We start from the raw sequence: 56,236 nt of genomic DNA on the forward strand, positions 1-56,236 counted from the left end.
CAATTTCACTTTCCGCCATCAGCCAAGACCCCGTAATGCTCTTGAAAACCTTACTCCATCGCCTCTAAGGGCCGCATCCTTACCTCCATTCCCCCGTGATTGGGGGATTCACTATCAGTGCCGATCGTTTCCAGGTTTTTTAAAGAGATGGGGATGCTAACTTTTTCGCTTAACACTATTTTTTAAGATTTTATAAGGAATTGAATCAAACAACCTTGACTGGGTTGATGGGGGTACCATACGTAGCGAACTCTTGAATGCCAACGGGGGGAACTGTATATGGCATGTATTGAAGACGCGCAGCCACTGTGCGATCGCAATCTTTGCGTTTTAGCGGACAACCGATCCGTTAGCAGCCATAGAGAAGGGGGAGTGCATGGCACCACTCTCTAAAACGAATGTGGTCGTCATTGGTGGAGGACCAGGCGGCACTGCAACTGCGATTCGTTGTGCCCAGCATGGATTACAGGTCACACTGATCGAAGGGGCTGAAGAATCCCGGCCTCATACGAGTGAAACCTTACATCCCGAGATTGAGCCGCTATTGAAGAAACTCGGGGTCAGAGATCAAGTCTTAGCGGCAAACTTCCCACGATGTCCCGGACGTTGGATCGCTTTGCAAGGGGAGCGCCAATTTTACGGCTTTGGTGAGAATAAACATGGACCCAAGTTGGGATTCCAAGTCAAGCGATCACAGTTCGACACCCTGCTTTTGGAACAGGCTAAAGCGATGGGAGTCAAGGTTCTTCAACCCTGCCGGGCTATTGAGCCACTGGTCAGCCGAGGACAAGTCCAGGGGCTGATCACCACGGCAGGGGGAATCGAGGCCACTTATGTGGTGGATGCGACAGGAAGCCATCAATGGCTAGCGCGAAAACTGAAACTCAACACCACACCCTACTCTCCCTCGTTACAAGTGGAATACGGCTATAGGATCGGACATTGTCCCAAGCAAGATTATTCTCCCTTGATTGCCCCAGCACCAGGGGGGTGGGTATCCGTTGCGAAGGTCCAACCCTTACGTTATCAGTGGACTCGTTTAAAGTGGTTCCAGCCATCGGACACTCCTTGGTCTCCCCCCAACCTAGCCGAGCTTTTGCCCAGTGATACCACCCATGTTATGGATATGACTTGGCGTCTGATCAATCCAGCGGCTGGCCCTGGTTATTTTTTAGTCGGTGATGCGGCAGCCATTCTCGACCCTATCTCCTCCCAGGGAGTCTTGAAAGCGATTGCTTCAGGGATGATGGCTGCCCATCTAATCAATCAACAATTTCAGCAAGCGAAACTGCCACTTTCAATAGCAGACCGTTACGCGACTTGGTCCCGGACCAATTTTCACCAAGATTTGATGGCATTACAGCGGTTGTACACCCCTATCCTGTCGAAGGTTACAGCTTAAACAAACTTGCTGTATTGATTCGGTGCCATTCTGACATCCTGTTAATCTTTATTCATAGAATCACTGATGAATCGTCCTGTTTCACTGCAACCGTTTGCTCCAATCGACTTTTTAGACGCTAGAAGTAGATGTTGATATCGGTCAAGTCAAACAGACCAGTAATCACAGAGTGGCCTGTTTGACTCAATGATGTCCATGGGTGAAGGACATCGAGGCCACTAGCTGTCCAAAACCCCCGGCCAATTTTTATCAGCTTCAGCAATATTCCCTGGAATATCTCCCTCCCACTGCTTTTGAACATCAAGACTGTAATTGAGATACAGTTTGCCATCTACAATCTTCCAAGCTTGAGGATCGATAGAGGCCGTGGTGCCTTTCTTCACTGCCCAAGCGCAATAGCCCCCATACTGAGGCGCATACTTTTCTGGGTCGCTGGCAAAAGAGTCCCGATTTTCAGCACTCGCAAATTGCCAAGTGGCTCCCTTCCACTCATGGGAGAACTCTCCTGTGCCTTTGACAGGCTTACCCTCTGTAAAATAGGCCACCGGATCATATCCTCGAATGGCTGCACCATCTGCCGAGAAAACAGCAGGCTTTGTATTGGCTTGGCTCTGTTCAGCCCCAGATCCCGCGTTAGACGTTGAAGGATCTGTACACCCCATGCTCAGACCCATACCGAGCAATAACACTGCCGGCCAGAGTGCAAATTTAAATTTCATAGATAACCCTCATAACGGATCATGGCAAGTTAAACCTGCCCTCAGGATAATACTGGGTCTTAAATATGAGAGTGATGTGAATCTCCCCTAAAAAGATGCTGTCATCGTAGTAGCGTTTTTATCTACCCTATTCACAAGAGGAGGGTAGCGCTAAAGTTTGAGCATACTGGACTGAGATTGATATCGATGGTGCAACTCAACCGTTCTAGCACGCCAAGCATGAGGTGATCCTAGTGACTTCTTCCAATCAGATCCACCGTTGTTCTTGGGTGGATCTAAGCAAGCCCGATTATGTTCAGTATCACGATCAGGAGTGGGGCATTCCTGTCTATGACGATCCGCATTTATTCGAGCATTTAGTCCTGGAGTCTTCTCAGGCGGGCTTAAGCTGGTACACCGTCCTGCGTAAACGCGAAAACTACCGAGCTGCCTTTGATCAATTCAATCCTCAAAAAATTGCCCACTATGATGTAGCCAAGATCGAAACCCTCATGGGCAATGCCGGTATCATCCGCAACCGCAAAAAGATAGAAGCCATCATTGGCAATGCTCGCGTCTTTTTACAGATTCAGGCAGAGTTTGGCAGCTTTGCCCACTATAGCTGGCGCTTTGTGGGCGGACAGCCCATCGTTCATTCCTTCAGTGCATCTGATACCTGGCCTACCACTAGTCCAGAATCCGATGCTATGAGCAAGGATCTACGAAAACGAGGCTTCAAGTTTTTTGGTTCAACCATCTGTTATGCCCATATGCAGGCCACAGGTATGGTGAACGACCATAGTCTGGAGTGTTTTCGTCGCCAAGAGATTATCGACAGCTATAAGTAAGCTTCCACTGTTTGGACCATTGAGTGATTTAGTCTAATGCTGGACGTTACAAATGTTGAGAATGGGCAAATTTGCACTTATTTACTAGAAAAAGAGGGGCAATCTTAACCATTATCCCCTTCTCTAGAGAACAGGTTCTGATAGGAGTGTGGTCAGTGGGATGGGCTGAACATATCGGTATTTTTTCTCCATTGATAGAACTTAATAAATCTAGAAATGCTTAGCTAGAATAGCTGCCAGAAATAGGCTGGCTTTTAATTTTGCCATAAAGAAATAAAAATACAGATTAAAAATACAATATCTGTCCCAAAATAGAAGATACTTCACCCATAAACTGAATCCTTATCTCTATCAATTGATTATTGGTTGCTGTTGTGAGTTTATTACCCTTATTGCCGTGTTTACACGCCTTAGACCCTCATCCTCCTGGATTTAGGAGGTTCAACGTATCTTGGTTTGAAGCCTGAGGCTTAAATCAGACACCGATGAGTGTGCTTTTTCCGCAATCCTGAGGCAGATTGGGTATTATAGTGTGAACTTCTTTCTTTAGTGTCCCATCCTTCGAATTGCCATGGCTCGATATACTCGTTCGCTATCAGTTGCATTATCTTTGAGCAACTGTCTTACACAATTGAAGGCTGTGTTAGAGAGTTGTGATTTGGAAGCGCTTTTCTCCAAAGAGGACTGCATCATTGCCCGAGAGAAACCGGGTAAAGTCCCCTTTGCCAAACTCGTTACCATTGAAGTTTTAGTAGATAGCACTCGGGCAACCAGTAACATCACGAATATGGATGTTGTCGTTAAAAATGAGGAATTACCGCTACAAAGTAATAATCATTGTTTCCAGATTTTCAACCAATTTAGTCAAGCCATCGATCAACATTCTGGCTGGCAAGTCATCGCTGAAGAAGATAAGTCTGAGCAATCACAAAAAGCATCTTCAGTAGAACCCCCAGCTCCTTCGCCAGCCGCCACTGTGTCTCAGATCCCCGTAACATCAGAGACAAGTCCTGCGGCCAAGCCCATCGCCTCAGATCCCTTAGCGCCCTCGGCCAATACTCAACCTGAGCCTGTTGTGCAGTTACCCAAGGCCACTGAACTTCCTTTGCCACAGCCTTTTACGGATACCACAACTTCAGAGCCAGCTACTCCCCCAGAATCCCCCCTATCCAAGAACAACGACTCGATTAACCTAGAGTCAACTGCAGAAAAACGGGTGCAAACAACGGCAAATTTAGAGGAGCTGCGACAAAAACGAGCAGAAAGCGTAGCCAACTTGGAGCGTCTCAGACAAAAACGCGCTGAAAGCATTGCCAACCTAGAAAAGATGCGACAAAAACGAGAGCGTATGTTCGCAGCTAATGAGCGTGAGGGTGCTGGAGAGGATATTAGCCCCCTCGATTTACCTGAGCGGCCTTCGACCTCCCAGGCATAATCCTAATCAAAATAGAACAGGGTCACTAGCTTACGCAGTTCTTCAGCTTCTTGACAGGTCTTGAGCAAAGTATGGCTGTCATGGAAGGCAAAGCAAATGAGCTGATCACATCGAGAAACGATCTCCTGGTTGCAGATAGCACTTGCTTCTGCCAGGGACAGGTTGTCATGTTCTGGTTTTTCCACCAGATGCATCACTTTCTCCAATAGCCGTTGAGACTCCGGGGGCTGCTCTGTCATGCTTTGGGGAAGTACCACCGTTAATAACTTTGGATCCGCTCGCATCGCACCTCGAATGGCCGCAGCATTGGTGCCAATCGCACCCGATGTGAGGAGGCGGTTTCCAGAAAGGGCTAATGCATAGCTCATCATTTCGATGATGTGCTGATGCATGAGGGGGACGTGGCGAGAACCCAAAATGGCAATGCGTTTGGAACTGGTCTGTTGAATCGCTGCTAGTTCTTGTAGAAACTCGTCAGCTTTGGGGTCGCCAACCTGAGGTAAATCGAGAGACTGGCTCAAAGAGGTACTGTGCCGAAACAACCCAGCTATTTTAACAAAGGTCAGTCAGATTTTGGGGGTGATGGATGGAGTTTATTCTTTACAACCAGGATTGGCCTTGAATATCCTCCCAAACGAGAGAAAGTAAGTCAGAATTTGCAGCATCGAACCAATGAATGGCAGAATTCGCTCTAAACCAGGTGCGTTGGCGCTTGGCGAACTGGCGAGTATGAAGAACAGTTTGGGTTGCGGCGTCTTCTAAAGAAAATTGTTGGTGTATATGAGCCTTCATTTCTTGATAGCCTAGGGTCTCTAAGAGGGGGAGTTCGGCCCCATAGTGGTCGATGAGTTTCTGGACTTCAGTCAACCAGCCCTGCTCCACCATGGCAGCCGTGCGCTGCTGAATGATGTCGGTATGCTGGTCCAAATCACTAATATCTAAGCCAATTTGCAAAATGGGATAGGACGGGGGATTCTTGCCTTGCTGTGCCGATAGGGGGATGCCCGTGGTGTAAAAGACTTCTAACGCTCTTAGGGTACGGACTTGGTCATGGGCATGAATTTTTTGGGCTGCTGGTGGATCGACTTGCTGGAGCCATTGGTAAATCTGGATTTGGCCTTGGGATTGGAGTTGAGATCGCAACGCCAGTTGCGGCGGTACCCGCGGAATCTTCAGTCCCTCCACAATCGCCCGGATATACAGTCCAGTCCCTCCTACTAGAAGCGGCGTTTGCCCCTCAGCATGAAACTGAGCAATGAGCGCCTGAGCCTGTTCTTGGTAGTCGGCAACCGTCAAAGTCTCAGTAGGGTCACAGATATCAATGAGATAGTGAGGAACATCTTCTTGATCCGTTACAGAAGGTTTCGCAGTACCAATATCAAACCCCCGATAGATCTGCCGGGAGTCAGCACTGAGAATAGGCCCTCCCAAACGTTGGGCTAAAGCTAGTGCCAGAGAGGATTTCCCTGTCGCCGTTGGCCCACAAATTACGATCAACCCTGGCGTCATTCCTACTGAATCCTAAAGAATTAATAATGCAACCCCACGGTAAACAGCCCTTAAGACAGGTCTAAAATCGCTTAAAAGGCATTTGTGATAGAATTTGGGGGGTTTTTTGTATTTGCCCAAATCAACACTGCTTTAAGTCGCTTATAGGAGCGCTTCACTACATGGCCACAAACTACAGTGCAGATCAGATTCAAGTCCTGGAAGGATTGGAACCGGTTCGGAAACGTCCTGGGATGTATATCGGCAGCACTGGCCCCAGAGGTTTGCACCACTTAGTGTACGAGGTGGTCGATAACTCTGTCGATGAAGCCCTTGCGGGTCACTGTAAGCATATTCACATTTATTTAAATGAGGACGGTTCTGTCCGAGTCACCGATGATGGCCGCGGCATCCCCACCGACAAGCATCCCACTACAGGCAAATCGGCCCTAGAAACCGTGATGACCGTCCTCCATGCGGGCGGAAAGTTTGATGGGGATAGCTATAAAGTGTCAGGCGGACTCCACGGGGTAGGTATTTCCGTAGTTAACGCCCTCTCCGAATGGGTGGAAGCGAAAGTCTGGCGCAATGGCAAGGTTCATACCCAGCGATTTGAGCGAGGCATTCCAAAATCTGAATTAATCGCCGAACCCACCGATCGCAAAGAATCGGGAACCGCCATTACGTTTTTACCCGACAACACGATTTTTACCGTCACCACAGAATTCGACTATAAAACCCTTGCTAGCCGTTTGCGGGAACTCGCCTACCTGAATGCCGGGGTAGAAATTTCTTTCCACGATAACCGTCTGGAACTCCTAGAAGCCGACGAGCCCAAGGTTGAGACCTACCGCTACGATGGCGGAATTAAGGAATACGTTGATTACATGAACCGGGACAAAGAACCCATTCATGAAGAATGCATCTATGTAGAAGGAGAACGCAATAATGTTCAGGTCGAGGTAGCCCTGCAATGGTGCCGGGATGCCTATTCTGACAACCTGCTGGGATTTGCCAACAATATCCGCACCATTGATGGAGGTACCCACTTAGAAGGTCTGAAGACGGTGCTCACCCGGACCATGAACTCCCTGGCTCGGAAGCGCAGCAAGCTTAAAGATGGCGATTCTAACCTTGGGGGTGAACATATTCGGGAAGGCTTAACTGCCGTTATCTCCGTCAAAGTGCCGGAACCCGAATTTGAAGGCCAGACTAAAACCAAGTTGGGTAATACAGAAGTGCGGGGGATTGTTGATTCCCTCGTGGGTGAAGTACTCACGGAGTATTTAGACTTTCACCCCAATGTGGCGGATTCTGTGATTGAAAAAGCCCTGCAAGCCTTTAACGCCGCTGAAGCCGCTCGTCGGGCCAGGGAACTCGTTCGTCGCAAGTCGGTACTGGAATCCTCGACCCTACCTGGGAAGCTCGCAGACTGTAGTTCCCGTGACCCTAGTACATCAGAAATTTACATTGTGGAGGGAGATTCTGCGGGAGGGAGTGCGAAGCAAGGACGCGATCGCGGCTTCCAAGCCATTCTGCCCTTGCGAGGTAAAATCCTCAACATCGAGAAAACCGATGATGCCAAGATCTACAAAAACAATGAGATTCAGTCTCTGATTACTGCCTTGGGTCTCGGCATTAAAGGCGAAGAATTTGACGTCTCCCAGCTTCGCTATCATCGGATCATTCTGATGACGGACGCTGATGTAGATGGCGCTCATATTCGGACGCTCCTACTCACCTTCTTCTATCGCTATCAGCGAGAACTGATTGACCAGGGCTATATCTATATTGCCTGTCCCCCCCTCTACAAAATTGAGCGAGGTCGATCTCACTACTATTGCTATAGCGATCGCGAACTTCAGAACCTGGTTCAACATGAGTTCCCTGCGAATGCTAACTACACGATTCAGCGGTTTAAGGGCTTAGGAGAAATGATGCCAACCCAGCTTTGGGATACCACCATGAATCCCGAAACCCGGACCCTCAAACAAATCGATATTGAGGATGCGGCGGAGGCGGATCGGATTTTCACGATCCTGATGGGCGATCGCGTCGCTCCTCGCCGAGAATTTATCGAGACCCACGGTCCTCGACTTAACCTCGCTGAACTCGATATCTAGGAGCTGCCATGACTCAAACCATCAAAGATCCACTCCGTTGGACGACAGCAGATATTGAGTCCTTAGCAGCGGATGAATGGAAACGTTATGAAATTATTGATGGAGAGTTGTTTGTGACTCGGGCACCGCATATTTGCTGCGGGACGCATTTATGCCAGATTATTGTTGTGGTCTGAAGAAACAAACCAGGGCCAACCCATCCTGACTCCGGGCTTGATTTTCTCTGATGCCGATAATGTGAGTCCCGATGTGGTTTGGGTGAGCAATCAGCGTCTGGCAGCGATTGTTGATGAAGAAGGCCATTTAACGGGCGCACCGGAGTTGATTGTGGAGGTGCTGTCAGCAGGGGGGAGCAATGAACGTCGAGATAAAGAAGCGAAGTTGAAATTGTATTCCTTAAAAGGAGTGCAAGAATACTGGATTGTTGATTGGCGATTACAACAGTTAGAAGTCTACCGACGAGACGATGCTAGACTGCGGCTTTATCAGACGCTTCTAGCAGATGATGAAATCTCATCCCCTCTATTACCAGGCTTTTCCTGTGGCGTAGACCGTTTCTTTTAGAGACGTTTTAATTGCCCTATAGGATGTCTGCTCAATCAACCTCTCCAGAGTTGAATGGTATCGGATTGATATTTGCAATACCCGGCATTAATCAGCGGAGATTCTCTAAAGCCGCGAGTAATCCGGCAAGGATGGCTAGCAGGACCAAACCCCAAATTACAAAGCCAGGAAAAAAAGTAATTACCTCTAAACCGCGAAGGACATAGACAGCGATCGCACCGGACAGAAAGAAGAAAAACCACTTCGCGGCCCATGATCGTGCAAACTGTCCCATGTTCTATCCTTTGTTGCTAGGTCTATGTTAGCCAAAACTCATTAAAAACAAAGCTCAAAGCTGCGCTAGCAATGGGAACAGTGAGATTATCAACACCCCATTTAGAAAAAGCTTCTAGGGTAGAAACAATCACAGAAATAGCGACGGCACTAATCCAAGTGGCAGTGATATTTCCCTGAGTAATCCACAAAATCCCGTAGATGATCAGACAGCTAACGCCTACCATACTCAAAGAGCCTTCCCAGCTCTTTTTCATCCCCCAGGCTTGATAGGGATGTCGGCCAAATCGCTGACCAATCAGAGCAGCTAAACCATCTCCCCAGGTCATGGTCAAAATACCTATGGCAGCATATTGGGGCAGCTTTAAGGGCCAAAACCAAGCAATCAAAATACCAATGCTTAAAGCATAGAAAAAAGTCCCCAGACTTTTCCGGCCCACACCACTCACACTAGACAAAATAGGGTAACGATAAGACAGCAACGTCACAATACTGAAAATAACCGAAGCTGAAATTCCAACCCAGGTAGGCACATCCAGCCACCAAGCCAACAAAATGACATTGCCCGTACCAATATGAACCACCTTACGGGTGATTTCAGGATCGGTGGTAATTAGTCGCTTTAGGAGTTCAGCACTCCCGATCACAATTCCCAACCATATTCCCACCAGCAGCAGTTGTGCGGTGATAGATGTAGGAGGGCTAGGAAATGCGAGCACGGTCAATGCAATAGTCCACTATCAATTCGGTCAATGACCTTCACTGTAGTGGATTCTGCTAGTCCTGAAAAGTGGATTGATTGTACTGACAACCCTTGTTAGAGATCGCTGATCAGCCCCAGTGAGAATTTTCGGATCTCCCGTGGCGCTAAAAAGTGCTCATGCCCAGAATACTGCTCATATAGTTAGGGTTTCATTCCCCAACTTCCATCACGCTCCAAATGTTTAAGGTATTTACCTCATATAGAGGTACGAACCACACGAAATCCAAGCTGGCTGCTGCTCTCATCCGGAGCATTAGATCCGCGTGAGGCAGAATAGCAGTTCATGGAAGACGAGAACCAATCCCCACCTCTTTTGACACATTGAGAGCGGCCATTATGCATATCAATCCAAGCTGAACCATCTACCGGTGCTAAGTCATAGGTTTTTTGATACGTATCAAGACACCATTCAGAAACATTGCCATGCATATCATAGAGGCCAAAAGCATTGGCGACCTTAAAGTGGCCTACAGGCGTTGTCCCTCGGCCGACCTTACCCGCTTCTTCCCGGAAAATATTGACAAAGGTCATGAGGATTGTGGAATCATAATTGGCAAATTCAGGGCTGATTGTATTGCCAAAGTGAAAGATAGTTTCGGTTCTGGCCCGACAGGCATATTCCCACTCCGCTTCGCTCGGCAAGCGGTAAGTCATTCCCGTTAGTTGAGAAAGACGATCACAAAACTCTACGGCTTCATACCAAGACACACTCTCAACGGGAAGTTGACTTCCCTTAAAGTGGGATGGGTCAGCCTTTAATTCAATAGAAATTTTCTCTAGCTGGGCAATAGCACGCCACTGTTCTTGAGTGATGGGATACTTACTCATGTAGAACGACGGAAGTTCTACCACATGCTGTGGCTTTTCATTTTTATCATGATATTTGTCATCATCTGTGGATCCCATATGAAATTTCCCCTCAGGAATGGCGGCGAGCTCTAGGTCCACGTCAGACGCCAATGTCTCGACATAATATTGAATTTGATGTGTCGTACGCTGTTTTTCTTTTCCTTCCTGGTTTAGCAACACCACATCGAACGGTGTATCTGGCTCTGAGGGCGTCCACTCTTTCAGTATTTCCTGCTGAATTTGGCCAGCGACGTCCTCCGAAATTCCTAATGCCAGACGCAGGTCATTGAGAATGTCTTGAGCTTTTTCCAACTTTCCTTGCCGATGTTGGAGTTCAAGCTGCGCTGCATTTCTAAATTCCTGACGGTTAGACTTTTCAGTGTCATAGGCGGCCTTCAGCTCAATCCTGATCTGATCGATATCCCTATCAGACAGTTGATATTGCTCAGCCAACCGAGCTAACATTTTTCGCTCAGCCGGAGAGATATCACCATCTTGGAAAAACTTCTCTGCTAGCTGCTTATACTCCGTAATGCCTGTCAGCCTTCTCTGGGCTTGTTGTGCTGCCAGAATCTGCGCTTGAATGTCTTGGGCGATTCGACTCACTTCTTGGACAACGGGTGTCCAAGAGGGGCCTTGAGTCATACGAGCAAACTGGGGTTGAGTCGTTTCAAATTCTTGATCTTGAGCCACATCTTGGAGCTTGGGTAATGAAGTCTGCTCGAAGTAGCTAGAGCGGATAAAGATAGAGAGGGTTGGCGTGGCTGTTAAGAACAAAATCACATCAGCCTGGTGAAGGGAACTATCACTGGAGTGCTTTACAGGGACTCCTGTGTCAGACTTGAGATCGCACCCCAATTCAATTAACCCTTTCTGCTGCAAATCCCTCAGATGCAGTTCCAGTGACTGGCATAACTCAAGGTGCTGATCAGCATTCGAGATCATCACTTTAACCGGCTTAAGTGCCTGGTCTAAGCAGGAATTGGGCATGGGACGTTTCACCATTTCTCGTTAATGTTCCCCGGCCTTTATGTCTCGTGATCAATCCTGCAGACTCAACACCTATTTTGAGACAGATCACCAGTCTGACTCAGATAGGAATGTCCAACAGGCGAGCCCTGCAATACCTGGAGTTTTAGCGAACTTATTAGGTTTTCTTATGCCGTTTAACCTTGACCCTCAAGCCAGCTTTAAGGATTAGCCTAAGAACATGGCAATAGTCCTTTGTACCCAGACCAAATTAGTACCCCATCTAGCAAGAGTTAAGTCTTTAGATCCTGGTATCACCCCCAAGGGATTGAATAGGCTGGGAACAAGAAATACAACCCATCCAGTCAGGAGTCACTCTATACCTATGAAGTTTCGTTCTTCGTTTTTAATCGCAGCAGTTCTTTTACCCGTCATTGGCCTAGTTGGCATGGGGCAACCCTCTCAAGCCCAACCCGGCCAGAACTCATCGACTGTGCTGGCACAACGCCAAAAGCTGAGTCCAGAAGAACGGGCGGCTAAACGAGAAAAGCGAGCTGCACAATTTAAGCAGACCCTAGGTTTAACGGATACCCAAGTCACTCAAATCAAATCTATTCGCGACTCCTATCGACCCAAGATCAAAACCTTACGCCAAGAGGCTAAAACGCTACGGGAGGGGGGTGCCTCACAAGACCAACTCCAAACCCTTCGCCAGCAACGAAAAGAATTGCGCAAGCAAATGTACAACGATATCAAAGCTGAGCTGACTCCAGAGCAAGCTCAGAAGTTAGAAGAGCTTAAAGCCTGACTGCCTGACAGAAGTATCTCAAAGCCTTTATTTTCATAGTCTTTGAGAAAAGAGTGGAGCGACATGTGAAGCTAGATTTAAGCACAAATCAGCGTTACTCAAATGTCAGGCTCCACCCAAATTTATCGTCAACTGTTCTCCTTTTTACGTCAACACAGCCATTATCGAGATTTGCGTCATCTCATGACCCTGGGATGGATGGTGAGCGCCTTAATCTGCAGTGAACGATTATGCTTATCTGCTTGGGAATCCTATGTCCCCTGCCGAGCAAAAAAGCCCAAAGTGTCGAGCGTCGCTGGCAACGCTTTCTGTGCAATCCGCTCATTGATGTCCACAAACTGTATGTCCCTTTGGTCCTTCTAGCGCTTAAGAACTGGCGAACCCATCGCCTTTACCTAGCGATGGATACCACGGTTTTATGGAATGAATACTGCATGATTCATGTATCCGTTGTCTGCTGTGGCAGAGCAGTACCGTTGTTATGGAAAGTATTAGAGCACAAGAGTGCGGCGGTTGCTTTTGAGGAATATCAACCGCTATTGCGTCAGGCCCGTTGGTTATTACGGCAGCATCCAGATGTCATGTTGTTAGCAGATCGTGGGTTCGCGAACCATCAACTGATGAGCTGGTTACAGCAGAGCCGTTGGCATTACTGTCTGCGTATCCCATGTGATGTCCTTCTCCATGGCCCCCGTCAATGTCCAAGAGAAGTCCGTAGGTTATGGCCATCCAAAGGAGAAGCTCTCCTCTACCGTAATGTCGGGCTTTGGGATGATGGCCTCTATCGGTGCAATTTGGTACTGGCGAATATCCGAGGCGTAAAAGAACCATGGGCAGTGATTACAGATGAATCACCCTCGTTACAAACCTTGTGGCAATACGCCTTGAGGTTTCGGGTGGAAGAATTATTCCTCGATAGTAAATCTGGTGTGTTTGAGCTTGAAGAGTCGAAAATTCGCTGTGCTGATGCTCTGGAGAGGCTGTACCTGATTGCTGCTGTGGCACTGCTATACAGCACGGCTCAGGGATGGCTGTTCATATTAAAGGGCTACGCCAACAGGTTGATCCCCATTGGCACAGAGGCATTAGCTATCTCAAGATTGGATTGCGGTGGCTCAAGGGGGTGGTCCATAAAGGACGGGAGTTGTTGATGCCAGTCCCCTTATTCACCAAGGATCCGCAACCGTGTTTTGCCTCTAAAAAGCTCAAAAGAAACACTACAACAAAATCTGGTTCTCTCGTATCCGCTCTCTACAGTGCAAAGCTTTATGAGCTATGGAATACAAAGATCTGTCAGGCAGTCAGGCTTAAAGCTCAAAGAAAAGCCCAGAAGCGCAATCGTCGCCGGGACCAATAAGGCTGAATAATCGGCACTAACCTCACCCAAAATACGCTTGCACCTTTTACTCTCACTTTCCCCCATGCCCCAGAAGACTGATCAGCTTTTGAGGTATGGGGGCTTTATCTCAGAATGTCCCGATCAATCACACTGCTCCAAATGCAAAGGCAAGATGCTGACTAGGCCGAATTAAGAGCTTGCCTTAGGGATTTGGCGGACATCTGCAACTTCGCCTTTGATGGCAGCTGCCACTACCATCGCCGGACTCATCAGCAATGTTCGCCCAGATGCAGACCCCTGGCGTCCTTTAAAATTCCGATTGGAAGAAGACGCACTGAGCTGCCGCCCTTGGAGCTTATCGGGATTCATAGCCAAACACATGGAACATCCCGGCTCTCGCCATTCAAATCCAGCTTGTTCAAAAATATGGTGTAACCCTTCCGACTCGGCCTGCTGTTTAACTTGCTCTGATCCGGGTACCACAAAAGCCTTTACTCCAGCGGCAACCTGGTTGCCTTTAGCAAACTGGGCAGCCTCGCGTAGATCACTGATTCTGCCATTGGTACAACTGCCAATAAAACAGACATCCACCTTGGTCCCTTGAATCGGTTGCCCAGGCTGCAAGTCCATATACTTGTAAGCTTCAGAGGCAATGGGCTGATCGGCATCCGTAAAATGGTCGAGGCCAGGAATCGCCTCATCAATGCCAATGCCCTGACCTGGCGTAATGCCCCAAGTCACCGTGGGTGAAATATCCTGGGCATCAAAGACAACCACATCGTCATACACAGCATCAGCATCACTGCGAATACTCTGCCACCACGCCACCGCCTGGTCCCAATCTGCTCCTTTAGGCGCTGCTTCCCGCCCTTTGAGATACTCAAAAGTGATGGCGTCTGGATTGACGTAGCCACAGCGTGCTCCACCCTCGATGGACATATTGCACACCGTCATCCGCTCATCCATGGTCATTTGCTCAAAGGTAGTTCCAGCAAATTCATAGGCATAACCCACCCCCCCTTTTACTCCCAGGGTGCGAATGATATGCAAGATCACATCTTTGGCATACACACCAGCAGGCAAAGTCCCGTTGACTTCCACTTTGCGCACTTTGAGCTTGGCAAGGGCAAGGGTCTGGGACGCCAGCACATCTCGCACTTGGCTGGTTCCAATCCCAAATGAGATGGCACCAAAAGCCCCATGGGTTGAAGTATGGCTATCACCACAGGCAATGGTCATGCCCGGTTGGGTTAAACCTTGTTCAGGCGCAATAACATGGACAATCCCCTGCTTACCCGAGCCAATATTATGAAAGGTAATGCCATGATCTTGGCAGCTCTGTTCCAAGGCCTGCATCATTTCTTCGGCCAGAGCATCGGCAAAGGGACGGGCCTGGTTTTCCGTCGGGACGATGTGATCGACCGTCGCCACCGTTCGTTGTGGATATAAAACGCTAAGCCCACGATCTTTCAGCATCGTAAAGGCTTGAGGACTCGTCACTTCATGGATAAGATGGAGGCCAATAAATAACTGGGTTTGGCCAGAGGGGAGTACATCTACGGTATGTAAGTCCCAAACTTTATCAAATAGCGTGCCCTGGCTCATATATCGAAGTCAATAATGGTATCATCGGACTCCAATTTTATCTCAATTATGGAAAGGGGTTAGGGCAGATTCTGCGGGGTAGTGACGGTTCAATAGGGAAAGATAGGTTCTATGGGTAAGAAACAGCGTCCTCAATCCGATCGCCGAGTGTACAGTGAATTTGGCAATTCTTCAGCACCCGATCCAACCTCCCGTCCCGATCCGCCTCCTGCTCAACAGACTTTGAAGATTCAAGTCTCCCGTAAGGGGCGTAAAGGCAAAACCGTAACCGTTATTAGTGGCTTTCAAGCCCAACCGACCACCCTAGCCGATTTAACAAAAAAGCTGAAAGCTCAATGTGGGGCCGGTGGCACCCTCAAAGACAAAGAAATTGAGGTCCAAGGCGATCATCGCCAAAAACTTGCCGACTACCTCAAGAAACAAGGATATTCCGTTAAATTCGTGGGTGGTTAAGTTTAACTTGCAGCCGTATTTTCCCGCAATAAGGGAATCAGAAACATTGAGGCATCCTCTTCTGCCCTTAAACGTCGGCTTGCAAACCAAAATAGGTTAATACCAGGTCTTCTTGCCCCGTATTCACCACTTCATGGACTTCATGGGGTTCTACTGTGATACAAATCCCCGGCGTTAGGGCATGAGTGATGCCTTCAATCTGCATTGTCCCAGTCCCTGCTTCAACAAAGAACACTTCATACATATCTGGATGGGAATGAGCCTTGGCCATTTGACCAGCAGGGAAACGAGCTTGAGAGAATTGAGTTAGTTGAGGAATCTCTCCCGCTCTCAACATCACCTTTTTAGAGATGGCCGCATTATGGCGAACAATTTCGTTAGGCAGGGTTTGCATTTGGGTGATTTTCATCGCAGTAATGAGGATTAGAGATCTCAGCACACAGGACTTACAAACCGATGGTGCCTAGCCTTAGTGATAGCAAAAAATTACCCGTCAAAGGTGCTGTGATACTTGTGATACTAAAGAGGCTGAGGGGGTCTAATTTTGCCCAGAAGGTTCTGAGCGTACTTCTGATAAATAAAAAATTCCTTCTCGATCCAGGTCGATAACGCCTTGACTCCGCAAGTTTTGGCAAATCCAACTCACCTTTGCCGAGGTTGAATGGGTGTGGCTAATCAGTGAAACTAAGGTCTGGGGCTCGTTGGAAATAAGTTCAATGATGCGAGCGGTCAGTGAGTCTTCTTCCTTCCCAGATACCATTGAACCCCCAATCTACCCTGATCAGAAAATGGTAATGGACACATCCCGACTCGAACGGGAGACCCCCACGATGTCAACGTGGTGCTCTAACCAACTGAGCTATGCGTCCGTAGACATTAAAATTATCACACGTAGAGAGTTTATGTAAACTGAGCATCACTGGAGTTCGCACTGAGCCCTTTCTCTACATACCCAGACACGACATCTTGAAGATGCTCAACTAAATCTGGGTCCATGTACTGATAGTCATCTGGGATATCCAGAATATGAATGGGGGTATGATCTGCCCATTGCTTAAATTGGGCCAGAATTCGATTTTTATGCTTTTTCTCCATCACTAGGACCAGATCGGCCCAGCGAAGATCGGCCATGGACAGAGTCCGCTTAGCTTTGGGGCTGGTGCCTGCGGATCGCACCTGCAAGCCTGGATAATTTTTCCAGACTTGCTCTGCTGTTGGACTGCGCCACTGGTTACGACTACAGACAAACAATATCTTCAGCATCTTGTGATGTTATCCAATGTCTTCCACCTCTAAAAGCAAGTCTCGCCAGGGTTTACGGGGATATTCAAACCCGAGCTGTGCCGCTCTTTTTAGCTTTCTGGACCGCCAATATAATAGCCTCCAGTCTTTACTGGGACGGACCTGGGCTGGCTCTCCGTAGGATGGATAGCCTTTCACTTTCGAAAATCGGCCACGCTTGACGGTTTGACCACCCAACAGCCGGACTTGGCGATGTCGAATTTTGACCGCTCGCTGCCGTCGTCTCCATGCGCGATCGCGTTTGGTATTGATCATTGATCTTCTCTGATTTATCAGCAGTAGCAGCCGCGATAAGACCCAGAGAAATGGCTATTCAGGTGAGACCGGACTCTATCCTAGCCTAAGGAAACTGACTCAATCAAAAACAACGGTGCGATGGTTATAGACCAAGACCCGGTTTTGCAGGTGAAGACGAACTGCTCTGGCCAACGCGGAACGTTCTACATCTTTGCCCTTACGGATAAATTCATCACTGGAATCCCGGTGGCTGACTCGTACGACTTCTTGTTCAATAATGGGGCCTTCATCCAGCTCTTCGGTCACATAGTGGGCCGTCGCACCAATAATTTTGACGCCCCGCTTATAGGCTCTTTGGTAGGGATTTGCCCCCGGAAAGGCAGGTAGGAAGGAATGGTGAATATTGATGGTGGAAGAGAAGGCGGCGATGAATTGAGGGCTGAGGATTTGCATGTATTTGGCAAGGACCACTAAGTCGATGTTGTATTGCTTGAGTAAGGCAAGCTGCTGTTTCTCCTGCCGAGCTTTACTCTCTTTGTTGATAGGTAAGTGGTAAAAGTCGATGTTGAATTGTTCAGCAATCGGTTGCAGGGTGTCATGGTTGCTGATGATCAGGGGAATCTCGACGGGAAGATCACCAGCCTGTTGTCGCCATAGTAAATCCAGCAGGCAGTGATCCTGCTTGCTTACCCAAATAGACATGCGAGGTTTACGGTCGGAAAAGTGCAGTTGCCAGTTGGCCCGTAAGGATTCTGCCAGTTCAGAGAATTGAGTGCCGATTTGCGATCGCGATAACTGAAACCCCTCTAAACTCCATTCCAGACGACTGAGAAATAATTGATTGGTGAAATCCGTATGGTGATCGGCATGGATGATGTTGCCATGATGAGTTGCAATAAAGTGGGCAATTTTAGCCACTAGCCCTTGTTGATCTGGGCAAGAAATGAGGAGCGTTGCTGTTGGTGCAGACATAGCCGATCCCATTGTTTTAACTGCTGCCAAGCTTACACATTTTGTCTCCCAGTGACTAGTCCATGCATTGAGCCGATTGAGCTTGCAAAGACAAAGCGTGAGGACAACCACACGAATTGTTGGGTAAGTATGTTCAGCATTCCCTTATACCAGGAGAGTTCTACATTGCGGTATAACTTCAACACACCGGCATGGGGTTGGAGAGAATTGACTGAATTAACTGAATAGATAAATTCTGATAATTGAAGTTCAAACAGGAAAACCTTTTCTGAGTGGGATCACCCAGCTTTTAGAAAAAGATTAAATTAGACTTCAATGATAAATTTCTATGCGTACAAGATACTAAATCAAACATTTAGTATACATAGGAAATATATAAGGATAAAATGAGAGGCTCAATATATGATCTATAGTATGAGAGTTTTCCCAATTAATGATAAAAATTTTGAAGGCATAGATAATAATTTAAGTTTATGAAAATTTCATTAATGCAGGATAATTTGTTGATTAAAATATCCTTAAGCGCTTTTATGTAAAGAGTTGCGGTCTTAAAAATTTCATGTCTTTATCTAGATAAAGACATTTTTTTATGTATTTTATCTGTAGAAAGTGGTTTTTGATTTTAATTAAATTATTCTAGATTTACATCTGATTCGATAATAGGTTATGGCTTGAGTGATTACACTGAAATTCTAATATATATTCTAGGGAATTTATCTTTTGATTATACATTAAGTTGAATCGATCGTTTTTTGATATTAAGTAATCGCACTGAAGAAAATAGAAGATTGGTAAGCCAAAATAGGAGTAAGAGAGATGGCTTAGAGTTCGCGAGTTATGACCACCGGAATTGAGAATTTCCCCAATAATGAATCAACTTACCAATTAGACAAAGAGAAACAAGCCCCGACGCCGTCTAAGCCTTTATCTTTGCCTTCCCGGCAAACCGTCTTTAAGTTCCTGCGCCTAGGCACTGGTATTGGTGTTTTAGCAATTTTAGGTTCCTATTTATGGCGGAGCCAAACCTCAGTGGTTAGCCACCAAGCCTATATCAATGCTCCTATCCTGTCCTTGCACTCTCCAATGCAAGGTCAGCTAACCCTCAACAATTTAACCCCTGGGGAAACCTTAACCGCCGGCACTCAAATTGGACAAGTACAAAATTTGCGTACCCCTGAGATCGAAGTTAATCGTCAGCAACTTCAGTCGCAATTGCGATTAGACCAATCTCAGCTGCTGCTCCTACAACAAAAAATTGCCAATCGGCGACAACTCCTGGCTGACTTCTCACAAAAGTTAGTGTTACAGCAGAACTACCAAGCCACCTATCATACTCAGCAAATCAGACTACAAGAAGCCCAGCTACGGGATGCTCAACATGCAGCCAAACTAGCTGATGTGCAAGCTGAGCGGTATGGCTCCTTAGTCAAAGCAGGGGCCGTATCTCGCGATCGAGCAGACCAGGCTATTACTGCGGCTCAACGGGCCAATGAGGTGGTGCGAAATCGCCAGGCCGATCTGAACCAAGCCCGGGCAGAGCAGGCGGCCAGTACCAATGGCTTACAGCTCAGTGGCTCTAAAACCTTTAGTCTGCCAGATATTCGAGCCCGAGAACTGCGAACCGAGGTTGCTGACTTAGAAGAGCAAGTCCAGGTCTTACGCACCCAAATTGAGCAAGATAATCTCAAAATCGCTCATATTTCCCAACAGCTCACCCTCAGGCAAAATGCTCCTATTACGGTTCCCACAGATAGCGTAGTGTGGTCAGTAGAACGGCGCGGTGGGGCCTTAGGTCAACATGTGGATAGTGGTGACCCACTGATTAAGCTCCTGGATTGTAAGCAGGTCTGGGTCGATGCCTTTATGGCTGAAGAAGATGTGCGTAGCCTGCAAATCGGCTCTGCTGTGAATGTCCGGTTACTGACCGATGGCCAGCAAGATCAAATTGAAGGTCGCATCCAATCCATTCGCTCAGGAGTCGGTCGAGTCGTCACGGGACAAGACGTCGCTCTGCCACCCCCGGAATTAGTGAAGCGCGCTGTTGCCGTAAGGATTATGCTGGCCTCCGATGACCTGAAGCCTGAGCGGTTCTGTAGTGTCGGCCGCAGTGTCGAAGTTGTCGTCTCTCGCTAAGGCCATCCATGTTGAAACGAACTGAGATCGATGGGCTGGAACGGATTGTCTGGGGCTTAGTGATTATCCTTGGGGGCCTTTGGCTATGGAGCCAGTTTCAAGAACGATTGATTCTGGCTGATTTAGCTACACTGTGGCAACAGATGCAGGCCGTATTCACCCCTGATGCGAATCGCCTCGATCGGCTATTATTGCCAACCGCAATTGGCGGTACCTTTGTTTTTTGCCTTAAAACCATCAGTCCCAGACCTCTTTTGTGGAGCCGAGCCACCATTTCCATCCTGTTGGTGGGGCTGGGCGTTCGTTATGAGCTGTGGCGCTTATTTAATACTTTGAATTTGTCCGATCCTCTCAATGGCACTCTCAGCATTTTGCTGTTTGTCATGGAGTTAATGGCCTTCACCAACACGGCAGCGTTTATGCTGCAAACCATCCCCAGCATTGATCGCAGTCCAGAAGCCGATCACCTGTCTAAGGCCGTCATTAGTGGAGTGTATCAACCCTGGGTGGACGTTTTAATTCCCACCTATAATGAACCACCTGACGTCCTCCGACGCACCATTATCGGCTGCCAGGCCATGAAGTATGACCACAAGCGGGTTTTCCTCTTGGATGATCTGCGGCGTCCTCATATTCGCGAGCTGGCTCAAGAGCTGGATTGCCACTACATCATCCGTCCCAATAATGACCATGCGAAAGCCGGAAATCTCAACCATGCGATCGCAAAAACGGACGGAGACTTAATCGTTGTTTTTGATGCCGATTTTATCCCCACCACCAACTTTTTAACCCGGACAGTCGGGTTCTTTCAGGACGAAAAAGTCGCCTTACTACAAACCCCTCAGAACTTTTACAACGAAGATCCCATTGGCGTCAATCTGGGCTTGCAAGAGGTGCTGACCAATGAGCAAGCCTTGTTCTTTCGCTATATCCAACCCAGTCGAGATGTCACCAACTCCGTGATTTGCTGTGGGTCTTCCTTTGTTATTCGGCGCACAGCATTGGCCGAGATTGGCGGCATTCCCACCGAAAGCATCACTGAAGACTTCTTTACTTCTTTGAAATTACAGTCCTTGGGCTACAAGATTAAATATCTCAATGAAGCCCTCTCGGCTGGCATGTCTCCTGAGAATATGGGTGCTTATATTGACCAGCGTTTACGGTGGGGGCAGGGAACCTTACAGTCTATGTTTTGCCCGGCCAATGTCTTTACGATTCCCGGATTGAACCTCTTACAGCGGGTGTCCCATTCCCTAGGATTACTGTACTGGTGCCTTTCTGTCCCCCGGTTTATCTTTTTGGTGATGCCGCTATCCTATCTACTGTTTGAACTCGCCCCTCTGCGAGCAACGATTGATGGGGTCCTCTTTTTCTACCTGCCCTATTTCGTTTGTAATGCCATCTCTTTTTCATGGATGACCGAAGGACGGCGATCCGCCTTTTGGTCAGATGTCTATGAAACGATTCTCTGCATTCCGATGATGCTGACGGTGATTCAAACCCTGAGGAATCCCTTTGGCAAAGCCTTTAAGGTAACCCCCAAAGGAATCGCAGCCAATCGCTTACATATCAACTGGCATTTACTCTGGCCCTTGGTTCTGTTGATTGTGCTGTCCTTAATCGGTTTAGGCATGCGCATCTTTTATGCCCCTTGGAGTACGGCCAACCCCGACAGCCTCAGAATTAATATTGTTTGGACTACTTATAATCTCATCCTCCTGTACATTTGCGTTCTGGTTAATATCGATGTGCCTCAGCGGCAACACTCTCGGTTTGACCGTCAGTTTCCCTGCGAACTCCAAATTAACGGGGAATGGTTATTAGGACGCAGTATCAACATCTCAGAAGGGGGAGCCGCTGTTCGCTTAAATCGGAAATGGAAACAACCTCCCACCGATAAGTTAGGGGTATTGAGGATTCCTGGTTTGAAAACGGAACTAAAAGTTGAAATTCGGTGGAAACAAAATAGCGATGCCGGGCCGTTTTTTGTAGGCTTGCGATTTATTGAATGCGATGTCGTGCAGTTGCGATCGCTGATCCCGTTTCTCTACTGCCAACCCAACCAATGGATCGAACAAAAAGTTCCTGAGCATTTAACCGTTTGGGCTCTCTTTCAATCCGTTTTCCGCCTCTATGCCTTAGCCGAAAGCCGTGGATAGATCCCATCACGAAGCGGGGAAATCGGGAGACCAAATATCTTTGTAGTAGCTTTCTAAACAGTGCTTCATAATGCCGTTATGGTTAAACGCCAATTGCATATTAATGGCCTCTCCCAGCTCATACCACCGGGTTTCAGCTACTTCATCAACGGCGACTTGGGGTTTTAACGGCGGCAGCTGAGTCATATTTTCCAAGAAAAACATCAGGGGAAATCGCAAGGACACATTTTGCAGTCGTAACGGTCGAGACCCCACATAGTAGGGCTGGTCTAAGGCCCCCTGAAATGGATACTGGCTCTGAAGATGGGGAATATTGAGTCCCAGCTCTTCCCATATTTCTCGAACCATCGCTTCTCCAGCTGTTTCATCGTAATCGAGATACCCCCCGGCAGCCCCCATTTTCCTGGTTCTGTTGGCATTTGGTCCCCTCTGAGGCCCAAGGGAACATATGCCGTCTCGCCAATCACAAAAAAAATAACGCCTAAGACCGTCACATCTCGACTAATCCAACAGGTCTTACCGGATACTTCAATACAACGATTGGGGCGATTGTTGAATTTCACTGCAGTGGGTACGCGAATAGAACGGGAATGTAATTTTTGACAGAACGCTGAGGTTTTGCCAGCTCAGGAGAAGCAATAAACCTTTCACTTTCGAACATATTATGGATCACCCTGTCTAATTCATTCATTTTTCTATCGTTTTCCTTCCGCATTCCCCCCTAAAGACCAGATGCGGATCAGGCAAACTAAAAAATCACCAACTGGAGAAGCACAGCAGTACAATCGACCCATTCACCAACGACCGAGTGAGGGGTGCCCTTATGAAACCATATCGACCTAGTAACAAAGTGCCTGGGACAGGATGGGTATGGTTACTGGCCCTATCAACCCTGGGGGGTGCAGTTGTAGGGGGTGGAATTGCATTTATCGCCCGTTGGATTTATTTATTGCTGATCTTCCCAGCCCTGATGGGGTTTACTAGTGGCAGTGCCACAACTGTCGCCATTAAGAAAGGCAAAGCTCGCAGTCCCCTGGTGGGTGTGTTGTTTGGGGTCTTAGCAGGCTTAAGCACTTATGGTGCTTATCATGGGGGTGAGTATTTTTTTACTCGCCAGTCCTTTGCCAAAGAGATTGAAGCTGAGCTGGGTCAAGACATGGAGCCGGCAGAGATTGATGCTCTGATGGATGCTTTTTTTCAAGAACAAACGGGCTCATCTGGCTTTGTAGGGTATCTTAAATTTTCCGCCAAACAGGGGCTCAGCATCGGTCGGGCGGGCAGCAGTAGTGAGGGCGTCCCTTTAAACGAAACCTTTACCTGGATCTATTGGCTGATTGAGTTAGCCATCATTGAAGCCATTAGTGTGATCATGGCCAAGTCTGCAGCCGAAGACCCTTTTTGCGAAACCTGCGATCAATGGTATGGCCTGGGCCAAAGGATTGGCATGGTCGAAGATGATCAGTCCGAGGTATTTCTCAAGGCTTTAGAGGCCGATCAGATCGTCCAAGCCGCCACTCATATTCAACCTAGAGTCGCGACCATTCCTCATTTAGAAGTGGATCGGCGACAATGTCCGGGGTACCCCCAGGAAGACGTGGTGCTTGAAGTGCAACGGTATTCTGAGAATAAAAAAGGAGAGGGTAAACGCTCTCCAGTCTTACTTGGCATGTTGTCCCATCGACAAAACGTACAGTTGACTGAAGCAATTTCCACGTCGCAAACGCCTAACCCCAAGCCTGATACCAATGAACCGGATACTAGTCCAGAAACTTAGGAGTAGCTGGCTGAAGTGTTGAAGCACATGCTGCTGTAGATATCAAACCGTTTAAAACTTCAATAAACGGATAAAGCCTTCTTGCTCAAAGTGCTTATCAGTGGTCAACGCCTCTGTAATCGAACATTGACGCATCAACTCGAAGCTGACTGCATCACAGAGTGAGTATGTTTTATCTAATCTCATCGTCAACAGTTTGACAGCTGCTTGATGCAAAGGCTGATCAACCCAAACTGTCTCAATTTGGGGATTACTCACCAAATCCACTACAAAATCTAAAGCAAATTTACGGGGAAACCGCCTTGCGTTAGCTAAAGCGACATACTCAGCAACAATGTAATTATGAGTGACCAGACGGGCTGCGCTTTTGTATGCAGAAAGAGCCTGGGTATGGGAAGGTTCAGCTGGATAATGTAAACAAAGCAATCCTGATGTATCAAGCAGCATTACTTTAGCTCATGGTTGCTAGCGTACTCGCTAGCTAAATCTGCATCAATGGTCTGATTATCTATACTGATGGGAGTTTCTGAGCTAAGGGTGCCAAAATGGCTCTCAAATTTTATCCGGGCGGTTTCTGCTTTCGTTGCATCATGATGCACACTATCGATGGAAGTTAATCGTTGCTCTATCAATGTTGCAGCTAAACGCTCTGGAGCAACACCAACTTTGGCTGCTTGTCTCTGTATGGCGATGAAAACTTGCTCACTGATTTCCAATGTCAAAATTTGGTTCATAGGAGTTTTGCAAAGCAACAATAGATTTTAATTTTACCTTACCTCAAAAAAATCTTTCCTTTTCGGAGCACCTTTATAAGGTACAAGAAATATCTATCTATTATTTAATTTAGCTCTTGAAACTAACATGCTTCAGGAGATTTAAGTGCACTTATAGAGTTAGTAAAATCTATTTTATCTGAGAATATAAAAATTTCGTTACCCACCCTATTTGATGCAGACTGAGAGAGATTATGTCTCAGTTTATTGTTTTTTGCATATAAATTTAATATGAACTCATGATTATCATATGAAACTATCCACTTTTTACGCAAGGCATTAACTTTTTTAGAAAGCTTTTTATGATCTTCATATGAGTAGAAGTTCATGTAAAGATTCGCCCCTTTTTGATAATAAGGCGGATCTAAATATATAAATATATCTTCTTTCCTTTTGTCTAATCTCTTGATGAATTCCATCCCATCAATATTGGAAACCGAGATACGATTCTTGAGACCTTTTATATTCTGTATTCGTCTTATTAAATCTGTCTTATTAAATCTTGCATCAATTTTATATTTACCTGTTTGATTTAGCCCTCCAATTACTCCTCCCTTAATTACTCCGGAGACATTAGTTCTATTTAAAAAGAACGTTGATTTTGCTAACTCAAAATAGTTATATACTTCTGTTTGATCCTGTATTTTTCGATACTTCCTCCAATTTTCTATGGATACTTCAACATCCTCAATCCATCTACAAAACTCATCAGATCTATCTAAGAGAGTTGTCCAAAAAGAATAAATTGAATTATCAAGATCATTGATGTAAATGTGATCAACATAACCTTCAAACAAAAGTCTAAGTGCTAAGCCAGCGCCTCCAGAATATGGTTCAGCATATTTTACTCCAATTAATTGATTTTCATAAAACAAATTGGATATAAATGGAAATATACAGTTTTTACCACCTGGATATCTCAAAGGAGAGTAATAAATACCCATGCTAGTCGCTCTTCCCATGAGTTTGGGTTAATATTGCCCCAATCATAATTGATAGTGCTATAGTTTGCTCTATATTACTTGACGAAGCATACATATGAGCACCAGTATGAAGTAATTGCACAATACTTTTTTCGCTCACATTGTGATTTGAAAGAGTAGTCTTTTGGTCTCGATTCAAATCTTTTTTTGCGCTTGCGAAATTTTTTACTAAATAGTTGTTGAGTTGCATACTTCGATCATTTGCGGCAGTTGGCACTGGTCTACTAACAGGGCACATACCTAAACCCTTTATTGGTGAGGAGTTCTAGTGTGCTCAACGGACGAGAACAAAATCCCATCTCCATTGCTGGTGTGGTCTGCTTACTGAGCCCCCAATGGGGTCTAACCCAGTTATGAATCAGGCGTTGTACATCTAGCACTCGCTGTAACCCCGACCGCTTCTTAGCGTAGAGATTCTGCCGTCTTCGATAAGCACTACATCGTCTCCTCAAGGCAGCATTGTGAGCCTCATTATGATTGGCATGGACCTCAGACCCTAGACTGATAGCGGTAAAGGGATGCTCTGCTTTCACCCACTCTACTCGCCGATTCCCCTGAGACCCTTTAACTTTCATCGCGACTTCTAACCCCTCTCGCCAAACCTTGCGATGCCCATAGTCAGGATGACACTCCTCACCATTGAGATAGACATTGGCGAGCTTCCAAAGTTCTTGTCCATAACGCCTCTCACCATCGGTAAACCATCGAATCCCATCACAGGCTTTGACCCACTCCCAAGCTGAGTAAACGCCATTTGCAAAAAGTTGTGCATCCTTGAGGCCAGCTTGTGCTGTCAACCAATAGCGGCTTTCGCGTTCAAGGAAATGGATGGTCCAGCCCTGGGATTGGCTGGGGGGAAGATTTTTGCCTACACGCGTGTAAACTTCATCCCCTTCTACCGTCACATCAGAGGCTGCTGGTGCGGGAGGTGACCAGTTCTGTGCTTGGTCTGCTAGGCGTTTTTCCCAACGCATAATGGTGGTATGAGATTTACCGAAAGTTCGACCTGCAGCACGAATACCCATCCCTTCGGTGCGAGCTTTGATGGCATAGCTCACTACTGAACTAGCGGTGCGTAAGCGAGCCATTGGGGTACCCGTGCGTTCGTTGAAACGCCGATTGCAATCCTTACACTGATATCGCTGGACTAATGTCCCATCTTGCAGGCTATCAAAGCCGCGCTTTAGGATCTTCTCGCTTAGACAATATGGGCATTCCATTGATCTACATTAGGTTGCGTCGGAAGCATTATAGCTAGATCCTGCTAACAGACCAGTGCCCGGCAGTTTCACATAGTAAACGTAATGACATTCTAATTAAGTTAGGAAATGTTTGTGATAAGGTACTTTTCTTAGTGATGTAAAAATCATAAAGATCTACTATATCTCTGTATAGATTGCTGACCTCTCCACTATGCAAGTACAACCTACCACCAAATAGCTTTAATTGTCCTGTAGAAACTCGTCTAGATCTTTGCTTACGAACCTTCTTGCTATCTTCGGATCTACTAGAATTCTCGCCAATACATGGAGACTTATTACTATTCTTAAATTTTGTGCGAGAAGGATGAGGTTCATTATTTTGATTTTGATCAATCAACTCTTGGCAAGATGGCTCTAAAACTTCGTAAACTTTTCCTCTATTCTTTCTTGTTGTCAAGTCTTTTTTCTTTACTTTGTTAGAAATATCAGATAGTATAGCGCTTTCATCTTCTTTTTCATGCTTGCTATATAAATGTCCATTTTTTATTGAAAAGCCTATATTTTCGAGTATATCTTTTTTGAAGATTTCTCCTTTTACAAAACCTTGATTTAGATGAGGATTTGCACTAACAATACCTGTCTCTTCTTCGAGAATTAAAAATACACTTTTCGATTCTCCCATAAACTTATGTAGGAAAATATCACGCTCAAGCGGTTGCCAAGAACCTGATTCGCCATGCTTCCTGAAAACATTTTGAAGTGCTATATGCTTTGAACATACATTGCAAGGGATTTCTTCTAGGAAATCTGGGATTTTGATGTTTAAACCATCTGGAACAGAAACAAGATTATACTTAATTTTTGCAAGAATTATTCTTCTATTTCCATCATATACCACAGGTTTTTTGCCATGAAATACCACTGTAGGAAGTTCACTCAAGTCATAATACCCCCCCATTTCTTTGGCCAATTTTTTCAAAGACCATTTGCCCGAAGAATCTCCTAAGGCTTTATTGACAACATCTTGGTCTTTTGCATTTTCATCAATGGGATCACGAGGGTTTTCAGTCCATAAAATTAAATCTTTAATATAAAAATTTTTAATTTCTTGATCCATAGACTCATCCTTGAATTAGTGATCAGCTCGATATATAGCGCTAAAAAATCAGCGCTGTCAACTCTTGCATCTAAACTATTAGCTTAGTGCTCACCGTACATGCAATGCACTTTAGGAATTGATTTCGGTACATCTGGTGCTCGTGCTGTCGTTATCGATCAACAAGGCCTAATACGATCAGAAGTAAGCGATTTATTCTCTGCTGCTATTTCGGAAGATCGAGTGGCTTGTTGGGAAAGTACCTTATGGAAACTAATCGGTGAGATCCCTGAGAAGGTGAGATCGCATCTTCAAGCCATCGCCATTAACGGCACCTCTTCCACCATTTTGCTCTGCGACGCTAATGGCACCCCCCTTTATCCACCGCAGATGTATAACGACACCTGCGATCCAGCCAGTTTAGAATTGCTGACCACCTTGGCTCCTGCGGGTCATCCCGTACTCAGCGCTAGCTCTAGCTTGGCGAAACTGCTGGGTATGAGTCGGACGGTGGATATGACCTCCGTTTGCCATCTGATGCATCAGGCGGATTGGCTCGCCTTTTTATTACATGGTCGTGTAGGACTCAGTGATGATCACAACAGCTTGAAACTGGGATACGATCCGGCGCTGGGGAAAGACCGCTCTATGTCCAGAGGACGGGCTATGCCAACGGCTATCGCAGCCTATCCCGACTGGTTCCATCAACCCCCTCTCCGCCAGCTGCTGCCGTTGCTACCACAAGTCCTTCGACCCGGCTCAAATATCGGCCCCCTTCAACCGCACCTTGCCGATCGCTTTGGCATCCCCTCAGACTGCCACATTTGTGCAGGCACCACAGATAGCATTGCCGCATTTATCGCCAGCGGAGCCAATCAGCCGGGGATGGCCGTCACGTCTCTGGGCTCTACTCTTGTCGTGAAGCTATTGAGTCCGACCCGTATCGATTTGTCAGACTACGGCATCTATAGTCATCGCCTTGGAAATTACTGGCTAGTGGGGGGTGCATCTAATTCAGGTGGGGCTGTCCTTCAGTCTTTTTTCTCAACCCCAGAACTCGTGGAACTTAGCCAGCGCATTAACCCCAGCCAACCTAGTTCATTGAACTACTACCCACTGCTCAAACCCGGAGAACGATTTCCCATTAATGATCCCTTTTTGGAGCCACAGCTCACCCCTCGCCCGGAAGATCCCGTGGAATTTTTACAGGGGCTACTCGAAAGCTTGGCCCGCATCGAAGCCCAGGGATATCATCTGTTGCAAATCCATGGTGCTCCGCCGTTAAAGGTCGTTTATACGGCTGGCGGGGGTGCCCAAAACCCGACCTGGCAAACGATTCGTCAACGCCATCTGCAGGTTCCTGTCTATGCAGCTCATCATCAACAGGCAGCCTATGGTACAGCACTGTTAGCAGCCCACAATTAGCAAGATATATTTGTAATTAGACGGAGATTTTTAGTCTAATTTTCGGGATTAGAGAATAAAAACCCTAATTATCTTCAAATAACATGATATTGTTACCAGTGAAACGACCGGGTGATCGTTAAAGCTATTCACACTTAAGAAACCCTATAGACTGTTGCTAATAAGCAGTAGCTCAAATTCCGGCCTTTGGCTAACCTTCACCCAACCTTTGCAAACGCTGCATTTCCGTGAGGTAAGGCACTTTGAGCCAACACAATCGCCAGATCAGTTCAGATAAAGACGCTACTTCCCTGACCTATTCCATTCGTCAAACTTTATCTAACTTCCCCATCATCCGTCAGTCAGCAGAGCTGATACTGCCATCGCCCTTAAAAAGCTGGCTAACCTCGAAATTAATGTCAGCCAGGCCTGATCGGCAGTTTATGGAGAGCTATATCCTGCCTCAGATCGCAGCAGCGCCAAAGGGGAAATGTTTATTCGTCGGCTGCCAACCCTATACCCGGCATTATGGCACCTGGTTTATGTCATCATCCGTTGAGTTTTGGACCACAGATATTGATCCAGATTCAGCTCAATGGGGCGAACCCCATCGGCACTATATTTGCGGCATTGAAGCAATTGATGCTTATGTCCCCGCCCACAGCATGGATGTTGTGGTCATGAATGGTGTCTTTGGTTTTGGTTTGAATGATGAAGCCGATAAAGTCAAAGCGCTGCAGGCTATTCATCACATTCTCAAACCTCAAGGGCATTTAGTTGTGGGTTGGAATGGTGATCCACCCGGCCAAAACCCCCTGAACATGAGCATCATCTTGCAGTTGTTTAAGCATTCGACGCGCTGGCCCTTTGCTCCTCATACAACCTTAGAGGGCACGACTCACATTTACGACTTTTTTACGGCCTCTTGAATTGACCTCATCTGTGGGTGAATTCTGGTTTGCAGCTTGACTCCTGCGAGGCATCATCGCAGCATGTTGTTTTAGAGATAGGCGTTGTCAAGAACTATGGTTGATCAATCTCTACCCACTATTGACTACAGAAGTGTTCATGCACCTCAAGCGATTGCCCACTCTTTACAAGATTCTGGGTTCGCGATTCTCAGCCATAGTCCCATTGACCATCCCCTCATAGAACGAACCTATCGAGACTGGCTAGCCTTTTTCCTAAGTGAAGATAAGGTTCAATATAGGTTTGACCCCAAAGTCCAAGCGGGGTATTTCCCCTTACAAACGGAGACTGCAAAGGGATATACGACGCCTGATTTGAAAGAATTTTTCCATATCTATGAAGGGCATTCCCTACCTCAAGGGATGAGTCAGGCAACCTGGGACTTATTTAATCAACTCCGACACTTAGCAACCGAGCTATTGGAGTGGATAGAAGCACAAGCTCCACCCCATATTCATGCAAACTTTACCGAACCGTTAGACGCCATGATTGCAGATAGTAAGGAGACGCTGTTTCGGCTCCTGCACTATCCGCCGCTCCCCGATACCATCCCACCCGGAGCTGTTCGGGCGGCGGCCCACGAAGATATCAATTTAATTACGCTATTGCCTGCAGCGACGGGAATGGGCTTAGAGTTATTGGATTCTGAAGGACAGTGGCAATCCGTAACGTGCGATCGCGGCGATATTGTCGTCAATGTTGGCGATATGCTACAGCTCGCCAGCCAAGGGTTTTACCGCTCCACCACCCACCGCGTTGTTAACCCTGACGGTCCAGCTCGACATCAATCTCGATTATCCATGCCCCTGTTTCTCCATCCTCGGCCAGAGGTGGTACTCGCAGAAGGCAAAACAGCCCGACAGTACCTGCAAGAACGGCTACAGGAGATTGGCCTCGTTTAAAGACATCACACCTATTAATGTTGAGGGTTTCATACCTATTAATTCGGGGGAGCGATACGGGTCGCGAAATTTTGCGATCTCGTCGGTGACAGCTGGCGTGCTTTCAAAATAGCCGCAGTTAAAAAGACGTAAGCCAGAACGCCCACCGTCATCAGTGACAGCACAGCCGCCAATTCTCCAAAATTCCGCGCCAAACTTCCTGACGCATTCCAAAAGGCATGAATCCCGGAAGACACCAGAAAACCAATTCCTAGGATCTGCCATCGCTGGGCTGGCTTGAGTATACTAAGCCCAATAAAATAACCAAAAATACCGCTATAGGCCATATGGCCGGCAACAGAACCCAAGATCCTGGGAATCAATAGCTGTACAGCAGCCAATGCTCCCGCAAACTCATTAGAAGACGATCTGGCAACATCTGCCGCAATCCCCGGTACATATTGTCCTAAGGTCTCCACCAATGTAAATCCAAGGGCTGAAGCCGCTCCAATTAAAATGCCGTCCAAGGGTTCCCAAACACCAACTTTTTGCCGACTGGGAGGACGCAGCTGTGATCCCAAGAAAAAGAAGCCAAAAATTGGCAAGGCTTTCAGTAACTCCTCCATTAATCCCGCCCCAAAGAAGTGGCTAATCAGTTGTGAAATAAAATCTGGAGAGGCACCTTGAACATTCCCCGGCAAAATCCCTCGAAACACCAAAATAAATAGGCTCAAAATTGGCGTTACCAGAATCACCATGGTGAATATGGTACTGAGAAGCAGCACCCACCAGGGCTTCTGTTTACCGCACAATCGATAAATAAAGTAAAATCCGCCTCCCCCCAGATACAGCGCTAGGAGCAAATTAAACACTGGTGGGTTGCTGGCAAAGATAAAGAGCAACACCACCATCATCACGGTCAGAATGCCGGGTATCAGATACCCTTTTCCTAAGAGATCTTTGCGGGCAGACACGATGGGAAACAGCTGACTTACGGTCACCTGATTAGACGTCGCTCCCGGTGTCGGCTGGGGTGGGTAAACCGGTGGTTGAGGGGGATAAGATGGTGGCGTTGGCGAAGGATAGGAGGGCGGTGCAGGCGTAGGAGAGCCCGTTGCCGCAAACTGATCCACTAGCTGGGTGGCGCGATGTTCAAATAGAAATTCAGGGCCGTTATGGCTCAACATCACCCGATCCCCCACATTCAAGGTTTGACACCCCTGAATCTTCTGGCCGTTTATATAGGTACCATTGGCACTATTGAGATCACAAATTTGCCAAATGGGAGCACCCTGAGGCGTTCGAGACCCCGTGGGTTTTACCACTGCATGACGACGGGAGACGCCACCAAAAAGGTTGGAATCGATAATGACTTGGCAGTCCGCTGTCCGGCCAATGGCCGTTTCCTCCGTTTCCGATAGGGAATAACAGGACTGGGCAGCATCAGCATTGGACTGAGCCGAAATAAGTCTGAGTAAACCATTCTGCTGATCGTTCACCATAGGTTGGTCCACTGCTGATTAATTCTCATGATGGCGCTATAGATATTGCTGTCTTGAACTAGGAGTCTGTCTTATTTTATTTCTTAGCAGGATTGGGATATTGCTGCAATCCTAAGAATGCCCACTATTCAGCCATCTATAGCCTGTCGCAGCCTGCGATCGCGGTGATGATTGTCACGGCGGCACGGGTATGCTGAGGGGAAGGTAAGGATCGAAAGACTCCTTAAAACAATTGGTACCTTATCCTGCTGTAAGCAAGATCCTGACTATTAATAGGGAATACTGCTTCTGCACTTGATTCAGACCTTACGAGCTGGCGGCATCCATGAGTGAATTCACACTCCAATGGTCAGAATTCGGCCAAACCAAAATCCAAGTTTTACGAGATCAACAACCTAGCAAGCAGCTGGGAAAAATTCGCTTAGGTCGCGACCCCGCCTTGTGTGACATTGTTTTCCAAGAGCGCTCAGTCTCTGGGCTACATGTAGAAATTTTCTTTCAGCCCCAAGCTCAACAGTTTTTTATTCGCAATCTGCGCCAACAAAATCCCCCGCTTGTGGATGGCACCTTACTCAAACAAGGGGATTTACCCATACGAGCCGGGAGTCGGATCAAACTCGGACGGGTAGAGCTACAAATCACGGCGATGACCATTACCCCCGCTGCCACGCCACCCACGTTTCCCAAAAGTGGTCCCCCTTCAACGGCAGCCTATGGATTGCAATGTCCCCAATGTCACCATGTCGCTGCCTATAGTAATGATGCGATTAAGCAAGACTGTCCCATGTGTGGTCATTCCATGGCCACATCTAACACAGTTTTTATTGGCAAACCCTAAGAGTGGTGAAATATGAGCACTATTCCTGGGCAAGTACGGTTGAGTTGGCAAGATCCCGTTACAGGGGAGCAACGAACCCCACTTTTAACCTGTCCGATTGCCTTTGGTCGCGAATTTGCGCAGATGCCTGCAGAACTCAACCATCAGCGGGTTGCTCGGATTGTCCTCAATAGTAGCCAGGTCTCCCGTTATCACACCCTGATTGAATGGGTCCAAGGTCATATTCGCGTCACCGACCAAAACAGTAGTAACGGGACCTGGGTGAACGGAGTCCTCCAGCCTAGCTGCAACGTTAGCAATGGCGATCAGCTCAAAATTGGTCCCTACGAAATCACCTTGATGTTTACCCTGGACGGCACAGGTTTACCCACCGCCGAAGCCAGTGAGCAATCCATTATCCAGGTCCCCGAGCCAGACTCTCCCGTTCCAGCTGCGCCTGCTGAAGCTGCGCCAGTCAACGTTCTACCCCCGGCTTTCCAAGCTCATCAGGTCGTCGTTCAAGATTTATATGCCACCCAGCTCCCCGTTGAAGAGATCGATTACTTAGCCGTGGGTGCAGGACTCGGCAGCTTTATTTGGGTGAATTTTCTGCGAATTTTTGGTGTCGCCCCCCAACAAATCCGAGCCCTTGGTATCGAAGAGCGCCCCTATGCGCGTTATCAGCGGCTCTGCCTCAATTCCCAGATCCCCCCCCACGAACGCCTCAGATCCAACTCAGATTCTTGCCCTGACAACATCTGGGGATGGCCAGGTTATGCCTTACGAGAAGCGTGGCATGAATTTAATCAAGGCAAACTCAACCCTGCCCTGCAGTATTTATGGCAGGTCTTTGCAGAACCCACCTTTACCCAAACCTATACCCCCAGGGCAGGCAATGTATTTGCTTCCATTGATCGGGAAGCGGTTCGCATTGGCTGGCCTCAAATCTATCGATTTGGGCGAGTCCGAGCCATCCGCAAAACCAACGATGGCCGCTATGCCATCGCCTATTCCCCTGGTCGCAAACAAACTGCCTTTGTGGTCGCCCGTCATGTCCATCTGGCAACGGGATATCCTGTTTTACAGTTTTTACCGGACCTGAAAGCCTATCGGGAACAAACCCGAGACTTTAAATCCGTTGTCAATGCCTACGAAGACCATAACCATGTTTATGAGACCTTAGAACGCCAGGGAGGAACAGTCGTTCTCCGGGGGCGAGGAATTGTTGCCTCTCGCATTATTCAACGGCTCCATGAAGCCCGTCAGCGCAATCCCAATATTTCGATTTTGCACTTGATGCGATCTCCAAAACCAAAAGGCAACCGTTTTCGCAAGGCCCAGAGATCTGTCGATAATCACTTCGAATTCCAGCCCTTTAATTGGCCCAAAGCCTGTTGGGGAGGGACCTTGCGAGAAGAGTTAGAACAAGCGACCCCTGACCAGCGCACGAATTTGCTAGCCGATTGGGGAGGAACCACCACTGCAGACCGCAAAGACTGGAAAGAGTTGGTCCAAACAGGACTCGATCAAGGGTGGTATCAAATCACCTTTGGCGAAGTTACCCGAGTTGTGCCTAATGCCCAATCTCGTCCCACAACCTATATCCAAGAGAAAGGACCACGGGGTGAGATCAAGCTGGAAGCAGACTTTATCATTGATGCCACTGGACTCGATAGCAAAGTCAAGGCCAGTCCGCTTCTCAATGATTTGGTCACTCACTATAATTTGCCCTTGAACCCAGCAGGGCGCTTGGCCGTCGCCAATGACTTTGAGCTATTAGAAATGCGTAACCAAAATGGTCGCATGTATGGTGCCGGTGCCATTACCTTTGGGGGACCCTATGCTGCAGTAGACAGCTTTTTAGGATTACAGTACACCGCCCTACAAGCCGTCGATGGCTTAGTTGCAGCCCGAGGCCCCAATCTCCATCGGCTCAATGGCCTTAGCTCATTATTGCAATGGCTAAAATGGGCCCAAAACAAAACTCCTTAACGATATCCAACCATGACACCCACTCTGCTCGGACGCTGGCAAACCCGTATTCTGCTTATGGAAACCGTGGGGCTTGTGATTACCCTCTTGTTTTGCAGTGGTTTTTTCGGTAATCCTGAAGGCTCAGATTATTTTTGGTTGTTGCAATATATTGTGGTCTTTGGTTTAGGCTGGGACTACCTTTATATCCAAATCCAGAACTTCCGTTGGGACCAAGATTGGCCAGCAGCACTGCAATGGATCGCAGCGTTATGGGAAGGGCTGTTTATTATTTTGCTCAGCGATGTTGCTGAGATTAAATTACCAGGAACCGATGCCTGGAATTTAGGCTGGTTTATCGTTCACTATAGTTTTGTCTGGATAGCCGTTTTTATCACCTCACAAAGTTTGATGCGCCTCATTTTCCCGCGTTGGCGTTTCCGTGGAGGCCAATGGTTCTAACGCTATGGCGACGGATCAAGCCCCAGCTTTAGCATGCAATAGACTTTATCGGAAATAACGTGGACACCTCGCAGAAGTGCTTTTTACTCTGAGTTTGTGATTAGGCAGTTCCCAATTGCCCGGTAGTTTTCCCATGACGGTGAGTCAACCGAAAATTATGGAGCCCACAAGCTGTTTCCATGACATCATTAACATAATGGTTAAGCCAATTTCTAAATCTCTGAACCACTATCTGACAAAGCTTAATCCCCCCGATTTGGTGTTCTACCTCCACTCGAACCTGTGAAATTTGTCGATTCTCCTCTTTTTGTATGTTTGTCAATTCTGCGTTGCGAGGTTTTTTCTTCGGTTGTTTGATGCTCACCCCGCCTGGGGCAAATCCTTGGAACCCAGTATCTTGCCAAAGCTTACTCCCTTCTGGGAACCGATACCCTTCTTCATCAGCAATCTTCTTAATCATGCTTTTTGCCTTCATAGGTATCACTCAAAAACAACACCTTGCCTCCCCGTTCGCTGATGATATTGTTTTTGACCGTGTGGGCTTTTTTCTTGCCACTGTAATAGGTCTTGCGGTCCTTCTTATCCTTCGGTCGATTGATTGGGCGTTCGGTCCCATCAATCATGAACTCTAAGCTCGGGCAAACGTCGAGTACTGCTTTTAGGTTCGCTGGTTCCCGCTCTGGGAGCTGTTTCTCATAACCTAAGGCTTGATTGAGTACACCACTGAGTCGATGGATCCATTCATTCGCTTGAACTTGACTCATGCCAAATAGATATCCTTGGACTTCTTGGGTCGGATATAGGCGGCTGACTGAAAGCTGACCAAGAGCGCTGAAAACTCGTGAACATTGATGCTGGTCAAGCTTTGGTGACGCGCGAGGAAACATTCAATTCTTTTTTCGAAGTGGCCTTTAGGCGATAGCAGTGAGGTCGTTTTTGATATGCATAAAGCAACGGTAATTTGGGATGGCAAACCTCAGATTATTGACGTGGCAATTGCTGAAGCAGATCCGCTAATCGGCATGAGCTTGCTATATGGATTTAAGTTGCACGTTGATGTCACTACAGGTGGAACGGTAACGATTGCAGCTATAAACTAAAGCATGGTGATGCCACAAGGTTGGCGTAACAATTTGGCGTAACAATTTATAGATGCACGGACTTTAATCGCCATCGCAAACCTCTCCCGATACAGCTTAATCTCAGTAGAATAGGCAAATACAACAACGATGAGCAATGTAATGCTTATGGCTGTTAAAGATTTAGCAATTTGGTTAGTTGCCCTCGCAATTATCATCCATACAGTTGAAGAAGGCTGGCTACCCGAATATCAAAAAGCAACCTCAAAGTCGCAAGTCGTAAAATCCACTCGCTTCTTTGTTCTGGAAAATGGAATTATCTTTATTTTCGTAATTGCTTTAGCTATTGTTGGCTGGCGATGGCCGATCCTCAGCGGTATCTTGCCTGCCATAGGGTTAGCCCATCCAGTCCTAGACCATGTGGGATTGAGTTGGAAAGGCCAAAAGCTGCGACCTGGAATTTGGACAGGTCTTTTGCTGATGCTCCCCTTCAGCGCCTGGACCTATAGCCTAGCCAACAGCCATAACCTCTTCAAACTATATGAATTAGTGATCAGCGGAGCAATCGGATTCGCGATCTCAATCTGGTTGTATTGGATGGTTGTTCAAGAGATGAAAAGTCTGCCTAAGTGACCCCAAAAATCATTTGCTGGGTTGACTGTGCATACCCCTCCAACTGCCATATGTCACCGAGTATGGACTTATGGCCTCAAACGTAATTTACGGACACTCTAAACTTTCGCGAGTGGAAACGCCAGTCACAGGATTAACGCCATCGGCATATTCGCACATCATCGTCACCTGATCGCGATCTAAAAAGGCATAGGAGAAATCAGCGCCCGTGATGGTGGCATCGTAGAATTTGCTGCTGGTGAGCATGGCATCCGTAAAGATGGCGTTAGTGAGATCCGCTTCGTTAAAAAGGACGCGATCAGCAAAGGTCTCTGTTAAGTCTGCATTCGTTAAGTTAGACCGCTGAAAGGTGGCCATTGTCAGGATCGTGCCTTTGAGATTGGCATTCGTTAAGTTAGCTTTCAACAGAATCGCGCCTGCTAAAGAAGCCCCCTCGAAATTTTTGTTTTCGAAGTCTTCATAACGCAAGTCCGCAAAAGTGAAGTTTTGGGCACCGTCATCTGCCCAAGTGGGTTGGCTATTGAGGACAAAGCAGGAGCCAACGAGCCAAACAACTGCAAAAACAACCGAAATAGTGCGTAACCAAGGCTTGATTCTTGGGTTCATCAATTTATATCAGACCAAAATTTTCCGTTCACTCTTTATTTTCGCATTTGTTCGGAGGAGTGAGTGGTTAGATAAACGGGTGGCACTTACACATTTATGTATACGGAGCACCATACACTCGCAAGATTGGCGGCTCATTGGCTAGGATACTCATGCAAGGATCAGACGTTGCGACAAGATACTCTCGAAATCCAAAACTACTTGAGACTGATAGCACACCAGGCACATTTTCATACAGCCAGCCACCTGAAATGATTTCATAAACGCAATTAGCGGTTTGAAATTGAGAGGTTTCCCAATATTTGATCAAATCCCCTTCATCAAGGAAACGAAAACCACGCACCTCAGACCAAAAAACTTCCATATAGGCTGTTTCCGTTGAGCCAGCTTGGAAGCCAGAAAGGATAAGGCGCAACCCAGTTCTTGTATAAAATAGCTCATCAATATCATGAGCAATGAATCCGTTATCTATCGATGCAGACTGCATTTAAGTCATGGATGGTTACACGTTAGCCCACAAAAAAATACCTTGAAGCAGTTGTTTACGACAAGCCTAATTGTTTACACAAGCTGTCCTTAATTTCAGTATGGCGAGGTATTGGAGATTTTTGTCCAGTTGCTGGGTTAAGGTAGATGTCATGTTTTGAGCCGTGTCGGTGAAGTACACAACCAGATTTTTCTAATTCGCGAATAAATGCTTTCCGCTTCATATTTCAAGGACAAGTTCCTTGGTTTTGACCTTAGCTGGTGCAGGCTCAGTGTCCATCGCCATCAGTTGATAAGCATCACGAATATTTTCTTCAAGTTCTTCAAGGGTTTGTCCTTGGCTGAATACACCAGGTATGCCTTTTATGCGTCCTACCAGCCAACCCTCATCATTCCAATACTCCAGTATGAATGACTGTGACATAGAAACTCCGAGTGACGAAATATACTTAAGTAACACCTTCAAGCTATCAGAAAGTTTTACTTCCGACCTTGGCCCTTGTCATTTTTAAACGGCCAGCGAGGTGTGCCTGACTCGCCCCATCATTGAGCATAGATGTCCTTTACAACTCACTATGAATATCAGGTGGGAGGGAGTCTACCTGCTGATGCCCCTTCTTATGTGACCCGGTCTGCCGATCAGGAGCTGTATCAAAAGCTAAGGGCAGGCGAGTTCTGCTACATCTTGAATTCCCGGCAGATGGGCAAATCCAGTCTGCGGGTCCAGGTGATGCGGCAGCTCCAAGCAGAAGGCATTGCCTGCGCCGCCATTGAACTCACTCAAATGGGGAGCCAGCAAATTACGCCAGACCAATGGTATGCCGGACTGATTCGCAGTTTAGTCAGCAGCTTTCAATTCAGTGATCGCTTTAATTTACGGCAATGGTGGCGAGACCAGGCCCTGCTGTCACCCGTGCAGCGGTTTCATACCTTTATCGAAACCATTTTGTTAGTGGAATGTACAAACAAGCTGGTCATTTTTATAGATGAAATTGATAGCGTTCTGCGGCTACCGTTTAAAGATGATTTCTTTGCTGTTTTGCGGGCCTGCTATAACCATCGCACCGATAATGCGGACTATCAGCGGTTAGCCTTTGTGCTATTGGGGGTGGCCACCCCATCGCGACTCATTCAGGATAAGCAGCGCACCCCGTTCAACTTGGGGCATGCCATTGAGTTAAAGGGCTTTCAATTGGCAGAAGCCCAGCCTTTAGTCACAGGACTCACCGCCCAGACACCACAAGCCCAAGCTGTTTTAAAGGCCGTACTGTCCTGGACCGGGGGACAGCCCTTTCTAACCCAAAAAATCTGCCAGATGATTGCCCAGTCAGCGGCTCAGCTGCCGACACAAGCTGAGGCGATTGCCACATGGGTGACCCAGTTTATTCAGGACAAACTGCTGGCGAACTGGGAGGCCCAGGATGAACCGGAGCATTTGAGAACGATCCGCGATCGCATCCTCAGTAACGAACAATACGCCAGCAAAGTCCTCGATCTCTATCAACAGATTTTGCAGCAGGGGTCGATCAAGGCGGATGCTAGTCCTGCCCAGGTGGAGCTGCGATTGTCGGGGCTAGTGGTCAACCGACTGGAACAATTGGTCGTCGCCAATCGCATCTATGCCCATATTTTTAATGCCGACTGGGTGCAGGAGGTGGTCGCCAGTTTACGACCACCCTTTTATGCCGCAGCCCTCCGTCAATGGCAAAAGAGTCAATCCAACTTTCTATCAGGCGAACCCTTACAGGCCGCTCAGCAATGGTCGATTGGGAAACAGCTCAGTGATGAAGACTATCGCTTTTTGGCGGCCTGTCAGCAAGCGGAAGCCGATGCCATCCTGGCTCAAGCCCAGCGACGGGCCAGAAGGACGGTGTTGACGGGGTTGATTGCGTTAGTGGGAATTGCCGTATCAGCAGGTGCGATCGCATTCTGGGCCAACACCTCCATTCGCAAAGCCCAAGAAGTCACAGCCATCGAGCGTGATGCTCGACAAGCTCTACAGCAAGCTGAATTCAAACAGCTAGAAGCCCTGCTTTTAGCCTTAAAAACAGCCCGCAAAATGCAGGATTGGGGAGAGCGATCTGACGCGTCTAGCTTTCCCACCCTGACCCCGCTTCTCGCCCTGCAGCAGATCTTGGAAGATATGCGGGAGCAAAACCAGATTCGCGGGCACCAACGCGGCATTACAAGAGTTCGTTTTACCCCGGATGGTCAACGGTTAATTACAGCCTCACAGGATCAGGAAGTGCGGCTTTGGGATTTGGAAGGCAATCTGCTAGCAAAAATGGTGGGACATCGCTCAGGCGTAACGGATGCTTGCCTGAGCGGCACAACCCTAGTCACCACAGCAGCAGATCGCACTGCTCGGTTATGGGACTTACAGGGTAATCTCCTCGCAACGTTGCCCCATCCCCAACCCGTTAACGCTGTGAGCTGTCCACCCAACGCAGAGGGTGCGATCGCCACTGCCACCAATGACGGCCAAGTGTGGTTATGGGACTCTAACGGTCAGTCCTTAGCCGATTTTCGTCCCCATCCTTCTGCGATTACGGCTCTCCAGTTCAGTCCCGATGGTCAATCCTTAGCCTCTGCCTCCTTTGATCAGACCGTCCAGATTTCCAATCTCCAGGGCCAGCGAATATTGCAGATGACCGTAGGGCATGGTCCCGTTCGTAGTCTGCACTGGCGACCCGATGGTCAAGTTCTTGCCACTGGCTCCTATGATGGCTATCTGCATCTGTGGAGTCGCCAAGGTAAGTTGATTCGCAGTTGGAATGGTCATCGCACCCAGGTGTTTAGCGTGGTTTTTAGTGCCAATGGCAAGCAATTGGCCTCAGCTGCCGCAGATCGCCTCATCCATATTTGGGACTCGGAAGGGGAGCGGTTAGAAACCCTGAAAGGTCACCAGGATTGGGTGAGAAGCGTGCAGTTTAGTCCCGATGGTAAATGGTTAGTCTCCGGTTCAGAAGACTACACCACCCGTTTATGGAACTTACGCCAGAAAGGTCCAGTGCAGGTTCTCAAACATGCTCGTCCTGTTCTCAGCCTCAGTTTTATGTCTCCAGACCCAGTGATGGTAACTGCAGGTGGCGATCAGTTTATCCGCTTATGGGATCCGTCCGGGGAAGAACGACTGCGGATTGATGCCCATGCGGGTCGAATCTGGGATATTACCCAACAGGGGGGGTATTTTGCTACGGCATCTGGCGATCGTACCGCTCGGGTTTGGTCTAATACTGGAGACTTAATCACTGAATTGCGTGGGCATCAGTCTGAGGTCTTTGGTGTCAGTATTGACTCCACTGCTCAGCACATCGCTACCGCCTCTAAAGATGGCACCGCCCGATTATGGGATTGGCAAGGACAGCCTCTCGCGATTTTGAGAGGTCATCGGAGTCCCGTTTGGAGCGTTACCTTTAGTCCCACCGAACCGATTGTAGCGACGGCCTCAGCGGATCAAACCGTTCGTCTTTGGTCGATGACAGGTCAAACCACTGCCATTTTAGAAGGACATCAAGGCCGAGTATGGACGGTGGAGTTTAGTCCTGACGGAAAATCCTTGGCTACAGCTTCCGATGACGGCACAGCAAGGCTGTGGGATTTGGAGGGGCAATCTCTAGCCAAGTTTGAAGGACATCGAGGGGCCGTTCGAGGGGTACGGTTTAGCCCTGATGGCCAATCTCTGGCGACGGTTTCTGAAGATGGCACCTTGCGGCTATGGGAACTGCAGGGACGTCAACTGGCTGAGTTTAAGCATGGCAACAGCCGTTTGTTTGATCTCAGCTTTAGCCCTGATGGACAGTATGTAGCTACTGCATCTGAAAGCCAAGGGGTAAAGGTTTGGGCGATTGAAGCCCTGAGTTTAGATAAGTTACTGGCTAGAAGTTGTGAGTGGTTGCAGCTCTATCTCAACAATCCAACAGCGAATTTGCTCGATCAAGAACGTCAACTCTGTAATCCCACTCATTCTCGTTCTTGATATGCTCCGGAATATGGCAATTAAGCTATGTCAGTTTCAGTCTGAGTCTTAGCATATTTAATAGCAAAGATGGGGGTAAAACACTTGGTCTAACTGATCAAGCGCTTCTTCAATTAGGTTTGCTTCTCTTGGTGCAGCCTCAGCTTGGTATTGTTCTAGTTGGTCAATAATTTGAAAGTCTCCTATATACTCAAGGGCACTGAGTATATAATGTCTGATTTGCGAGTCGTCCTCTGCCAGCGAGTCCATAAACAACTCAATTAAGGTTGCAATGGTTACAGGGTTTTTTAATTGCCCGATGGCTTCAGCAGCACTCAAACGTACTATATCTTCTTCGTCGTCTAATAAGTTTAGGAGTGGTTGCAATAGTAACGTATCTCCTGGATTTGCAATCTCTCTAATTGCACAAGCGGTTAAATTGCGAACGTGCTTTGATGGATGGTCTAACAATTGTAGGAGTTCAGGTATTTTTTCCCGTGCTTTCAATTCTCCTAGACCATATGCTGCTGAGGCGATAATTTCAGAGTTATTGTCATTTAAAAACTGGCAGAGATAGTGAATAGCCCGTTCATCAAACGTTGAACGCAACTGTTCTATGAGGTGTTTTTTATAAAGGTCTCCCTGAAAATTGCTATATGCATTGGATTTGAATACTGCTGAAACGTCTTTCTCCGCTCTTCTATCTTTATTTCTCCAGAACTCTTCTGTCTCATGGACAACTCTTTGCCAGTTAGATTCTCGTTTGTGTTTCTGTTGTTCAGAGAAATATTGATTTTCAACTTTACGGAATAGAACGGTATTCTCCTCTAAGTATCTACCATCAGGCCGGTGAGTATAGTAGGCCCCACTCAGATATGAACCAATTATGATCTGCAACATTTGCTGAAGGCTGTCATATCTCTTTTTTACCCCTGATTCGGTGAAGAAAAAATAAATAGCTGCTTCAGATGTTGGCTCAAAACTCACTAGAAAATATTGTTTTACATCAAATATAAGTATAGGCAAATAACTCTCTTTAAAATGATTTCTGTCAAGCGTTAAACGCCTGTAGTCTGAGAAGCTAGAATAGTGCTCAACAGCCTCAGAAAAGGACAATAAATCATAATTCGGAATAAACTCATCTATCCCATTGTGCCATTTGAATAGCGATTCAACTTGAGGTGAAAGGCTGAAAGGTAAACCGCTAGATAAATGCTTCAACTCTACATCTGAGATCGGAGGGTTTGTCTCTTTCCCAATGATGTCAAAGACATCATCGAGTTGTGCAAGCAGCTCATTCATAAAAGTATTTCTATACTATGGTGTAGTCAATAAAATGATTTGTCCCTATCTGATGCAGTATGTTTTCCTTAATAGTGCTGTCATTTCGGCTCCCATCACTTTGACAATTTGTACGCCAAAAGTGCCAATGCTCCTTTCAGCCCCGTTAACTTAAACGGTTTCACCTGGACGCTTTGTGCAGAAAGTGTAGTGCATTCAGGCATCCCAAGGGTACGGTTGCTGCTTCCGCAAAGATTATTATGTCTGGTTTGGTTTCGATCGTATAGGTCACAGGCACACATAGGTATTCACCATAAGCCCATAGCCGCGTTGACTACTGCCAAGGGCCTGTTCCCTAACCTCAAATTGGGGCACGTCTTTGCCCATAGATTCCATCTCACCTACCAAATATCCACCCCATTTCTAATCACAACGGCAACCAAAACCTTTTCACCGGGAATCAATAACCTCCGGTTTTACCGGAGGTTTGGGAATATTCATACACAATAGCTTTCATAGATTTCATCTGAATCATTGAGATCCAAGGTGCGGGTGAACGCTTCCTTGATAATAGTTGTTCGAGGTATGACTAATAATCTTGAGAGATACGATCCAATAGTCAAAATTTTATGTTTCATATTATTAATCTCTTTATTATTATTTAAGAAGCTTAAGAAGCCTACAAGTAGGGGGTCTTAGCGATTGATGTTTTTTGTGTGATCAAAATGAAGGCTATTTGGGAATAACTGAGAGTGGAAATATACCCTCTTTGGGCTATACCAAACGGTTACAAAAGCTTTCAATCCCCTGCAAGAAATTGTAGGGGATTTTTTTCGTTTTTAATGATTTGTCAAGTGTTGATTAAAAGCTGTGTGAGCAAGGCTTAAGGTCGTATCTCTACTCATTCATATTGCGGTAGGTGGCAACAGCAGACGGAGAGATTTGGTTCAAATATCGGAAAATCCAGTATTTGAAAACTGTGTCTAGCATGACCGGAAACGTTGCAATAAACATATTGATGAAATTTCGGTCTTGGGGTAAACCAAAATGACTGAGGACGCTTTCCACAATCACTTCCCAACCATGGGGAGAGTGGAATCCCACGAATACATCCGTAAATAAGATGATGATAAAGGCTTTCGCGCTATCACTGAGTCCATAGATAATTTCATCAAAGAAAGACTTGAGAACCGCAATTTTCTGACGGTTCAGGACAAAGTAAATGGCTAAGGCGACCAGCGAAAACAAATCCGAAATGGCATTTTTTAGGGGTTGCCGTAAGTCCCATTGATATTCTTCTTTTAGGTCTTCGGCTTTAGCCTTGAGTTGGAATTGAATCTCTGCCGGTGAAAGGGGAATGGGGCTGGTTAAACTTTCAAATTTGAGTCGCTCTTCAAATCGAGCTAACTCAGTCAGGACCTCATTCTCAATCTCAGGATTAATCCGAATTTCAATTTGTTCGGGGCCTTTTAATTTATCGACAAAGGGACCAATCACCAAGTTTTTGGACACTTGCTGGGTGAGCAGGGGGACAATCATCAACCCCAATACAAAGCTAACGGCGGCTCGGGTGCGCACCCTAGAGTTGCGAAAATCATTGAGGATGTCATCTTCCGTTCCTGGATCTGGATTCAGTTCTTTGCGGAAGCGGGTAGCTGTACGCAGAATTGAACGGGGAATAAAGCTACTGCTGTCTAGCTTGGATGGATCTTCAGTGATGTCATCTGAAATAAATTCAGATTCATATAGGGAGTTTTGGGCGGACTGGATGGGCAGGGGCTGAGGAATATTTTTTTTCGCCTCTGAGCCAGACTTAGGTGCCGAGGCTCTTGCCGCCTTAGAAGCCGCTGCTGCTGCTTCTCGCTGAATAGAGGCCGAACGATACCGGTTCAAGACTGCATCGATGAACGCTAATTTGTCTAATGAACCTTGGGCATCAATAGAGGGTGAAACAAGTTCGGAACTGTACTCCTCAGAGGTGACATCGTACTCATCAGTGAAATCTGTGGTGTCGGGAGAATCTAAGGGGGTAGGAGCTGGAGGGATACTGGGGGGCTTGAGCTTGTCAGCAACTTCGACTACTAAGGAGCTGGATTTGAACTCTCGTAAGCGGGTTTGGATAAATTGCAGGTTCTTTTGGACTTCGGATTGAAAGTAGTTGGTCATCACGCTTTCCGTGCGGATGCGGAGCGGAACAGGCTGACCTTTGAAATGTTTTTTTTCGATTTCTTCGATGGCGCGAGCCGCTTCATAAGCGCCGTCTAAAGCTCGCTGGGGAGTCTCCCGATACCATTGTTCAACAAATTTAAGCGAACGCCTAAATGGGTTTGGAGAAGAAGAACTCATGATTACCCTACTCGCTGCTGCAATCTGGGGGTATGGGTCATGGGGGCATGATGTCCTGAGACGTTATGTAAGCAAAACCTACCAGAATTTAGACATAACCTCATAATAGGTATGTCGTATAGTAGCAAATTTGCTTCTCACTGACTGAAGTGACTTCTGTGCCTACATGGATCTCAGGTCCGGTCCGTAGCGGTAAAACCACTACGTTGATTCAGCATCTAGTGGACTGGTCGAATCAGCCTTCTGCGACGGGAGGAGAGACCGCTCAACCTGCAGTAAAAACAGCACTAGTGTTTGCGGTGAATGCAGATAATCGCCAGGTATTGATGCCTGCGATCGCACAAGCCACTACGGGTAAAATTATTGTCCAATCCACCACGCCGCTGGGCTTCTTCGAAGACGAAGTGATGCTGTTTTGGCCCCTAGTCCTGAAGGCGTTGGGATTGCAAGCCCAATTCCCCCTTCGCCTGCGCCCAGAAACCGAACAAGAGCTAGCTGCCCAGTTCTGGCAGACCGCTCCCTGGGAAGAACTGCAAGATCTGGAAAATATGTCCCCGGATCGGTGGGTGCGCAGGATTTTGGATGTCCTTCAGCTTGCCGCTTTTGGCGGTATCGCCTTAGAAGACTTACCCCGTCGTCTAGAAGATGGCTTAGGGGAACTGAAGTGTGACCGCACGATAACTGAAACCATTGCCCAAATGCTGATGGATTGGCGGGACTGGTGTTTGCAGCAGGGCCTGCTCACCTACGGTATTCTCACGGCCTTGTATTGGCGCTATTTGTTGCCCGATCCGGCCTACCAAAGCCATTTATTACAGCGATATCAAGGCGTCTTTGCCGATGATGTGGATAGCTACCCCGCCATTACCCGAGATTTATTTGAGATATGGCTCAACCATGAAGCGTTGGGCGTTTTTAGTTTTAATCCTGATGGTGCGATTCGCTTAGGGCTGGGGGCCGATCCTGATTACCTAGCTGGGCTCCAGGAGGTTTGCCAGCTGCACTCTTTACATCAAGATTTTACGCTATCCTTAGGGGCGGTCATCGGCCGTAATATTGTCGCTTTTGTCAGTGGTGACACCTTTGAATTACCGGAACCGTTGACTTGCTTGCAGACCAGTTCCCGTGCTCAGCTTCTCCGTCAAACCGCCGATCACATTATTGAAGCGATTGAGTCTGGGCAGGCGCAGCCCGAAGAGATTGCCGTGATTGGTCCTGGTCTCGATACGATTGCCCGCTATACCCTGATTGAGATCCTGACGGCAAAAGGGATTCCCGTGGAATCCCTTAAGGATCAGCGGCCTCTGAACAGCTCTGCGATTATTCGGGCTTTGTTGACCCTGTTAACCCTGGTCTATCCCGGTTTAGGTCGCTTAGTTGATGCAGAGCAGATCGCGGAAATGCTGGTTGTGCTCACCCATCAACGCTCGCCCACCTTAATGAATGCGGCGGGTTCCATCGACCCGGTTCGAGCGGGGTTACTGGCCGACTATTGCTTTCAACCCCATCCCGAACATCCCAAATTGTTGCCCGTAGAGACGTTCCCGCGCTGGGACCGCTTAGGGCATCAGGCCACCACGGCCTATAACAATCTACTCAGTTGGCTGGACCAGCAACAAAAAGGCTCAACGGTGCAACAGCCCTATCTCACCCTAACGCCTGTGTTTATCTTGGATCGTGCCGTTCAGGAATTCCTGGCCCCCCATGCCCTTAACTATGATCAGCTTTCTGTGTTGCGAGAGTTAATGGAGACGGCCCAGCATTATTGGCAGGTGGACCAACGCTTACGACAAACCCAGACTCGATATCCTCCCCTCCCAGAAACCGTAGGGCAGTTTATTCAGCTGCTGCGGCAAGGGACCCTAACGGCCAACCCGTTCCCCGTTAATCCCAATGGCCAGCCCCGACGAGCCGTGATGCTAGCGACGACCTTTCAATATCGGATGGCCCGTCAAGTCCATCGTTGGCATTTTTGGTTAGATGCTGGATCTGCGCTCTGGCATGGGGGTGGAGCCGTGATTCTCTGGGGAGCACCCTTTTGCTTGCGGAACTGGTCGGGGGAACCGCTGACCGTTGAAGATGAAATGAATAATGACCAGGCGCAGTTGCGGCGGCTCTTGCTAGATTTGCTGAGTCGAGTGACGGAAAAGGTCTTTCTCTGCCATAGTGATTTATCCGTGAGTGGCCAGGAACAGGTGGGGCCATTGTTACCGTTGGTTGATGCCTCCACTCCCCTAGGGGATAATGACTCACAAGCTCAGATGGAACCGGTGGATGAAACCAATCCTGACGTTGTTACAGTCTAAAGGACTCCGGTCTTCGGCCCAGCTAAGCCTGGCTCTTGCCCTTGGCTGCGTTGGTTGGGTAGAACCCGCAAAAAGTGAGTTTCGCAAGATACCTGTGACTTCCGTAGAGTCCTGTTCCATACGCTTAGCTGGAGCAGAGGAGATTCCTCATACTTGCCGTCTATATCGCGATGCCAATGCCAAGCTGCCCGTATGGGAAGCGGCTCTGGGGTTTGAGTTTGGTCGTTTAACGTACCGACAATGGGAACGGTTGGTGACCACCTATGCGGCTTGGCATAATCGACGCAATTTGGCGGATTACGATCGCGATCGCAACTACAATCTCATGGATTTTATGCCGCCGATCATGCAGGCGTGGAACCGACATCGCTTTCACGAGCAAGAGGTGACTACTTCGCCATCGTCCTCCCGCCAACCCCAGTCCCGATCTGCTACTAGGCTCGCTGCCAACTGTTGGGGCACCCTCTACGAAATTCTGCGGTTGGCCAAACAGGATAATCCACCTGCCCCCACTCTATTTGTGACCGATAGTCATCCCATGTTGCAGCTATTGCGGCAGCGATCCATGAAGATTCAGGCCCATCCTCAAACGGGGGATATTGTGTTGGTGTACCACCAGCATGGCAACCGCACCTACTTAGATCATGTTGCTTTGGCGGTGGATCAGCAGCTTTATTTTGAAAAAGCAGGGGCGGGGGATGATGTCCCCTATCGCTTGATCGATCATCAGACCCTGGAACAGATATGGAATCCAGATATCTATACGTTTGAGTATCGCCGTCCTTATTCCCAACAGCAGTGGCAACCTCCAGAGCAAGTCTTTGGCCAGGAGGAGAATCCGTATATGGTCTATGGCCATTCTTCGACCCAACCGAGGGCTAGTAAGGATAGCTCTCCCAATTTGCCAGCCCAGATGACTTATTTTGCGATGAAGCAGCTACCGGCCTTTGTCAACATTAAGGGGCGATTTCGCTTATCCCCGAAAGCCTATGATCCTCAAGGACTTTCGGGAGACGCTAGCACCCGTGAGTTCTGACTTCAGCCTGTTGATTATAGAAAGAGCAGCAATAACAGAAAAACACAAAATAATGCCCACAGCACCTCAGGGGCCAGATTAAATCCATGAGGAGATGAGGATTGGCTCAGATTAAGCGCATATCCAGAAACGGATGAGGGCATAGTCATGGATTTTTCCATTAGCAAACAGGGAACCGAAACCCCCAGGGCAACAATCTTGGTCTTTTGAACAGAGACATAGCCTTGGCTTTGATAGAGTGCGACAGCGGTTAGGGAAGACAGGACTTCAAGAGTCTGTCGTTGTTCTCCCAGAGCTCGACGTTCAAAATACTGTAGTAACTGCGTGGCAATCCCTTGACGGGTGTAATCTGGATGCACATAAATCCCTAGAATTTTGGTGCTACAGAGACTAAACGCAATAAAGCCAACTAGGCGATGATCTTTCTCTGCCATATAGATCACCTCCTGTTGTCCTCGCCACTCATGTTGAGATTGAACAATGGCATCCACTTGGGCAGGAGTATAGTCTTTGCTACATAGCATTTGGATCGCTTGTGTCTGGAGATGGAGAACCTGCTCCATGTCCCCAGGACGAGCCAACCGAATATTGAGATTCATCAATTAACCAGTGGATTAAAGAAAAGTCTGTCTCATTCTAGAATTCCCGCTTTGAGGTAACTCTAGGCCAATGTTTAACCCATTTGAAGTCTGATGAAACCTGTAGGCTGCTGTATTGAACTAGGGAATATTACAGTATGGAGGATCAGGTTGATTACTCAACAGGGTTCTTTGATGATTTCGTTGCCACGAGATTGACCTACATCCTCTAAGAGAGTGAGATGCATGCCCCGTTCAAAAGACCAATTTTTGGTATTTGGTTCTCCCGCCATTGAAGAAGCGGAAATGCAAGAAGTCATGGCTAGCATGCGAACGGGCTGGTTAGGCACGGGTCCGAAGGTCATGCGGTTTGAACAGGATTTTTGCACCTATAAAAGCGGCAAATATGCGATCGCAGTCAACTCTTGTACCGCTGCCTTACACCTAAGCCTGTTGGCGGCGGGTCTAAACCCCGGCGATGAGGTGATCACCACGCCGTTAACCTTCTGTGCCACGGCCAATGCCATTATCCATGCGGGGGGTGTCCCGGTCTTAGCGGATATCGATCCAGTGACTATGAATATCGATCCAGCTCAGGTCGAAGCCAAAATTACCGACCGAACCAAAGCGATTATTCCCGTTCATTTTGCCGGTCGTCCCTGCGAGATGGATGCCCTTTGTGCTTTAGCAGAGCAATATAGCTTAGTGCTGATTGAAGACTGCGCCCATGCCATCGAAACAGAATATCAGGGGCGCAAAGCCGGAACCTTTGGTAAATTTGGCTGTTTTAGCTTCTATGTCACCAAGAACATCACCACAGGGGAGGGGGGCATGATTCTCACCCAAACCCAAGAAGATGCCGATCGGATTAAAGTATTGGCTCTCCACGGCATGAGCCAAGATGCTTGGAAACGCTTTAGTGATGATGGCTATAACCATTACCAGGTGGTAGAAGCAGGGTTTAAATACAACATGATGGATATTCAAGCCGCCATCGGAATTCACCAGCTCCAGCGGGTCACCCCCTATTGGCAGAGACGGCAGCAGATCTGGCAGCAGTACAATCAGGCATTGGCCGATCTGCCCCTCACGCTACCCGCACCTCCAGCCCCAAACACGGTGCATGGGTATCACCTCTATACCCTTCTCATTGATGAAAGCCAAACGGGGATTAGTCGTGACCAGTTCCTGGTTGCCATGCATCACCAACATATTGGTACTGGCGTTCACTATTTAAGCCTTCCAGAGCATCCCTACTATCAACAACGGTTTGGCTGGCAACCTCAAGATTATCCCCATGCCACCCGCATTGGCCAACAAACCGTTAGCATTCCCTTGTCCGCTAAATTGAACGACCCAGATGTTGAGGATGTTGTGGCAGCAGTCCACCAAAGTTTGGATGCCTCAGCAATGGTAGCCTAACTGACCTGATTCTGCTCTTTTACGGCATTCTATCTGTCATGCGCATCGTCTTTTTAATTCCAGATTTAAAGCAAGGGTGGTTCTGGGAAAGGCTAGAGACGACCCTATCCCGCAAGCCCACGTTAGCCAATTGGTCTCTCCGGCGATGGCTATATGTAACGGAAGTCTATGGCGGCACCCTGAATATCATGCGTCATTGTTGGGTGGCCCGCCAATGTGGTGCGGATGCTGTGCTGGCAACCATGAGTGGCCAAGATAATTATGGGGATGTGTTTGGGGTGAAGCGTCCGTTGCCCTTTATCGCCTGGAACGATCGACGGCCCGAGGATATTTGCCTGGTGCCCGATTATGCCACCCAATTGATTAAGGATGTAGACGGAGTTGCGATCGCCTATGAACAATCCCCCCTCCAAACCAAGACCGACTTCGACTACCACAGTGATCGCGTTCTCCTCTGGACTGACTCAGACTTGATGCAGGGGGTTTGCGCCCAGATCTATCCCGGTAAATCGGCAGAAATCGTCCCCAATATTGTGGATAAAGAACTGTTTCCCTTTATCTCCCAAGCCCAGCGAGAACAGGGATTGTTATTTGCCTTTCCCCGTAAAGGGAAAGATTTTATCCTAGACACCCAAACCCTATATCAGCAAAAAGGCGGAAAGTTCTGGCAATTTGAACTGATTGATGGCCTTTCCCTACAGGCCCTAACACAGCAGTTCCGTCGTCCCCAAGCCTTCCTGGCCTCAGCCAATTTTGAAGGATGTGCCTTACCGCCTCAAGAGGCCATGGCAGCGGGGATAGTTGTGGTCGGCAAAACGGCACGAGGGGCTAATTTTTGTATGGAACAGGGCAAAACAGCCCTCACGGGAGAGACCCCTGAAGAAGTAGTACAGTGTCTCTTCCAGCTAGAAGATGAAACCTTAAGAAATACCCTGGCACAAAATGGCTATGACTATATCAGCCAATATTTTCCAGAAGGAAAACCGACCCAATTCTGGCAGCAGAAACTAGCTGAATTTACAGCTCATCTTGACACCTAGCATTACTGTTCCAGGGAATGTATAACGGAACGTAGCGTTTTGTGCAATTCATTAGATTAAACGCGAATTGACAACCTCGCGTAGGGTACACTCCAGAACACAGCCCAAAACGCCACAAAGCCAAAATTCTCGTTTATAGTGCCAAGAGCAACCTCTGTTCTCCCATGTCACCGTTTCCCCTAGACCGCTTTGATCTGAATGCTCAAGATATTCAAGATTGGTATGTCGACAAAACCCTTAATGATCCCCATCGACTAGCGATTCAATCGCTGCAGTCTCAACGCATTTGCGTTATGGGAGGCTGTGGTCAGGTTGGGTCCCATCTAGTGACCAAGCTCTATGAATTTGGCTATCCCTTGGATCACCTGACCATCAACGATAATTTACGCTTGGGTAAGCGGGAAAATTTACCCGCTCTTCTTAGGGACCAAGTGGATACCCGCTGCCACAAAGACTATGCCCTGAATCCCACCACTCAGCCAGATATCGTCATCTTTGTGGGGGGACGATCTAGTGTGCCCCACTTTCATACCCTAGAAGAAGTCTTAGATGAGGTCGATAGCTGGAAAACGGTTCTGGAATGGTGTGTTGCAGAAAATATCCGCTTGATTTTTGCCTCCACTAGCAGTCTGTGCAAAAAACGCCCGTCCCTTGAGGATCAGCGCGTGTGGCCTGCCTCCCTCTATGAAGCAGCCAAGCTGATGATGGAAGATATGGCCATCCAGCAGGCTCTATGCAACGACTTAGCAGTGCAAATCTGCCGATTTTTCTCTATCTATGGCGTAACAGAGCAGCATAAGGGCAAGTTTGGCAATCTATATACGCAGATTTTGTGGCATAGCTTAGAGCAGACCCCCTTTGAACTCTGGGGACGTCAAGGTCAGTTTTCCCCCGGAGAACAGACCCGCGATACGATTTTTGCTGCGGAAGTGTCCCGCGCCTTACTGTATTTATTGACATTGCCTAAGCCTCGCCCTCAGATTAACAACATCTCAGACTTGGTCTACAACATTGGCCAAGGGCAACCCACTGCCATTCGCACCATGATTGGTCAAATCGAGGCATTGTTGCCCTCGGACTGTCAGCCGATCATCGTTGAATCTGAAGTGCCGGAAGAGATTCAAAACTATGTCGTCCATACCTGGGGCAACCCCCATAAACTCTTAGGAACCGATTTTAGTCCTCAATTTACCGAACATCCCGATAACCTCAAATTCATTACCTATGCGCTGTTGAGTAACATGGATTGGTATTGGTCCATTGTTGAGGAGTTACGGGAGCAGTCCTTAGTAAGCATGGTTTAGCCCTGTTGCTGCAGGACGAAAGACATCAAAAGGGAATGCTGAAAGGAGCTGACCACCGCTGAGAAAATATGACACACTCAGAACAGTGGACTCAAGCCAGATGTTACTGAGGCTTTGACGATGAACGTGTTTGATGATGTAAGCCGCTTTCTCGAAAAACAGCTCGAAGAATTTCTCCGAGCCCATCCACACCTAGAGTTACAGGTTCTTGCTGATAATATCCGCGAACAAGAAGTCAAAACGATGAAGTTACTGACTGACCTACAAGCGGAAGAAAAACGCCAACAAGACGCTATTTTAGCCACTGCCAATGAAATTCAGCGCTGGCATGAGCGTGTGAAGAAAGCGGAGCGAGCCGGACGACAGGACTTAGCCACTGCCGCCAAAGAACGAGAAGCCTCATTGCTCAGCCAAGGAAACCAGCAGTGGGGGCAAATGGAAGTGACCAAAACGCGTCTCCAGCAAACTCAAGCGCTGCTAGAAAAAATTCAAATTCGTCAAAAAGAGGTGAAGGAAAAAATTAAGCAAACCCCTCGGAAGCCTCAGCCCAATCCCTCATCAAAACAACCTCCCGATCCCTCAAAAGGCTGGTACAAGCGGGTTTCCCTGAGTGATCCGGATCCATTGGAAGAACAATTTAAGAACTGGGAACGGGATGCCGAATTTGAAGAATTAAAGCGAAATATGGGACGCTAACAAGAGTAAGAGCAGCTAGTTATAGACTGCTTGAAAAAGAAAGCTGTTTTGAGGAAGGGATATGTTGTCGAGACTGTTATTGCTGATGGGCTGTACCTGCTGTTTATCGTTGGGAGCGGTTCCTCATCTAGCTATGGCAGAATCTGACTCTGAGCATTCGGCTGAAATGGCGAACGAGCAAGGGTTAATTCATGTGGAAAGCCAGTATTCGGTGCCCGTCACTGCAGATCGGCTGGTTACGTTGTTAAAGAGCAAAGGTATGACGGTCTTTACCCGGATTGATCATGCAGCGGGGGCTCAGTCTGTCGGCAAATCTCTGCCACCCACGGAAGTGGTGGTGTTTGGTAATCCTAAGGTGGGCACACCGCTGATGCAATGCAGTCCCACCGCAGCTATTGATTTACCCCAAAAAGCGCTGATTCGGGAAGATAAAACGGGCAAAGTTTGGCTGTCTTATAACAACCCTCAATATTTGGCACAACGTCACCAGGTAGAGGGCTGTGACGCAGTGTTGATCAAAATTGAGCAAGCGCTCGCTAAGTTTGCTCAGGCGGCAACTCAGTAGTGAGGGTTGCTCAACACACTGCCCGCAGCAGTAAAATCAGCGCTACGGGCAATGGATGTTTAGAGGTAAAAGCGTTGGCTTTAACCGAACAGGTTCTCGATCAAGAACTGTTCTGTTTCCTCTTCTGGGGAGGGAGACCCGGCAATTAGGTCGTGAATCTCTTGACTCAACTCTCGGGCCTTCTCGTACTGGGTCAAGTCCCCTTGATCAAAATAGAACTTAGCCGCGGTGCGCAAATCATCGACAGCATGCTGTTTATGACCAAATTCAGATTTCAGTAACCCACGCTCATAGTAGGCATGGGCGAAGGTGGGCTCTAAGCGGATAGCCTGGGAGAAATCTTCCATGGCTACACGCTGATCCTCAAGTCGCTGCAGGCGCTTACGGGTCATCCCTCGATCAAAGAAATGCTTGGCCACGTTAGGATGGGCTGAAATGGTTTGGGTGAGGGCATCAATCTCTCGCAGGATATCAACCAGTTCTTCAACCCCTTCGGTCTGAGCCGCGAGATATTGGGCACTACTCTTTTGATCTTCCACCTGACTTCCTAGGTCTGTAGCCGAAGATTGCAGTTCCGCGATCGCAGCCTGCATGGTTTGCACCTGAGTCGCCAACTCCTCCATCTGGGCTTGAGTGGCTTGGCTTT

The 56,236-nt window shown here is 47.6% G+C and carries 55 protein-coding genes, 1 tRNA gene and 2 pseudogenes (2 of these 58 running past the window's edge); 29 read left to right on the forward strand and 29 right to left on the reverse strand.

The window, feature by feature from the left end:
- Both ON05_RS08720 and ON05_RS08725 read left to right on the forward strand, forming a co-directional pair.
- Positions 1-36, forward strand: the end of a protein-coding gene (locus ON05_RS08720) for a cyanoexosortase A system-associated protein (RefSeq protein ID WP_010472022.1). It extends 645 nt beyond the left edge of the window; the window shows 36 of its 681 coding nt (coding positions 646-681); its start codon lies beyond the left edge, outside the window; it ends in the stop codon at positions 34-36.
- Between the two features lie 340 nt (positions 37-376).
- A complete protein-coding gene (locus tag ON05_RS08725; protein WP_010472019.1) occupies positions 377-1,402 on the forward strand; it encodes an NAD(P)/FAD-dependent oxidoreductase in 1,026 nt (341 codons plus the stop codon).
- A 218-nt stretch (positions 1,403-1,620) separates the two neighbouring features.
- On the opposite strand, the gene ON05_RS08730 is transcribed toward ON05_RS08725, so the two are convergent.
- Complete coding sequence (locus tag ON05_RS08730; RefSeq protein WP_010472017.1) at positions 1,621-2,121, reverse strand: YHS domain-containing (seleno)protein; 501 nt, start codon at positions 2,119-2,121, stop codon at positions 1,621-1,623.
- A gap of 233 nt (positions 2,122-2,354) precedes the next feature.
- On the opposite strand from ON05_RS08730, the gene ON05_RS08735 reads away from it, so the two are divergent.
- The gene (locus ON05_RS08735; RefSeq protein WP_010472014.1) at positions 2,355-2,948 is read left to right on the forward strand and encodes a DNA-3-methyladenine glycosylase I; all 594 of its coding nucleotides are present in this window, start codon (positions 2,355-2,357) and stop codon (positions 2,946-2,948) included.
- Positions 2,949-3,558: 610 nt separating this feature from the next.
- Positions 3,559-4,383: a hypothetical protein gene (locus ON05_RS08740; protein WP_236618909.1), complete on the forward strand. Its 825-nt coding sequence runs from the start codon at positions 3,559-3,561 to the stop codon at positions 4,381-4,383.
- A 2-nt stretch (positions 4,384-4,385) separates the two neighbouring features.
- Here ON05_RS08740 and ON05_RS08745 read toward each other — a convergent pair whose 3' ends face one another.
- Positions 4,386-4,904 carry a DNA-processing protein DprA gene (locus ON05_RS08745; protein WP_010472010.1) on the reverse strand — a complete coding sequence of 173 codons (519 nt, stop codon included), beginning with the start codon at positions 4,902-4,904 and terminating at the stop codon, positions 4,386-4,388.
- Between the two features lie 79 nt (positions 4,905-4,983).
- On the reverse strand, positions 4,984-5,892 hold the full coding sequence (miaA, locus tag ON05_RS08750; protein WP_010472008.1) for a tRNA (adenosine(37)-N6)-dimethylallyltransferase MiaA: 909 nt from the start codon (positions 5,890-5,892) through the stop codon (positions 4,984-4,986).
- Between the two features lie 161 nt (positions 5,893-6,053).
- Between miaA and gyrB the strand changes: the two genes are divergently transcribed.
- Entirely contained in the window at positions 6,054-7,994 is a 1,941-nt protein-coding gene (gyrB, locus tag ON05_RS08755; protein WP_010472005.1) for a DNA topoisomerase (ATP-hydrolyzing) subunit B, read from the forward strand.
- 8 nt (positions 7,995-8,002) lie between these two features.
- Positions 8,003-8,558: pseudogene (locus tag ON05_RS08760) on the forward strand (Uma2 family endonuclease).
- Between the two features lie 91 nt (positions 8,559-8,649).
- Here ON05_RS08760 and ON05_RS08765 read toward each other — a convergent pair.
- The 3 genes from ON05_RS08765 to ON05_RS08775 all read right to left on the reverse strand — a co-directional run bounded on the left by ON05_RS08765 (position 8,650) and on the right by ON05_RS08775 (position 11,433).
- Entirely contained in the window at positions 8,650-8,832 is a 183-nt protein-coding gene (locus tag ON05_RS08765; protein WP_010472003.1) for a hypothetical protein, read from the reverse strand.
- 22 nt (positions 8,833-8,854) lie between these two features.
- Positions 8,855-9,556: a diacylglycerol/polyprenol kinase family protein gene (locus ON05_RS08770; RefSeq protein ID WP_010472002.1), complete on the reverse strand. Its 702-nt coding sequence runs from the start codon at positions 9,554-9,556 to the stop codon at positions 8,855-8,857.
- A gap of 233 nt (positions 9,557-9,789) precedes the next feature.
- Positions 9,790-11,433 carry a formylglycine-generating enzyme family protein gene (locus ON05_RS08775; RefSeq protein ID WP_010472000.1) on the reverse strand — a complete coding sequence of 548 codons (1,644 nt, stop codon included), beginning with the start codon at positions 11,431-11,433 and terminating at the stop codon, positions 9,790-9,792.
- A gap of 364 nt (positions 11,434-11,797) precedes the next feature.
- Here ON05_RS08775 and ON05_RS08780 point away from each other — a divergent pair, with 364 nt between their 5' ends.
- The 3 genes from ON05_RS08780 (at position 11,798) to ON05_RS08790 (ending at position 13,577) form a co-directional block, all read left to right on the forward strand.
- A complete protein-coding gene (locus ON05_RS08780; protein ID WP_010471999.1) occupies positions 11,798-12,220 on the forward strand; it encodes a Spy/CpxP family protein refolding chaperone in 423 nt (140 codons plus the stop codon).
- A gap of 230 nt (positions 12,221-12,450) precedes the next feature.
- Positions 12,451-13,371 (forward strand): transposase, encoded by a 921-nt coding sequence (locus ON05_RS08785; protein WP_262561451.1) that lies wholly within the window; start codon positions 12,451-12,453, stop codon positions 13,369-13,371.
- Positions 13,371-13,577 carry a hypothetical protein gene (locus ON05_RS08790; RefSeq protein ID WP_262561453.1) on the forward strand — a complete coding sequence of 69 codons (207 nt, stop codon included), beginning with the start codon at positions 13,371-13,373 and terminating at the stop codon, positions 13,575-13,577. Before ON05_RS08785 ends, ON05_RS08790 begins: the two co-directional genes overlap by 1 nt.
- 171 nt (positions 13,578-13,748) lie before the next feature.
- Here the strand turns inward: ON05_RS08790 and leuC are convergent, their stop codons facing one another.
- Positions 13,749-15,164 (reverse strand): 3-isopropylmalate dehydratase large subunit, encoded by a 1,416-nt coding sequence (gene leuC, locus ON05_RS08795; RefSeq protein ID WP_010471785.1) that lies wholly within the window; start codon positions 15,162-15,164, stop codon positions 13,749-13,751.
- Positions 15,165-15,275: 111 nt separating this feature from the next.
- Here leuC and ON05_RS08800 point away from each other — a divergent pair, with 111 nt between their 5' ends.
- Positions 15,276-15,617, forward strand: coding sequence for a translation initiation factor (locus ON05_RS08800; RefSeq protein WP_010471786.1), 342 nt, complete (start codon positions 15,276-15,278; stop codon positions 15,615-15,617).
- Between the two features lie 67 nt (positions 15,618-15,684).
- Here the strand turns inward: ON05_RS08800 and ON05_RS08805 are convergent, their stop codons facing one another.
- From ON05_RS08805 to purU, 5 genes are all read right to left on the reverse strand, one after another.
- Positions 15,685-16,026, reverse strand: coding sequence for a cupin domain-containing protein (locus tag ON05_RS08805; RefSeq protein ID WP_010471788.1), 342 nt, complete (start codon positions 16,024-16,026; stop codon positions 15,685-15,687).
- Between the two features lie 386 nt (positions 16,027-16,412).
- Positions 16,413-16,486, reverse strand: a tRNA-Val gene (locus ON05_RS08810).
- 31 nt (positions 16,487-16,517) lie between these two features.
- A complete protein-coding gene (locus ON05_RS08815) occupies positions 16,518-16,880 on the reverse strand; it encodes a low molecular weight protein tyrosine phosphatase family protein (protein ID WP_010471792.1) in 363 nt (120 codons plus the stop codon).
- 9 nt (positions 16,881-16,889) lie between these two features.
- Complete coding sequence (locus tag ON05_RS08820; RefSeq protein ID WP_010471795.1) at positions 16,890-17,174, reverse strand: hypothetical protein; 285 nt, start codon at positions 17,172-17,174, stop codon at positions 16,890-16,892.
- A gap of 99 nt (positions 17,175-17,273) precedes the next feature.
- A complete protein-coding gene (gene purU / locus ON05_RS08825) occupies positions 17,274-18,128 on the reverse strand; it encodes a formyltetrahydrofolate deformylase (RefSeq protein WP_010471797.1) in 855 nt (284 codons plus the stop codon).
- An 837-nt stretch (positions 18,129-18,965) separates the two neighbouring features.
- Between purU and ON05_RS08830 the strand changes: the two genes are divergently transcribed.
- Both ON05_RS08830 and ON05_RS08835 read left to right on the forward strand, forming a co-directional pair.
- Positions 18,966-20,261, forward strand: a complete 1,296-nt coding sequence (locus ON05_RS08830; RefSeq protein WP_010471799.1) for an HlyD family secretion protein — start codon at positions 18,966-18,968, stop codon at positions 20,259-20,261.
- An 8-nt stretch (positions 20,262-20,269) separates the two neighbouring features.
- Positions 20,270-22,420, forward strand: a complete 2,151-nt coding sequence (locus ON05_RS08835) for a glycosyltransferase (RefSeq protein ID WP_262561459.1) — start codon at positions 20,270-20,272, stop codon at positions 22,418-22,420.
- A 6-nt stretch (positions 22,421-22,426) separates the two neighbouring features.
- Here ON05_RS08835 and ON05_RS08840 read toward each other — a convergent pair whose 3' ends face one another.
- On the reverse strand, positions 22,427-22,819 hold the full coding sequence (locus tag ON05_RS08840; RefSeq protein ID WP_262561460.1) for an NUDIX domain-containing protein: 393 nt from the start codon (positions 22,817-22,819) through the stop codon (positions 22,427-22,429).
- Positions 22,820-23,243: 424 nt separating this feature from the next.
- Here ON05_RS08840 and ON05_RS08845 point away from each other — a divergent pair, with 424 nt between their 5' ends.
- Entirely contained in the window at positions 23,244-24,194 is a 951-nt protein-coding gene (locus ON05_RS08845) for a hypothetical protein (protein WP_010471805.1), read from the forward strand.
- Between the two features lie 51 nt (positions 24,195-24,245).
- Here ON05_RS08845 and ON05_RS08850 read toward each other — a convergent pair whose 3' ends face one another.
- From ON05_RS08850 to ON05_RS08870, 5 genes are all read right to left on the reverse strand, one after another.
- Positions 24,246-24,641 (reverse strand): type II toxin-antitoxin system VapC family toxin, encoded by a 396-nt coding sequence (locus tag ON05_RS08850; protein ID WP_010471807.1) that lies wholly within the window; start codon positions 24,639-24,641, stop codon positions 24,246-24,248.
- Positions 24,641-24,928 carry a hypothetical protein gene (locus tag ON05_RS08855; protein ID WP_010471809.1) on the reverse strand — a complete coding sequence of 96 codons (288 nt, stop codon included), beginning with the start codon at positions 24,926-24,928 and terminating at the stop codon, positions 24,641-24,643. The genes ON05_RS08850 and ON05_RS08855 overlap by 1 nt, the downstream gene beginning before the upstream one ends.
- Before the next feature lie 122 nt (positions 24,929-25,050).
- Positions 25,051-25,911: a DNA adenine methylase gene (locus ON05_RS08860; RefSeq protein WP_010471811.1), complete on the reverse strand. Its 861-nt coding sequence runs from the start codon at positions 25,909-25,911 to the stop codon at positions 25,051-25,053.
- A gap of 263 nt (positions 25,912-26,174) precedes the next feature.
- Positions 26,175-27,170 carry an IS1 family transposase gene (locus ON05_RS08865; protein WP_262561004.1) on the reverse strand — a complete coding sequence of 332 codons (996 nt, stop codon included), beginning with the start codon at positions 27,168-27,170 and terminating at the stop codon, positions 26,175-26,177.
- A 34-nt stretch (positions 27,171-27,204) separates the two neighbouring features.
- Positions 27,205-28,269, reverse strand: a complete 1,065-nt coding sequence (locus ON05_RS08870; protein WP_010475559.1) for a hypothetical protein — start codon at positions 28,267-28,269, stop codon at positions 27,205-27,207.
- A 99-nt stretch (positions 28,270-28,368) separates the two neighbouring features.
- On the opposite strand from ON05_RS08870, the gene ON05_RS08875 reads away from it, so the two are divergent.
- The 3 genes from ON05_RS08875 (at position 28,369) to ON05_RS08885 (ending at position 31,523) form a co-directional block, all read left to right on the forward strand.
- Positions 28,369-29,673, forward strand: a complete 1,305-nt coding sequence (locus tag ON05_RS08875) for an FGGY-family carbohydrate kinase (RefSeq protein WP_010475560.1) — start codon at positions 28,369-28,371, stop codon at positions 29,671-29,673.
- 242 nt (positions 29,674-29,915) lie between these two features.
- The gene (locus ON05_RS08880) at positions 29,916-30,581 is read left to right on the forward strand and encodes a type 11 methyltransferase (RefSeq protein WP_010475562.1); all 666 of its coding nucleotides are present in this window, start codon (positions 29,916-29,918) and stop codon (positions 30,579-30,581) included.
- Between the two features lie 96 nt (positions 30,582-30,677).
- Positions 30,678-31,523, forward strand: coding sequence for a 2OG-Fe(II) oxygenase family protein (locus ON05_RS08885; protein ID WP_010475564.1), 846 nt, complete (start codon positions 30,678-30,680; stop codon positions 31,521-31,523).
- Positions 31,524-31,561: 38 nt separating this feature from the next.
- On the opposite strand, the gene ON05_RS08890 is transcribed toward ON05_RS08885, so the two are convergent.
- Positions 31,562-33,004, reverse strand: coding sequence for a PrsW family glutamic-type intramembrane protease (locus ON05_RS08890; RefSeq protein WP_010475566.1), 1,443 nt, complete (start codon positions 33,002-33,004; stop codon positions 31,562-31,564).
- 325 nt (positions 33,005-33,329) lie between these two features.
- Between ON05_RS08890 and ON05_RS08895 the strand changes: the two genes are divergently transcribed.
- The 3 genes from ON05_RS08895 to ON05_RS08905 are packed head-to-tail and all read left to right on the forward strand — an operon-like array spanning position 33,330 to position 36,254.
- A complete protein-coding gene (locus ON05_RS08895; protein ID WP_010475568.1) occupies positions 33,330-33,842 on the forward strand; it encodes an FHA domain-containing protein in 513 nt (170 codons plus the stop codon).
- A gap of 12 nt (positions 33,843-33,854) precedes the next feature.
- On the forward strand, positions 33,855-35,813 hold the full coding sequence (locus tag ON05_RS08900; RefSeq protein WP_010475570.1) for an FHA domain-containing protein: 1,959 nt from the start codon (positions 33,855-33,857) through the stop codon (positions 35,811-35,813).
- Positions 35,814-35,825: 12 nt separating this feature from the next.
- A complete protein-coding gene (locus tag ON05_RS08905) occupies positions 35,826-36,254 on the forward strand; it encodes a hypothetical protein (protein WP_010475571.1) in 429 nt (142 codons plus the stop codon).
- Between the two features lie 100 nt (positions 36,255-36,354).
- Here ON05_RS08905 and ON05_RS08910 read toward each other — a convergent pair whose 3' ends face one another.
- Positions 36,355-36,714 carry a transposase family protein gene (locus ON05_RS08910; protein ID WP_255345096.1) on the reverse strand — a complete coding sequence of 120 codons (360 nt, stop codon included), beginning with the start codon at positions 36,712-36,714 and terminating at the stop codon, positions 36,355-36,357.
- Positions 36,707-37,018: a transposase family protein gene (locus ON05_RS08915; RefSeq protein ID WP_255345097.1), complete on the reverse strand. Its 312-nt coding sequence runs from the start codon at positions 37,016-37,018 to the stop codon at positions 36,707-36,709. Before ON05_RS08915 ends, ON05_RS08910 begins: the two co-directional genes overlap by 8 nt.
- A gap of 147 nt (positions 37,019-37,165) precedes the next feature.
- On the opposite strand from ON05_RS08915, the pseudogene ON05_RS08920 reads away from it, so the two are divergent.
- Positions 37,166-37,354: pseudogene (locus tag ON05_RS08920) on the forward strand (clan AA aspartic protease); the annotation flags it as partial.
- 147 nt (positions 37,355-37,501) lie between these two features.
- On the forward strand, positions 37,502-37,966 hold the full coding sequence (locus ON05_RS08925; RefSeq protein ID WP_010475574.1) for an HXXEE domain-containing protein: 465 nt from the start codon (positions 37,502-37,504) through the stop codon (positions 37,964-37,966).
- Positions 37,967-38,053: 87 nt separating this feature from the next.
- Here ON05_RS08925 and ON05_RS08930 read toward each other — a convergent pair whose 3' ends face one another.
- The 4 genes from ON05_RS08930 to ON05_RS08945 form a co-directional block, all read right to left on the reverse strand.
- The gene (locus ON05_RS08930) at positions 38,054-38,572 is read right to left on the reverse strand and encodes a pentapeptide repeat-containing protein (protein WP_010475576.1); all 519 of its coding nucleotides are present in this window, start codon (positions 38,570-38,572) and stop codon (positions 38,054-38,056) included.
- A gap of 94 nt (positions 38,573-38,666) precedes the next feature.
- The gene (locus ON05_RS08935) at positions 38,667-39,059 is read right to left on the reverse strand and encodes a hypothetical protein (RefSeq protein ID WP_010475577.1); all 393 of its coding nucleotides are present in this window, start codon (positions 39,057-39,059) and stop codon (positions 38,667-38,669) included.
- Between the two features lie 55 nt (positions 39,060-39,114).
- On the reverse strand, positions 39,115-39,282 hold the full coding sequence (locus tag ON05_RS38465) for a type II toxin-antitoxin system HicA family toxin (RefSeq protein ID WP_010475579.1): 168 nt from the start codon (positions 39,280-39,282) through the stop codon (positions 39,115-39,117).
- Positions 39,279-39,482, reverse strand: coding sequence for a type II toxin-antitoxin system HicB family antitoxin (locus ON05_RS08945; protein ID WP_010475582.1), 204 nt, complete (start codon positions 39,480-39,482; stop codon positions 39,279-39,281). Before ON05_RS08945 ends, ON05_RS38465 begins: the two co-directional genes overlap by 4 nt.
- 132 nt (positions 39,483-39,614) lie before the next feature.
- On the opposite strand from ON05_RS08945, the gene ON05_RS08950 reads away from it, so the two are divergent.
- A complete protein-coding gene (locus tag ON05_RS08950) occupies positions 39,615-43,037 on the forward strand; it encodes an AAA-like domain-containing protein (RefSeq protein WP_010475583.1) in 3,423 nt (1,140 codons plus the stop codon).
- A 57-nt stretch (positions 43,038-43,094) separates the two neighbouring features.
- Here the strand turns inward: ON05_RS08950 and ON05_RS08955 are convergent, their stop codons facing one another.
- Both ON05_RS08955 and pxcA read right to left on the reverse strand, forming a co-directional pair.
- Complete coding sequence (locus ON05_RS08955; protein WP_010475584.1) at positions 43,095-44,318, reverse strand: HEAT repeat domain-containing protein; 1,224 nt, start codon at positions 44,316-44,318, stop codon at positions 43,095-43,097.
- Positions 44,319-45,194: 876 nt separating this feature from the next.
- A complete protein-coding gene (gene pxcA, locus ON05_RS08960; RefSeq protein WP_010475585.1) occupies positions 45,195-46,643 on the reverse strand; it encodes a proton extrusion protein PcxA in 1,449 nt (482 codons plus the stop codon).
- Positions 46,644-46,792: 149 nt separating this feature from the next.
- On the opposite strand from pxcA, the gene ON05_RS08965 reads away from it, so the two are divergent.
- Positions 46,793-48,949 carry a recombinase family protein gene (locus ON05_RS08965; protein ID WP_396148937.1) on the forward strand — a complete coding sequence of 719 codons (2,157 nt, stop codon included), beginning with the start codon at positions 46,793-46,795 and terminating at the stop codon, positions 48,947-48,949.
- A complete protein-coding gene (locus ON05_RS08970) occupies positions 48,918-49,985 on the forward strand; it encodes a hypothetical protein (protein WP_010475587.1) in 1,068 nt (355 codons plus the stop codon). The genes ON05_RS08965 and ON05_RS08970 overlap by 32 nt, the downstream gene beginning before the upstream one ends.
- Before the next feature lie 14 nt (positions 49,986-49,999).
- Here ON05_RS08970 and ON05_RS08975 read toward each other — a convergent pair whose 3' ends face one another.
- A complete protein-coding gene (locus tag ON05_RS08975; RefSeq protein WP_010475588.1) occupies positions 50,000-50,584 on the reverse strand; it encodes a GNAT family N-acetyltransferase in 585 nt (194 codons plus the stop codon).
- Positions 50,585-50,809: 225 nt separating this feature from the next.
- Here ON05_RS08975 and ON05_RS08980 point away from each other — a divergent pair, with 225 nt between their 5' ends.
- The 5 genes from ON05_RS08980 (at position 50,810) to ON05_RS09000 (ending at position 55,590) form a co-directional block, all read left to right on the forward strand.
- Positions 50,810-51,985: a DegT/DnrJ/EryC1/StrS aminotransferase family protein gene (locus ON05_RS08980; protein WP_010475589.1), complete on the forward strand. Its 1,176-nt coding sequence runs from the start codon at positions 50,810-50,812 to the stop codon at positions 51,983-51,985.
- A gap of 38 nt (positions 51,986-52,023) precedes the next feature.
- Positions 52,024-53,025, forward strand: a complete 1,002-nt coding sequence (locus ON05_RS08985) for a glycosyltransferase (protein WP_010475591.1) — start codon at positions 52,024-52,026, stop codon at positions 53,023-53,025.
- Between the two features lie 164 nt (positions 53,026-53,189).
- A complete protein-coding gene (locus ON05_RS08990; protein WP_010475594.1) occupies positions 53,190-54,329 on the forward strand; it encodes an NAD(P)-dependent oxidoreductase in 1,140 nt (379 codons plus the stop codon).
- A 120-nt stretch (positions 54,330-54,449) separates the two neighbouring features.
- On the forward strand, positions 54,450-55,025 hold the full coding sequence (locus ON05_RS08995; protein ID WP_010475596.1) for a TIGR04376 family protein: 576 nt from the start codon (positions 54,450-54,452) through the stop codon (positions 55,023-55,025).
- 61 nt (positions 55,026-55,086) lie between these two features.
- On the forward strand, positions 55,087-55,590 hold the full coding sequence (locus tag ON05_RS09000; protein ID WP_010475597.1) for a DUF302 domain-containing protein: 504 nt from the start codon (positions 55,087-55,089) through the stop codon (positions 55,588-55,590).
- An 80-nt stretch (positions 55,591-55,670) separates the two neighbouring features.
- On the opposite strand, the gene ON05_RS09005 is transcribed toward ON05_RS09000, so the two are convergent.
- On the reverse strand, positions 55,671-56,236 hold the 3' portion of the coding sequence (locus ON05_RS09005; RefSeq protein ID WP_010475598.1) for a hypothetical protein. Its footprint extends 451 nt past the window's final position; 566 of the gene's 1,017 nt are visible here — the last part of the coding sequence; its start codon lies off the right edge, out of view; it ends in the stop codon at positions 55,671-55,673.

The organism is Acaryochloris sp. CCMEE 5410, from assembly GCF_000238775.2.
In the GTDB taxonomy this organism is placed as follows: Bacteria; Cyanobacteriota; Cyanobacteriia; order Thermosynechococcales; family Thermosynechococcaceae; genus Acaryochloris.

What these genes read in the sequence shown, in the direction of transcription:
- ON05_RS08865 (WP_262561004.1), bottom strand. Translation starts at nt 27,170, where the DNA reads ATGGAATGCCCATATTGTCTAAGCGAGAAGATCCTAAAGCGCGGCTTT.
- ON05_RS08780 (WP_010471999.1), top strand. Translation starts at nt 11,798, where the DNA reads ATGAAGTTTCGTTCTTCGTTTTTAATCGCAGCAGTTCTTTTACCCGTC.
- ON05_RS08885 (WP_010475564.1), top strand. Translation starts at nt 30,678, where the DNA reads ATGGTTGATCAATCTCTACCCACTATTGACTACAGAAGTGTTCATGCA.
- ON05_RS08945 (WP_010475582.1), bottom strand. Translation starts at nt 39,482, where the DNA reads ATGTCACAGTCATTCATACTGGAGTATTGGAATGATGAGGGTTGGCTG.
- ON05_RS08930 (WP_010475576.1), bottom strand. Translation starts at nt 38,572, where the DNA reads ATGAACCCAAGAATCAAGCCTTGGTTACGCACTATTTCGGTTGTTTTT.
- miaA (WP_010472008.1), bottom strand. Translation starts at nt 5,892, where the DNA reads ATGACGCCAGGGTTGATCGTAATTTGTGGGCCAACGGCGACAGGGAAA.
- ON05_RS08835 (WP_262561459.1), top strand. Translation starts at nt 20,270, where the DNA reads ATGTTGAAACGAACTGAGATCGATGGGCTGGAACGGATTGTCTGGGGC.
- ON05_RS08800 (WP_010471786.1), top strand. Translation starts at nt 15,276, where the DNA reads ATGGGTAAGAAACAGCGTCCTCAATCCGATCGCCGAGTGTACAGTGAA.
- ON05_RS38465 (WP_010475579.1), bottom strand. Translation starts at nt 39,282, where the DNA reads ATGAAGCGGAAAGCATTTATTCGCGAATTAGAAAAATCTGGTTGTGTA.
- ON05_RS08995 (WP_010475596.1), top strand. Translation starts at nt 54,450, where the DNA reads ATGAACGTGTTTGATGATGTAAGCCGCTTTCTCGAAAAACAGCTCGAA.
- leuC (WP_010471785.1), bottom strand. Translation starts at nt 15,164, where the DNA reads ATGAGCCAGGGCACGCTATTTGATAAAGTTTGGGACTTACATACCGTA.
- purU (WP_010471797.1), bottom strand. Translation starts at nt 18,128, where the DNA reads ATGTCTGCACCAACAGCAACGCTCCTCATTTCTTGCCCAGATCAACAA.
- gyrB (WP_010472005.1), top strand. Translation starts at nt 6,054, where the DNA reads ATGGCCACAAACTACAGTGCAGATCAGATTCAAGTCCTGGAAGGATTG.
- ON05_RS08895 (WP_010475568.1), top strand. Translation starts at nt 33,330, where the DNA reads ATGAGTGAATTCACACTCCAATGGTCAGAATTCGGCCAAACCAAAATC.
- ON05_RS08890 (WP_010475566.1), bottom strand. Translation starts at nt 33,004, where the DNA reads ATGGTGAACGATCAGCAGAATGGTTTACTCAGACTTATTTCGGCTCAG.
- ON05_RS08785 (WP_262561451.1), top strand. Translation starts at nt 12,451, where the DNA reads ATGCTTATCTGCTTGGGAATCCTATGTCCCCTGCCGAGCAAAAAAGCC.
- ON05_RS08730 (WP_010472017.1), bottom strand. Translation starts at nt 2,121, where the DNA reads ATGAAATTTAAATTTGCACTCTGGCCGGCAGTGTTATTGCTCGGTATG.
- ON05_RS08815 (WP_010471792.1), bottom strand. Translation starts at nt 16,880, where the DNA reads ATGCTGAAGATATTGTTTGTCTGTAGTCGTAACCAGTGGCGCAGTCCA.
- ON05_RS08950 (WP_010475583.1), top strand. Translation starts at nt 39,615, where the DNA reads ATGTCCTTTACAACTCACTATGAATATCAGGTGGGAGGGAGTCTACCT.
- ON05_RS08775 (WP_010472000.1), bottom strand. Translation starts at nt 11,433, where the DNA reads ATGCCCAATTCCTGCTTAGACCAGGCACTTAAGCCGGTTAAAGTGATG.
- ON05_RS08850 (WP_010471807.1), bottom strand. Translation starts at nt 24,641, where the DNA reads ATGCTGCTTGATACATCAGGATTGCTTTGTTTACATTATCCAGCTGAA.
- ON05_RS08955 (WP_010475584.1), bottom strand. Translation starts at nt 44,318, where the DNA reads ATGAATGAGCTGCTTGCACAACTCGATGATGTCTTTGACATCATTGGG.
- ON05_RS08925 (WP_010475574.1), top strand. Translation starts at nt 37,502, where the DNA reads ATGGCTGTTAAAGATTTAGCAATTTGGTTAGTTGCCCTCGCAATTATC.
- ON05_RS08820 (WP_010471795.1), bottom strand. Translation starts at nt 17,174, where the DNA reads ATGATCAATACCAAACGCGATCGCGCATGGAGACGACGGCAGCGAGCG.
- ON05_RS08970 (WP_010475587.1), top strand. Translation starts at nt 48,918, where the DNA reads ATGAAACCAATCCTGACGTTGTTACAGTCTAAAGGACTCCGGTCTTCG.
- ON05_RS08910 (WP_255345096.1), bottom strand. Translation starts at nt 36,714, where the DNA reads ATGATTAAGAAGATTGCTGATGAAGAAGGGTATCGGTTCCCAGAAGGG.
- ON05_RS09000 (WP_010475597.1), top strand. Translation starts at nt 55,087, where the DNA reads ATGTTGTCGAGACTGTTATTGCTGATGGGCTGTACCTGCTGTTTATCG.
- ON05_RS08830 (WP_010471799.1), top strand. Translation starts at nt 18,966, where the DNA reads ATGACCACCGGAATTGAGAATTTCCCCAATAATGAATCAACTTACCAA.
- ON05_RS08870 (WP_010475559.1), bottom strand. Translation starts at nt 28,269, where the DNA reads ATGGATCAAGAAATTAAAAATTTTTATATTAAAGATTTAATTTTATGG.
- ON05_RS08860 (WP_010471811.1), bottom strand. Translation starts at nt 25,911, where the DNA reads ATGGGTATTTATTACTCTCCTTTGAGATATCCAGGTGGTAAAAACTGT.
- pxcA (WP_010475585.1), bottom strand. Translation starts at nt 46,643, where the DNA reads ATGAGTTCTTCTTCTCCAAACCCATTTAGGCGTTCGCTTAAATTTGTT.
- ON05_RS08840 (WP_262561460.1), bottom strand. Translation starts at nt 22,819, where the DNA reads ATGGGGGCTGCCGGGGGGTATCTCGATTACGATGAAACAGCTGGAGAA.
- ON05_RS08900 (WP_010475570.1), top strand. Translation starts at nt 33,855, where the DNA reads ATGAGCACTATTCCTGGGCAAGTACGGTTGAGTTGGCAAGATCCCGTT.
- ON05_RS08855 (WP_010471809.1), bottom strand. Translation starts at nt 24,928, where the DNA reads ATGAACCAAATTTTGACATTGGAAATCAGTGAGCAAGTTTTCATCGCC.
- ON05_RS08935 (WP_010475577.1), bottom strand. Translation starts at nt 39,059, where the DNA reads ATGCAGTCTGCATCGATAGATAACGGATTCATTGCTCATGATATTGAT.
- ON05_RS08845 (WP_010471805.1), top strand. Translation starts at nt 23,244, where the DNA reads ATGAAACCATATCGACCTAGTAACAAAGTGCCTGGGACAGGATGGGTA.
- ON05_RS08990 (WP_010475594.1), top strand. Translation starts at nt 53,190, where the DNA reads ATGTCACCGTTTCCCCTAGACCGCTTTGATCTGAATGCTCAAGATATT.
- ON05_RS08975 (WP_010475588.1), bottom strand. Translation starts at nt 50,584, where the DNA reads ATGAATCTCAATATTCGGTTGGCTCGTCCTGGGGACATGGAGCAGGTT.
- ON05_RS08790 (WP_262561453.1), top strand. Translation starts at nt 13,371, where the DNA reads ATGCCAGTCCCCTTATTCACCAAGGATCCGCAACCGTGTTTTGCCTCT.
- ON05_RS08765 (WP_010472003.1), bottom strand. Translation starts at nt 8,832, where the DNA reads ATGGGACAGTTTGCACGATCATGGGCCGCGAAGTGGTTTTTCTTCTTT.
- ON05_RS08805 (WP_010471788.1), bottom strand. Translation starts at nt 16,026, where the DNA reads ATGAAAATCACCCAAATGCAAACCCTGCCTAACGAAATTGTTCGCCAT.
- ON05_RS08905 (WP_010475571.1), top strand. Translation starts at nt 35,826, where the DNA reads ATGACACCCACTCTGCTCGGACGCTGGCAAACCCGTATTCTGCTTATG.
- ON05_RS08875 (WP_010475560.1), top strand. Translation starts at nt 28,369, where the DNA reads ATGCAATGCACTTTAGGAATTGATTTCGGTACATCTGGTGCTCGTGCT.
- ON05_RS08725 (WP_010472019.1), top strand. Translation starts at nt 377, where the DNA reads ATGGCACCACTCTCTAAAACGAATGTGGTCGTCATTGGTGGAGGACCA.
- ON05_RS08980 (WP_010475589.1), top strand. Translation starts at nt 50,810, where the DNA reads ATGCCCCGTTCAAAAGACCAATTTTTGGTATTTGGTTCTCCCGCCATT.
- ON05_RS08985 (WP_010475591.1), top strand. Translation starts at nt 52,024, where the DNA reads ATGCGCATCGTCTTTTTAATTCCAGATTTAAAGCAAGGGTGGTTCTGG.
- ON05_RS08915 (WP_255345097.1), bottom strand. Translation starts at nt 37,018, where the DNA reads ATGAGTCAAGTTCAAGCGAATGAATGGATCCATCGACTCAGTGGTGTA.